Source organism: Streptomyces sp. NBC_00433 (assembly GCA_036015235.1).
Lineage (GTDB): Bacteria > Actinomycetota > Actinomycetes > Streptomycetales > Streptomycetaceae > Actinacidiphila.
Map to the genome: position 1 here is coordinate 8,156,531 of CP107926.1, position 57,671 is coordinate 8,214,201.

At 73.1% G+C, this 57,671-nt stretch carries 44 protein-coding genes and 2 pseudogenes (2 of these 46 running past the window's edge); 30 read left to right on the forward strand and 16 right to left on the reverse strand.

Annotated features, from left to right (window positions below; all coding sequences use genetic code 11):
• Window positions 1-78, forward strand: partial view of a polyprenyl diphosphate synthase gene (gene uppS, locus OG900_35230; protein WUH94883.1) — the 3' end only. Its footprint begins 699 nt before the window's first position; only the last 78 of its 777 coding nucleotides appear in the window; its start codon lies off the left edge, out of view; it ends in the stop codon at window positions 76-78.
• A gap of 36 nt (window positions 79-114) precedes the next feature.
• The gene (locus OG900_35235) at window positions 115-840 is read left to right on the forward strand and encodes a class I SAM-dependent methyltransferase (protein ID WUH94884.1); all 726 of its coding nucleotides are present in this window, start codon (window positions 115-117) and stop codon (window positions 838-840) included.
• A 19-nt stretch (window positions 841-859) separates the two neighbouring features.
• On the opposite strand, the pseudogene OG900_35240 reads toward OG900_35235, so the two are convergent.
• A pseudogene (locus OG900_35240) lies at window positions 860-1,414 on the reverse strand (feruloyl esterase).
• Between the two features lie 191 nt (window positions 1,415-1,605).
• Window positions 1,606-3,195 (reverse strand): FAD-dependent monooxygenase, encoded by a 1,590-nt coding sequence (locus tag OG900_35245; GenBank protein WUH94885.1) that lies wholly within the window; start codon window positions 3,193-3,195, stop codon window positions 1,606-1,608.
• Between the two features lie 215 nt (window positions 3,196-3,410).
• Here OG900_35245 and OG900_35250 point away from each other — a divergent pair, with 215 nt between their 5' ends.
• The 3 genes from OG900_35250 to OG900_35260 all read left to right on the forward strand — a co-directional run bounded on the left by OG900_35250 (window position 3,411) and on the right by OG900_35260 (window position 6,067).
• The gene (locus tag OG900_35250) at window positions 3,411-5,081 is read left to right on the forward strand and encodes a YybS family protein (protein WUH94886.1); all 1,671 of its coding nucleotides are present in this window, start codon (window positions 3,411-3,413) and stop codon (window positions 5,079-5,081) included.
• Between the two features lie 155 nt (window positions 5,082-5,236).
• The gene (locus tag OG900_35255) at window positions 5,237-5,635 is read left to right on the forward strand and encodes a cupredoxin domain-containing protein (protein ID WUH94887.1); all 399 of its coding nucleotides are present in this window, start codon (window positions 5,237-5,239) and stop codon (window positions 5,633-5,635) included.
• Between the two features lie 9 nt (window positions 5,636-5,644).
• Complete coding sequence (locus tag OG900_35260; protein WUH94888.1) at window positions 5,645-6,067, forward strand: hypothetical protein; 423 nt, start codon at window positions 5,645-5,647, stop codon at window positions 6,065-6,067.
• On the opposite strand, the gene OG900_35265 is transcribed toward OG900_35260, so the two are convergent.
• Entirely contained in the window at window positions 6,059-6,907 is an 849-nt protein-coding gene (locus OG900_35265) for a UbiA family prenyltransferase (GenBank protein WUH94889.1), read from the reverse strand. The two genes, OG900_35260 and OG900_35265, sit on opposite strands and share 9 nt — an antisense overlap.
• A gap of 319 nt (window positions 6,908-7,226) precedes the next feature.
• On the opposite strand from OG900_35265, the gene OG900_35270 reads away from it, so the two are divergent.
• The 3 genes from OG900_35270 to OG900_35280 are packed head-to-tail and all read left to right on the forward strand — an operon-like array spanning window position 7,227 to window position 9,818.
• Window positions 7,227-8,282 carry a type III polyketide synthase gene (locus OG900_35270; GenBank protein ID WUH94890.1) on the forward strand — a complete coding sequence of 352 codons (1,056 nt, stop codon included), beginning with the start codon at window positions 7,227-7,229 and terminating at the stop codon, window positions 8,280-8,282.
• A gap of 10 nt (window positions 8,283-8,292) precedes the next feature.
• The gene (locus tag OG900_35275; GenBank protein WUH94891.1) at window positions 8,293-8,805 is read left to right on the forward strand and encodes a hypothetical protein; all 513 of its coding nucleotides are present in this window, start codon (window positions 8,293-8,295) and stop codon (window positions 8,803-8,805) included.
• Window positions 8,802-9,818: an NAD(P)/FAD-dependent oxidoreductase gene (locus OG900_35280; GenBank protein WUH94892.1), complete on the forward strand. Its 1,017-nt coding sequence runs from the start codon at window positions 8,802-8,804 to the stop codon at window positions 9,816-9,818. The genes OG900_35275 and OG900_35280 overlap by 4 nt, the downstream gene beginning before the upstream one ends.
• 64 nt (window positions 9,819-9,882) lie before the next feature.
• Here OG900_35280 and OG900_35285 read toward each other — a convergent pair whose 3' ends face one another.
• Window positions 9,883-10,851 (reverse strand): hypothetical protein, encoded by a 969-nt coding sequence (locus tag OG900_35285; protein ID WUH94893.1) that lies wholly within the window; start codon window positions 10,849-10,851, stop codon window positions 9,883-9,885.
• 1,017 nt (window positions 10,852-11,868) lie between these two features.
• Between OG900_35285 and OG900_35290 the strand changes: the two genes are divergently transcribed.
• On the forward strand, window positions 11,869-12,972 hold the full coding sequence (locus OG900_35290) for a LacI family DNA-binding transcriptional regulator (GenBank protein ID WUH94894.1): 1,104 nt from the start codon (window positions 11,869-11,871) through the stop codon (window positions 12,970-12,972).
• On the opposite strand, the gene OG900_35295 is transcribed toward OG900_35290, so the two are convergent.
• Entirely contained in the window at window positions 12,882-13,739 is an 858-nt protein-coding gene (locus OG900_35295; protein WUH94895.1) for an aquaporin family protein, read from the reverse strand. The two genes, OG900_35290 and OG900_35295, sit on opposite strands and share 91 nt — an antisense overlap.
• 229 nt (window positions 13,740-13,968) lie before the next feature.
• Between OG900_35295 and OG900_35300 the strand changes: the two genes are divergently transcribed.
• The 9 genes from OG900_35300 (at window position 13,969) to acs (ending at window position 27,091) form a co-directional block, all read left to right on the forward strand.
• A complete protein-coding gene (locus OG900_35300; protein WUH94896.1) occupies window positions 13,969-16,188 on the forward strand; it encodes an NADP-dependent isocitrate dehydrogenase in 2,220 nt (739 codons plus the stop codon).
• A gap of 191 nt (window positions 16,189-16,379) precedes the next feature.
• The gene (locus tag OG900_35305) at window positions 16,380-17,468 is read left to right on the forward strand and encodes a substrate-binding domain-containing protein (protein ID WUH94897.1); all 1,089 of its coding nucleotides are present in this window, start codon (window positions 16,380-16,382) and stop codon (window positions 17,466-17,468) included.
• A gap of 302 nt (window positions 17,469-17,770) precedes the next feature.
• Window positions 17,771-19,981, forward strand: a complete 2,211-nt coding sequence (locus OG900_35310; protein ID WUH94898.1) for a coagulation factor 5/8 type domain-containing protein — start codon at window positions 17,771-17,773, stop codon at window positions 19,979-19,981.
• Window positions 19,982-20,085: 104 nt separating this feature from the next.
• Complete coding sequence (locus OG900_35315; protein ID WUH94899.1) at window positions 20,086-21,267, forward strand: histidine kinase; 1,182 nt, start codon at window positions 20,086-20,088, stop codon at window positions 21,265-21,267.
• Window positions 21,264-22,025 carry a LytTR family DNA-binding domain-containing protein gene (locus OG900_35320; GenBank protein WUH94900.1) on the forward strand — a complete coding sequence of 254 codons (762 nt, stop codon included), beginning with the start codon at window positions 21,264-21,266 and terminating at the stop codon, window positions 22,023-22,025. The genes OG900_35315 and OG900_35320 overlap by 4 nt, the downstream gene beginning before the upstream one ends.
• Window positions 22,022-22,591, forward strand: coding sequence for a hypothetical protein (locus OG900_35325; GenBank protein ID WUH94901.1), 570 nt, complete (start codon window positions 22,022-22,024; stop codon window positions 22,589-22,591). Before OG900_35320 ends, OG900_35325 begins: the two co-directional genes overlap by 4 nt.
• Entirely contained in the window at window positions 22,588-24,360 is a 1,773-nt protein-coding gene (locus tag OG900_35330) for a cation acetate symporter (GenBank protein WUH94902.1), read from the forward strand. Before OG900_35325 ends, OG900_35330 begins: the two co-directional genes overlap by 4 nt.
• Before the next feature lie 146 nt (window positions 24,361-24,506).
• Window positions 24,507-25,139 carry an acetate uptake transporter gene (locus OG900_35335; protein ID WUH94903.1) on the forward strand — a complete coding sequence of 211 codons (633 nt, stop codon included), beginning with the start codon at window positions 24,507-24,509 and terminating at the stop codon, window positions 25,137-25,139.
• Window positions 25,136-27,091, forward strand: a complete 1,956-nt coding sequence (gene acs, locus OG900_35340; GenBank protein WUH94904.1) for an acetate--CoA ligase — start codon at window positions 25,136-25,138, stop codon at window positions 27,089-27,091. The genes OG900_35335 and acs overlap by 4 nt, the downstream gene beginning before the upstream one ends.
• A 75-nt stretch (window positions 27,092-27,166) precedes the next feature.
• Here acs and OG900_35345 read toward each other — a convergent pair whose 3' ends face one another.
• The 5 genes from OG900_35345 to OG900_35365 all read right to left on the reverse strand — a co-directional run bounded on the left by OG900_35345 (window position 27,167) and on the right by OG900_35365 (window position 32,746).
• Window positions 27,167-28,378 carry a cellulose-binding domain-containing protein gene (locus tag OG900_35345; GenBank protein ID WUH94905.1) on the reverse strand — a complete coding sequence of 404 codons (1,212 nt, stop codon included), beginning with the start codon at window positions 28,376-28,378 and terminating at the stop codon, window positions 27,167-27,169.
• 201 nt (window positions 28,379-28,579) lie between these two features.
• Window positions 28,580-29,497, reverse strand: coding sequence for a carbohydrate ABC transporter permease (locus tag OG900_35350; GenBank protein WUH94906.1), 918 nt, complete (start codon window positions 29,495-29,497; stop codon window positions 28,580-28,582).
• Window positions 29,494-30,504: a sugar ABC transporter permease gene (locus tag OG900_35355; GenBank protein WUH94907.1), complete on the reverse strand. Its 1,011-nt coding sequence runs from the start codon at window positions 30,502-30,504 to the stop codon at window positions 29,494-29,496. Before OG900_35355 ends, OG900_35350 begins: the two co-directional genes overlap by 4 nt.
• The gene (locus OG900_35360; GenBank protein ID WUH96041.1) at window positions 30,501-31,808 is read right to left on the reverse strand and encodes an extracellular solute-binding protein; all 1,308 of its coding nucleotides are present in this window, start codon (window positions 31,806-31,808) and stop codon (window positions 30,501-30,503) included. Before OG900_35360 ends, OG900_35355 begins: the two co-directional genes overlap by 4 nt.
• A gap of 440 nt (window positions 31,809-32,248) precedes the next feature.
• Complete coding sequence (locus OG900_35365; GenBank protein ID WUH94908.1) at window positions 32,249-32,746, reverse strand: hypothetical protein; 498 nt, start codon at window positions 32,744-32,746, stop codon at window positions 32,249-32,251.
• A 322-nt stretch (window positions 32,747-33,068) separates the two neighbouring features.
• Here OG900_35365 and OG900_35370 point away from each other — a divergent pair, with 322 nt between their 5' ends.
• Window positions 33,069-34,070 carry a ketoacyl-ACP synthase III gene (locus OG900_35370; GenBank protein ID WUH94909.1) on the forward strand — a complete coding sequence of 334 codons (1,002 nt, stop codon included), beginning with the start codon at window positions 33,069-33,071 and terminating at the stop codon, window positions 34,068-34,070.
• 60 nt (window positions 34,071-34,130) lie between these two features.
• Here OG900_35370 and OG900_35375 read toward each other — a convergent pair whose 3' ends face one another.
• From OG900_35375 to OG900_35385, 3 genes are all read right to left on the reverse strand, one after another.
• Window positions 34,131-34,652: a TetR family transcriptional regulator gene (locus OG900_35375; protein WUH96042.1), complete on the reverse strand. Its 522-nt coding sequence runs from the start codon at window positions 34,650-34,652 to the stop codon at window positions 34,131-34,133.
• Window positions 34,653-34,753: 101 nt separating this feature from the next.
• Entirely contained in the window at window positions 34,754-35,761 is a 1,008-nt protein-coding gene (locus OG900_35380; GenBank protein WUH94910.1) for an aminoglycoside phosphotransferase family protein, read from the reverse strand.
• A 30-nt stretch (window positions 35,762-35,791) separates the two neighbouring features.
• On the reverse strand, window positions 35,792-36,577 hold the full coding sequence (locus tag OG900_35385; protein WUH94911.1) for a hypothetical protein: 786 nt from the start codon (window positions 36,575-36,577) through the stop codon (window positions 35,792-35,794).
• A 244-nt stretch (window positions 36,578-36,821) separates the two neighbouring features.
• Here OG900_35385 and OG900_35390 point away from each other — a divergent pair, with 244 nt between their 5' ends.
• The 4 genes and pseudogenes from OG900_35390 to OG900_35405 all read left to right on the forward strand — a co-directional run bounded on the left by OG900_35390 (window position 36,822) and on the right by OG900_35405 (window position 40,659).
• Window positions 36,822-38,081 (forward strand): phosphodiester glycosidase family protein, encoded by a 1,260-nt coding sequence (locus OG900_35390; protein WUH94912.1) that lies wholly within the window; start codon window positions 36,822-36,824, stop codon window positions 38,079-38,081.
• Window positions 38,082-38,539: 458 nt separating this feature from the next.
• Window positions 38,540-38,938: pseudogene (locus OG900_35395) on the forward strand (RNA-binding S4 domain-containing protein).
• 111 nt (window positions 38,939-39,049) lie between these two features.
• Complete coding sequence (locus tag OG900_35400; protein WUH94913.1) at window positions 39,050-39,916, forward strand: metallophosphoesterase; 867 nt, start codon at window positions 39,050-39,052, stop codon at window positions 39,914-39,916.
• A complete protein-coding gene (locus OG900_35405; protein WUH94914.1) occupies window positions 39,913-40,659 on the forward strand; it encodes a 4'-phosphopantetheinyl transferase superfamily protein in 747 nt (248 codons plus the stop codon). Before OG900_35400 ends, OG900_35405 begins: the two co-directional genes overlap by 4 nt.
• Before the next feature lie 65 nt (window positions 40,660-40,724).
• Here the strand turns inward: OG900_35405 and OG900_35410 are convergent, their stop codons facing one another.
• From OG900_35410 to OG900_35420, 3 genes are all read right to left on the reverse strand, one after another.
• Window positions 40,725-41,624: an SMP-30/gluconolactonase/LRE family protein gene (locus tag OG900_35410; GenBank protein ID WUH94915.1), complete on the reverse strand. Its 900-nt coding sequence runs from the start codon at window positions 41,622-41,624 to the stop codon at window positions 40,725-40,727.
• A gap of 98 nt (window positions 41,625-41,722) precedes the next feature.
• Window positions 41,723-42,775 carry a LacI family transcriptional regulator gene (locus tag OG900_35415; GenBank protein WUH94916.1) on the reverse strand — a complete coding sequence of 351 codons (1,053 nt, stop codon included), beginning with the start codon at window positions 42,773-42,775 and terminating at the stop codon, window positions 41,723-41,725.
• Between the two features lie 234 nt (window positions 42,776-43,009).
• Window positions 43,010-46,078: a discoidin domain-containing protein gene (locus OG900_35420; protein WUH94917.1), complete on the reverse strand. Its 3,069-nt coding sequence runs from the start codon at window positions 46,076-46,078 to the stop codon at window positions 43,010-43,012.
• A 412-nt stretch (window positions 46,079-46,490) separates the two neighbouring features.
• Between OG900_35420 and OG900_35425 the strand changes: the two genes are divergently transcribed.
• The 7 genes from OG900_35425 to OG900_35455 form a co-directional block, all read left to right on the forward strand.
• The gene (locus OG900_35425; GenBank protein ID WUH94918.1) at window positions 46,491-49,118 is read left to right on the forward strand and encodes a glycoside hydrolase family 3 C-terminal domain-containing protein; all 2,628 of its coding nucleotides are present in this window, start codon (window positions 46,491-46,493) and stop codon (window positions 49,116-49,118) included.
• Window positions 49,119-49,577: 459 nt separating this feature from the next.
• On the forward strand, window positions 49,578-50,090 hold the full coding sequence (locus OG900_35430; protein WUH94919.1) for a hypothetical protein: 513 nt from the start codon (window positions 49,578-49,580) through the stop codon (window positions 50,088-50,090).
• Complete coding sequence (locus OG900_35435) at window positions 50,060-51,481, forward strand: hypothetical protein (GenBank protein ID WUH94920.1); 1,422 nt, start codon at window positions 50,060-50,062, stop codon at window positions 51,479-51,481. Before OG900_35430 ends, OG900_35435 begins: the two co-directional genes overlap by 31 nt.
• Complete coding sequence (locus OG900_35440; GenBank protein ID WUH94921.1) at window positions 51,478-52,917, forward strand: VWA domain-containing protein; 1,440 nt, start codon at window positions 51,478-51,480, stop codon at window positions 52,915-52,917. The genes OG900_35435 and OG900_35440 overlap by 4 nt, the downstream gene beginning before the upstream one ends.
• Window positions 52,918-52,930: 13 nt before the next feature.
• Complete coding sequence (locus OG900_35445) at window positions 52,931-54,052, forward strand: AAA family ATPase (GenBank protein ID WUH94922.1); 1,122 nt, start codon at window positions 52,931-52,933, stop codon at window positions 54,050-54,052.
• Window positions 54,049-56,895, forward strand: coding sequence for a DUF5682 family protein (locus OG900_35450; protein ID WUH94923.1), 2,847 nt, complete (start codon window positions 54,049-54,051; stop codon window positions 56,893-56,895). Before OG900_35445 ends, OG900_35450 begins: the two co-directional genes overlap by 4 nt.
• Before the next feature lie 332 nt (window positions 56,896-57,227).
• On the forward strand, window positions 57,228-57,671 hold the beginning of the coding sequence (locus OG900_35455) for an ROK family protein (protein WUH94924.1). It continues 711 nt past the right edge of the window; the window shows 444 of its 1,155 coding nt (coding positions 1-444); it begins with the start codon at window positions 57,228-57,230; its stop codon lies beyond the right edge, outside the window.

The window sequence follows — 57,671 nt, forward strand, 5'->3', positions numbered from 1 at the left end:
TGGCCGGCCTTCCGCGAGGTCGACTTCCTGCGGGCGCTGCGCAGTTACGCCGCCCGGCAGCGCCGGCGCGGTGCCTGACCGCCCCCCCCGGACCGACCGGCCTATCCTGACCGGGTGTTCTCACCCGAGGGGCCCACTCTGCGCGAACTCGCCGTCCAGGCGCTGTCGTCCGTCGACCACGGCTACGACCTGCTCGCCCCGGCGTTCGACCGCACGCCCTTCCGCACCCCCGACCGCTTCCTCGACGCGACCGCCGCCGCCCTCGCACCGCTCGGCCCCTTCGACGCCGGACTCGACCTGTGCTGCGGTACGGGCGCGGGCCTGCGGGCGCTGGCCCCGCTGTGCCGCGAGCAGGTGGCGGGCGTCGACTTCAGCGCCGGGATGCTGGCCAGGGCCGCCGCCGCTGCGGGCCCCACCGGCGGTCCGCGGCCGCAGTGGGTGAGGGCCGACGCCCGCGCGCTGCCCTTCGCCGCGGCCTTCGACCTGGTGGTGAGCTTCGGCGCCTTCGGCCACTTCCTGCCCGCCGAGCGCCCCGGGCTGTTCGCCCAGGTGCACCGGGCGCTGCGCCCCGGCGGCCTGTTCGCCTTCCCGATCGGGGCGCCGCCGCCGATCACCTCGCCCTGGTACTGGGCGATGGCGGGCTTCGACGGCTCCATGCGGCTGCGCAACGCGGTGTGGCGCCCGACCTTCGTCATGTACTACCGCACCTTCCCGTATTCGGCGGTGCGGGACGACCTCGCGGCGGCCGGCTTCGACGTGGGCCTGCGCCCGCTTCCCGGCTTCGGCCGCCGCGAGAACGGCAGCCCGCGGGCCGGGCTCGTGCTGGCCCGCAGGGCATAAGGCCGCGCGGCCCGCGTCGGCAGCCGCCGTCCGCGATCACGTAGTAGTCCGCGCCGGTCTCCTTCAGGGTGTGGGTGGTGAACAGATTCCACAGCCCCATGGTCTGGTCGGAGCCGTCCGCGTACGTGTAGCCGCCGCTCTGGTGGGCGCGGCCCGCGGCGACCTGGTTGTGGTTGCCGGCGGTGAAGCACTGGCCGGTGCCGCCGCCGGACGACCCGGTGGTGGTCGCGGCCGACGCGGCCCCCACGGCGCCCGAGGAGTCGACGGCGGCCACCGTGTAGCTGTACGCCGTGCCGCCCGGCAGGGTCTGGGTGGACGACGCGGTCTGCCCGATGCCCCACACGGTCGTCCACTGGTCGCGCAGCTCCGTGCCGTTGACCGGGTAGACGCTGGAGTTCGAGGCGCCCTGCCAGATCGCCACCCGCGGCCACGGGCCGGAGTAGCCCGGGTCCGAGGCGCGCACCTTGTCGCCGAGCTGGGCCGGCGTCAGGTTGACGCTGCCGTACTGGCAGGTGGAGGCCGCGGCCAGCGACGTCGCGCGGTGGGCGGGCAGGCCCGAGTCGGCCGCGCCGCCGTCGGCTTCCTGTTCGGTTCGTGCCGGACCCCCGGCGGGTGGTGGGTTGCGCGCGCAGTTCCCCGCGCCCCTTGGGTTGCCCTCTGCGCCGCGCGGCGCGCCTCCAGGGGCGCGGGGAACTGCGCGAGCAGCCACGACGGTGGTCTCAAGGCAAGCGACGCACCGCGAGGGGCAAAAGGGGACCTGGGGCTTCAGGAGAAGGTGCGGGTGAGGTGGGGGGTGAGAGGGCCCGGGGAAAGAGGGTGGAGGCGGAGGGAGATGTGGGCGTCGGGGCGGATCAGGATGGCCTCAGGCGTACGCGCAGCGTATCGGCGACGGAAATCGCCGTCCCGATCGCGGACGCGGGGGACACCGAGGCCGTCGCCGGAGGCGCCCGGCGCGAGGACCGCGAAGACGTTGAGGCGCCCGTGGGCCGCCGCCCGCGCCGCCGTGGCGCAGGCCCGCAGCTCCGCGGCGGACGCCGCCTCGCTGGCGTACAGCAGCAGTGTGTGGTGCGGGCTGCGCAGCAGGTCGAACAGCCGTACCGGATACGCGGCGATGTCCCCGGTGAGCCCCCGGCAGTCCGGCGCCCGGTCGCCGGGGCGGGGCGCGGGGCCGCCGGGGTCGGGGTCGACGAGGGGGCTGTCCGGGTAGCTGATCAGCAGTTGCGCCTCGCGCATGACCTCCGCCTCGAAGCCGCCGCGGGCATGCCGTACGGTCCGTGCGACGACCTCCTCGCCGACGGGGCGCCTCTCGGCGTGGTAACTGGCGAGCAGCCCGTCCGCGGCGACGCCCTGCGTCGCGAGCGCCAGCTTCCAGGCCAGGTTGTAGGCGTCCTGGATGCCGGTGTTCATGCCCTGGGCACCGGTCGGCGGGTGGATGTGGGCCGCGTCGCCGGCGAGGAAGACCCGGCCGACGCGGTAGCGGTCGATGAGCCGGTGGCTGATGCGGAAGACCGACGCCCAGCGCAGCGACCTGGCGGTGGTCGGCCGGGGCGAGAGCCGGTCGAGGGCGGCCTGGATGTGCCGCAGTTCGGGTGCGCGCCCGGATTCGGGGCCGTGCGCCACCTGGTCGCCCGCCGCGGGCGGCGCCGTGGACAGCTCCGGCGGGACGAGCATGGACATGCGGTAGCGGCCCCGTCCGGGCAGCGGGACACAGACCAGCAGGTCGTCGGTGGCGCCTTCGGCGTCCTGGTGGACGGAGCGGACCGTGTAGCCGGGCGGCAGGTCCCAGTCGACCTCGACGTCGCCGAGCATGTACTCCTCGGGGAAGGCGTCGCCCTCGAAGGCCAGCCCGAGTGCCTGCCGGGTGCGGCTGTGCGCGCCGTCGCAGCCGACCACGTAGCGGGCCCGCAGGGTCTCGGTGCCGTCGGCCGTGCGGAGCGTGGCGCTCACCGCGTCGGCGTCCTGTTCCAGGCCGAGCAGTTCGGTGCCGCGCTCGATCCGGCCGCCGTAAGCGGCCAGGTGCGCGGTCAGCAGCTGCTCCGTCGCGTACTGCGGCAGCGCGGCGAAGCCGTACGGCACGTCGGACGGCAGTTTCAGGTCGATCCGCGGTCCCGGCTCGCCGTTGACATAGCCGAGCTGCCCGTAGATCGGCACGGCCGCGTCGAGGGCGTCGCGCACCAGGCCCATCGCGTCCCACACCTCAAGGGTGCGCGGCTGGACGCCGACGGCCTTGGCGTACGGCATCGGCTCGTCGAGCCGGTCCACGATGCGGCAGGCGACGCCGCGGCGGCGCAGTTCGAGCGCCGCGGTGAGCCCCACGGGACCCGCTCCCACCACCAGTACCTCGGTGTCGCCCATGATCGCTCCCCGGTGTCCGGAGGGTGCGGCCACGCACCGCTCGTTCACCCCGCCCGTCCAGCCTGCGCCCGGCCGCGCGGGGCCGCATCTTCGTCCGTTCGGACGCAACCGGCGGGCCCCCGCGCGCATCAGATATAAATGGGCCTTCGCGCGAGCGGCGGGGCCGCTTCGCGGGCTTGTCCATGGGCGGGGAACGACATCGCGGGGGGTTTTCCATGAGCTGGAGCCAGCAGGACGGAAGCGGCGGCTACGGAGGCGGGGGCTTCGGTCCGCCGCCGCCACCGTCGGGCGGGGGCTTCGGTCCGCCGCCTCCTCCTCCGGGCGGCGGCTATCCGCCGCCGCCGCCTTTCGGCCCGCCGCCGATGCCCGCGGCGCCGCCGGCCCCGCGCGAGCCCGCCGACCCGCTGCGCGCGGTCGCGGTGGGTGTCTTCAACCTCAGCGGACTCGGCATCGGATATCTGCTGACCCGCGGCTGGATCGGCTTCGCGGCGGCCCTGATAGGCACCGGCGTCTTCCTGGTGAGCGCGCTGCCCGCCGACCCCGACGGCGTGTCCGGCGGGGTGCTGGTCACCTACCTGGTCTTCCTGGTCCTGACCGCCCTGCACGGGGCGCTGCGCGGCCTGCGCACCCGGCTGTCCTTCCCGCCGCAGGCGCCGCTCGCGCTGCTGCTGGGCCTGGTCATGCTCGCGGTGCCCGCGGGCGCGGTCGTCTACTACGACGGCGCCAAGGACGACGCGACCCAGCAGATGCTGCTCGACCGGCTCGACCAGGCCGACCAGCTGGTGCAGGCGGCGAAGGCCAAGCCCTTCGAGAGCGCCCGGCCCGAGTACAATTCCGCGCTCGGCTCCTACCAGGACCTGAACAGCAGGCACCCGGACTCCAAGGCCGCCAAGCAGGTGCCCAGCCGGTTGCAGACCTTCTACACGGCCGTCGGCGCGCCTTACGACCAGAAGAAGTTCTGCGACGCGATAGAGCCGCTGAAATACCTGCGGACGGTCCCCGACCACGTCGACCGCAAGGCGCTCGGCACACTGGCCGGCTGGCCCGACGACCGCCTCGCGACCTCGCTGTACGAGTGCGGTGTCACCGAGCTGACCCAGCCCGCGGCCGACTCGGCCTCCGACAGCGGCAAGCTCGGCGAGCTGCTCACCACCTTCCCGAAGTCGCCGCAGGCCGCGAAGGTCGAACCGGCGATCAAGGCGAACATCGACGCCACCGCGAAGGGCCTGGGCGGCAGCGACCCGTGCGGCACCACCGACAGGCTGCGGACCCTCGGCTCCAATGCCGCGTCCCTGCCCGGTGACCAGGCGGGCGTCACCGACGCGCTCAAGGCCGACTCCCAGCGGGTCGACGGCTATGTGCAGACCGGTACGTACAACTGCGGCCTGTCGCAGTACCGGAGCGGGAACTTCGACGACGCGCTCACCACGATGAACACCTTCACCGGCAAATACCCGCACGACAAGCACCGCCCGCTCGCGCTCAAGATAGCCATCGCCGCGGAGATCGCCACGAAGGTGCCCGCGGCCGGCAAGAAGATCCCGTCGACCGGCTCCGGCGGCTCCATCAGCGTGACCTTCACCAACGACAGCCCCGACGCGGTCGAGATCCTCTACACCGGACCGGTCACCGGCAGCTTCACCCTCAAGGGCTGCAGCGCGTGCTCGCGCTACTCCAGCGACTCGCTGGCGCAGACCCTGGCCTGCAAGGGCACCGGCAAGCACTACGCGAAGAGGACGCTGCACCTGCCGACCGGCACGTCGTACATCATGCAGAAGCCCATCGACGACGCCGACTCCGCGACGCCCATCGCCGACACGCACCAGTTCAAGAGCGGGTACATCTACACGGAATGCGCGTACGTCCTGGAGTCGTACGGCTTCTGAGGCCTGCCCCCGTCCTGCCCCGCGCCGACCGTCGAAGCGCAGCCGTTGGCGTGAAAACGTCGCCCGTGCGGCCGCTGCGGCGGGCGGCGCGCGCGTGCGGGGCGGAAGGTGGACCTCAGGCGCCCGGCCGGGGCGCCACGGGCGGTGAGGTGGCCATGGCGGGTGGTGCGGTGCGGCGGCGTGCGGGTGTGCTGAGCGCGGTGGGTGTGCTGCTCGCGCTCACCGGCTGCTCCAGCTCGGACTCCGGCGGGTCGGGCCCGACCGCGAGCGCGTCGGCGTCCCCGCCCGCGGCCGGCGGCGGCGCCGACCGGATCGACATCAAGGACTTCGCCTTCAACCCCTCGTCGCTCACCGTCAGGGCGGGCGCCGTGGTGACCGTCACGAACAGCGACTCCACCACCCACACGGTGACCGCGACCGGTGCGAAGGCGTTCGACACCGGCGACATCGCGCCGGGCAGGACGATGACCTTCACCGCGCCGTCGAAGACCGGCTCCTACCCGTACATCTGCACGATCCACCCGTTCATGAAGGGCACCCTGACCGTCGGCTGAGGAGGCGTGGTGCGGATCCGTATCGTGGTCTGGGCCGTCCGAGTGCTGGCCGCGGCGGGCCTCGCGGTCGACGCGTATGTGCACGCCGACCTCGCCCCGCAGTACGACGCGGTGACGGCGACCGTCAGCCAGGGCGACCTCTTCCGCGTGGAGGCGGCACTGTCCGCACTGGCCGCGCTGGTCATCCTGGTGTGGCGCCGCTTCCTCGGCGACGCCTTCGGCTGGCTGGTCGCGGCGGGCGGCTTCGCGCTGCTCGTCATCTACCGCTACATCGACGTGGGCAAGCTGGGACCGCTGCCCGACATGTACGAACCGGTCTGGTACACCGAGAAGAAGGTCGTCGCCGTGGCGCAGCTGGTGACGGTCGCGGCCGCGACCGCCCTGATGGCGATCGACCTCTTCGACCGGCACCGCAGGCGCCACCTACGCTGACACCAGCGAGCCGCCGTGCAGCACCAGCAGGCCCACGGCGGTCACGGCCATGGCGAGGGTCGCCAGGAAGGGCAGCCGGCCGGCCGTGCGGGCGCCCTGCGAGGTCGCGGCGGTCGTCGCCGCCGCCAGCCCCGCGGTCACCGCCAGCGCCGCCCAGCCGGCCCGCCCGACCGGCCCCGGCGGGCCCAGCACCAGCACCGCCGACGCGGCGAGCAGCGGCAGCGGGGCCAGTACGCGGGTACGCCGCCGGCCGAGCCGCTGCGGCAGGCCGCGTACACCCGCGGCCAGATCCGCGTCGATGTCCGGCAGCACATTGGTGAAGTGGGCGCCCACGCCGAGCAGGGCGCCCGCGGCCATCGCCCAGGCGGGCGGCCACGGCCGCCCCGGCAGCCCCAGCGTCACGAACGCCGGCAGCAGCCCGAAGGCGAGCGCGTACGGCAGCCAGGACGCCGCCGTGCGCTTCACCCCGAGGTTGTACGCCCAGGCCGCCGCCACGCCCGTCAGATGCGCCGCCCCGGCCCAGCGGCCGGCGGCCAGCGAGAGCACGACGCACGCGGCCAGCGCGGTGCCCGCCGCCGCGGCGACCGTGCGCCTCGCCGCGGTGCCCGCGGCCAGCGGCTTGTCCGTGCGGTCCGCCGCTCTGTCGCGGGCCGCGTCCACGAGGTCGTTGCACCAGCCCACCGACAACTGCCCGCACAACACGGCTGCGCCGATCAGGACGCAGGCCTCGGCGCTGCGGCCCGACGCCGCTGCCAACGCCGTCACCAGCGCGGTGACCGCGGCCGTCGGCTCGGGGTGACACGCCTTCACAACCCCACTCGCGCTCCCCACCCCACCCACCCTAGGCTCCCCGGGCCTTCCCCCGGGGTTGCCATCCCCACGGTTGCGCTGTGTGGGTGGCTTGCCGCGCAGCTCTCTCCCAGCGCTTCGCCCAGGCGCCCCTTCGGGCCCGCGTCCTCCTGCGCCCAGGCGGTTGCCCCTGGAGGGGCTTGCCCTTCTGCGGGCGAGGTGAGCGTTTTTCCGGGGGCGCGGGGAACTGCGCGCACAGCCCCCGACGGGCCGCGGGTGGGGACGTAACAGCACCCCGCAGGGGGTGGTGGGGACGACACACCGGGCTGAGCCGAGCGGATCAGTGCGGGGTCGTACATATGATGCGGAAATGACGCGAATCGGCGCCGTGCATGCGGTGCTTCCGCCGTATCGCTACGAGCAGTACGAGATCACGGAAGCACTCGCGGGCCTGGGGACGGCAACGGCCCCGGTGGCGCGCGGGGTGCTGGAAAGGGTGCACGCCGCCTCCGCCGTGCGGACGCGACGGCTCGCCCTGCCCCTGGAGCGGTACGCGACACTGCGCGGCTTCGGCGAGGCCAACGACTGCTTCATCGAGGCCGCCCAGGAGTTGGGCGAGCAGGCGATCCGCGGCGCCCTGCAGGCCGCGGGAATCCGCCCCGACGAGGTGGACCTCGTGATCTCCACCTCGGTGACCGGCATCGCCGCGCCGTCGATCGAGGCGAGGATCGCGGGACGGCTCGGGCTGCGGCCCGACGTGAAGCGCGTTCCGGTGTTCGGCCTGGGGTGCGTGGCCGGCGCCGCGGGCCTGGCGCGGCTGCACGACTACCTGGAGGCCCGCCCGCAGGGCGTCGCCGTCCTGCTGTCGGTGGAGCTGTGCTCGCTGACCTTGCAGCGCGACGACACCTCGACCGCCAACGTCGTGGCCGGCTCGCTGTTCGGCGACGGCGCCGCCGCGGTCGTGGCGGTCGGCCGGGACCGGGCGGCCGCGGGGCCGGAGGTGGTGGCGACCCGCAGCCGGCTGTATCCGGACACCGAGCACCTGCTGGGCTGGGCCATCGGCGACAACGGCTTCCGTATCGTGCTGGGCAGCGACCTGCCCGACCTGGTCAGGAGCCATCTCGGGTCAGAGGTGCGGGACTTCCTGGCCGACCACGACCTCAAGGCGCACGACGTGGCCGGCTGGGTGGTGCACCCGGGCGGCCCGAAGGTGCTCGAAGCGGTCAGGGAGACCCTCGGGCTGCCGGCCAGGGCGCTGGAGGCGACGTGGCGCTCGCTCGCCGAGGTCGGCAACCTCTCGTCCGCCTCGGTGCTGCACATCCTCGGCGACGTCCTGGCCGGCGACCGCCCGCTGCCGGGCAGCCCCGGACTGCTGATGGCGATGGGACCCGGCTTCTGTTCCGAACTCGTCCTCCTGCGCTGGTAGGTGCCTTCTGATGCCGCATTACACGCTGCTCGTCCTGCTGGTCGCCTTCGAGCGGCTGATCGAGCTGAACACCGCCCGCCGCAACGCGGAATGGAGCTTCGCCCGCGGCGGCACCGAACACGGCGGCGGGCACTACCCGGTGATGGTGCTGCTGCACACCGGGCTGCTGGCCGGGTGCCTGGCCGAAGTCCACTACGGTGGGCGGCCGTTCGTCCCGCTGCTCGGCTGGACGATGCTGGTGCTCGTGGTGGCCGCGCAGGGGCTGCGCTGGTGGTGCATCGTGGTGCTGGGGCCGCGCTGGAACACCCGGGTGATCGTGGTGCCCGGACTGCCGCTGGTGGACCGCGGGCCGTACCGCTTCATGCGGCACCCCAACTACCTCGCGGTGGTGGTGGAGGGCGCCGCGCTGCCGCTGGTGCACGGGGCGTGGATCACCGCGCTGTGCTTCACGGCGGCCAACACGCGACTGCTCGCGGTGCGCATGCGCTGCGAGGAGGCCGCGCTCGGCCTGCCGGCCGCGTGATCGACCTGCTGGTCGCGGGCGGCGGTCCCGCGGGGCTCGCCACCGCGATCCACGCCGCCAGGGCCGGGCTCGACGTGGTGGTCGCGGAGCCGCGGCCCGGCCCGGTCGACAAGGCGTGCGGCGAGGGCCTGATGCCTTCCGCGGTCAGGTCGCTGGCCGCGCTCGGCGTGAGCGTCGCGGGCCGCCCGCTGCACGGCATCGCCTACGTCGACGAGCGCCACCGGGCCGAGGCCCGCTTCCGCGCGGGACCGGGGCGGGGCGTGCGGCGTACCGAACTGCACGCGGCGCTCGCCGCGGCCGCGGCCGAACTGGGCGTGCCCGTGCTTCCGTTGCGGGTCGACGGGGTCAGCCAGGACGGCGACGGCGTGACCGCGGCGGGGATCACCGCCCGCTATCTGGCCGCGGCCGACGGCCTGCACTCGCCGATCAGGCGCGGGCTGCGGCTCGGCGCGGGCCCCGACCTCCGGCCGGCCCGCTACGGCTTGCGCCGGCATTTCGCCATGGCCCCCTGGTCGGACTGCGTCGAGGTCCACTGGTCCGACCGGGCCGAGGCGTATGTCACCCCGCTGGGACCGGGGCTGGTCGGGGTCGCGGTGCTGACCTGCGACCGCGCGCCCTTCTCGCGCCAGCTGGCCGCCTTCCCCCGGCTGCTGGAGCGGCTGCCCGCCGACGCCGTGACTCCCGCCCGCGGCGCGGGCCCGATGCGGCAGCGGGTCCGCACCCGGGCGGCGGGCCGGGTGCTGCTGGTCGGCGACGCCGCCGGCTATGTCGACGCGCTGACCGGCGAGGGTATCGCGGTGGCGCTGGCCTCGGCCGAGCAGCTGGTGCGCTGCGTGCTGGCCGGCCGCCCGCAGGACTACGACCGGGCGTGGCGGCGCGCCTCCCGCGACTACCGGCTGCTGACCGCCTCGCTGCTGTGGCTGCGCGGCCGCCCGTGGTCCGCCCGCCGCATCGTGCCCGCGGCGGCCCGCTGCCCCGCGCTCTTCGCCGCCGCCGTCAACCGCCTGTCCTGAGGCCGTCGGCTCCGGCGACCCCCGGCGGTGGGGCGTATCGGCCGCGTTCCGCCGGAGGAGCCGGTCAGTTCGCGGCGGGGCCGTAGCGGAACCAGTCGTAGTCGGCGTGGCCGGTGCCGCCCGCCGGGCCGGTCGCGTACGGGCCCAGGCAGACGCCGGTGAAGCCGCCGGCGACCTGGCTGCTCAGGAAGCGGCCGTCGACGGTGCCGAGGTCGCGGGAGCCCTCCGGGGACTGGCTGCACGAGAAGGTGTAGTCCTGCCCCCTGGCCCGCACCCCGAGCCGCAACGGGCCCGGCCGGACCGGGAGTTCGCCCCGTACGGTGTCGCTGCCCGCCTTGCGCTCGGTCAGCCGGACCACGGTGCCGCCGTCCTCCGCGGCGGTCAGCAGCAGCGTGACGTGGTGGCCGGGGGACTGGAGCACCGCGAGGCCCGCGGCCTCGCCGGGGGCGCCCGGGGCGAAGTCCAGCTCGGCCTCGGCGGCGAAGTCGATGTGCTGCTGGCGGCGCCCGACGAAGGCGGGGCTGCTCTGCTCGGACAGGGTCCGCGGGAGCAGCCGCAGCCGCAGGTGGCCGGGGCGCTCGGCCAGGCTGTAGGCCTCGGTCGCCGGGCCGCGCAGCAGATTCCAGTGGGAGCCGAGCGTGCCGGCGTCGAAGTGGTCGACCGGGTCCGCCGGGGGCCAGGGGTGCGCGGGCAGCGCGACGTCGGTGTGCTCGGTGAGCCGCCCCTCGCCGGGGTTGAAGACCGGCCAGGGCCCGCTCCCATTCCACCCGGGCCAGATGCGTCTCGCGCCCCAGGTTGGCGTGGCGGCCGCCGTACATCCGGGAGGCCAGCAGCAGCGCGTACCAGTCGCCGCCGGGCGTCCGCACCAGGTCGGCGTGCCCGACGCCGGACACCGGGTAGCCCAGGCCCAGGTGGCGGTGGGTGAGGACGGGGTTGCCCGGGTGGTTCTCGTACGGCCCTTCGACCTGCCGGCTGCGGGCCACGGTGACGGCGTGCTCGTGTTCGGTGCCGCCTTCGGCGAGCAGCAGCACATACCAGCCGTCGTGCCGGTAGAGGTGCGGCCCCTCCGCCCAGCGGGCGTCGACCAGCGCGCCGCGGAAGAGCACCTGGTCGGGGCCGGTCAGCGCGCCGGTCGCCATGTCGAAGCCGCGCATCCAGACCTCGGTTCGGCCCCCGGTGCCGGGGAGCTCGCGGGCGCCGAGCAGATAGGCCGAGCCGTCGTCGAAGAAGAGCGACGGGTCGAAACCGGGGGCCTCGGGCAGCCACACCGGGTCGGACCGGTCGCCGGCCGGGTCGTCCGCGGAGACCAGGAAGTTGCCGGACGCGCCGAGCCCGTCGACCAGCGTGCACACCAGGTGGAAGCGTCCCGCGGCATGGCGCAGCGTCGGCGCGTACAGCCCGCCGCCGGCCCTGACCCCGCCGAGGTCCAGCTGGCCCGTGCGGTCGACGGCGTGGCCGATCGGCCGCCAGTCGGCCAGGTCCCTGCTGTGGTGCAGCGGGATGCCGGGGAAGTAGGCGAAGGTCGAGCCGGCGAGGTAGTAGTCCTGCCCCACCCGGCAGACCGAGGGGTCGGGGAAGCAGCCGGGCAGGACGGGATTGTGCGCGTGGCGGTCATCAGCGGCGCGTGTCCTCGGGCGAGCCGCCGCGGTGGCTCTCCGGCGGGCCGGGGCGGCCGGGCCGCGGGCCGCCGCGGTCCGCCACGGGCCCCCGCGGTGGGGCGCCGGGGTCCACGGCGGCCGACCCGCGCTTCGGCCCGGTGGCGGGTTCCCGCCGCGCGTGCCGCCCGTCCCTGCCGTCGGTCACTGCCGCCCCTCACTGGGTGGTACCGCACCGGTGCCGGGAGCTCTGGGCGTCGGGGCTCCGGTGCGGACGATCGGTGTTCGAAAGTTGCGTAATCGGTCCGGAAGTTTCGAGTACGTTAGAAGCGCCGGCGGGCCCCGTCAACCCTCCTGGCGCGGAGCCCCGGAAAGGGCTCCCGAAAGGGGTGCCGTCTTTTCCGCGGGGCGGGGGCGCTGCCTATGCTGGTAGCCCACTGCGACAGGAGGCACCGGTGGCGTCAGACAGCGCGGGCCGGGTCACGATCGCCGACATCGCCCGCGAGGCCGGGGTGTCGCTGCCCACGGTCTCCCGGGTCCTCAACGGCCGCAGCGACGTGGCGGCGGCGACCCGCCGCCGGGTCGAGGACCTGCTGGCCGAGCACGGCTACCGGCGCAGGGCTACCGGCGCCGCGAGCCGCGCCAACCTCATCGACCTGGTGTTCAACGACCTCGACAGCCCCTGGGCGGTGGAGATCCTGCGCGGCGTGGAGAAGGTCGCCCACACCGCGGGGGTCGGCGCGGTGGTCTCCGCCGTGCACCACCATGCGGCCTCCGCCCGGCAGTGGCTGGTCGGGGTGCGGTCCCGCAATTCCGACGGCGCGATCCTCGTCACCTCCGAACCCGCCCCGCAGTTGAACGCGGAATTGCGGCGGCTCGGCATGCCGCTGGTGGTCATCGACCCGGCGGGGGTGCCCACCTTCGACATCCCGACCATCGGCGCCACCAACTGGGCCGGCGGCCGCAGCGCGGTGCTGCACCTGCTCTCGCTCGGGCACCGCAGGATCGGCATGATCACCGGGCCGCCCGCGCTGCTGTGCAGCCGGGCCCGCCTGGACGGCTACCGCTCGGCCCTGGAGTCGGCCGGCATCGAGCTGGAGGACGACCTGGTCCGGGTCGGCGACTTCTCGCACGAGTCCGGCTTCGCCCTGGGCTCCGAGCTGCTCGGCGGCCCGCAGCCGCCGACCGCGGTCTTCGCCTCCAGCGACCAGATGGCGCTGGGCGTCTACGAGGCCGCCAGGCAGTCCGGCCTGCGGGTGCCCGACGACCTGAGCGTCGTCGGCTTCGACGACCTTCCGCAGGCCCGCTGGTCACCGCCGCCGCTGACGACAGTGCGGCAGCCGCTCGCCGAAATGGGCGCCGCGGCTGCCGACATGCTGCTCCAACTCGTCCAGGGCCAGACCCCCGACGTCCTGCGGGTGGAGCTGTCCACCAGCCTGGTGGTACGTGAGAGCTCCGCCGCGCCGCGTCAGACCTCCGGCTCCGGCTTGGACCTCGGCACCCGGCCGGCCGGCTCGGGCTCCGCGGTGGGCAGGAAGTGGCCGACGAAGAGCTTGTAGATCGTGCCGCCGAGCACACCGCCGATCAGCGGTCCCGCGATCGGCACCCAGAAGTACAGATTGCCCCATTGGTCCCGCCAGGCCGTGCGGTAACCGGTGATGTAGCTGGCCAGCCGCGGCCCGAGGTCACGGGCCGGGTTGATCGCGTAGCCGGCGTTGGCACCGTAGGCCATGCCGATCGCGACGACGATCAGGCCGACGATGAAGGCGCCGAGGTTGGCGCCCGGAGGGGTGTTGAGCACGTCGGTGACCGCCAGGACCAGCATCAGCAGGATCGCGGTGCCGATCACCTGGTCGCGGAAGGCGCCCCACTCGTGCACGCCCGCGGTCAGCGAGCCGTTGCCCGGCAGCGTGGCGAAGACCGTCTGCGTCTTGATGGTGTGCCCCGGGTCGGCGTGGCCCAGGATCTCGGTGTAGTTCCACCGCACGATCAGCGCGGCGACGAAGGCGCCGAGGAACTGGGCGACCCAGTAGGGCGCGACCTTCTTCCACGAGAAGCCCCTGAAGACCGCCAGGGTCAGCGTCACCGCCGGGTTGAGGTGGGCGCCGGAGAGCCGGGCCGCCACGTAGACGCCCAGCGTCACACCCAGACCCCAGGCCCAGGAGATGGAGTCGTGGTCGCCGAGACCGCCTTTGGGGTCTGTCAGGTCGCCGCCGGCGACCACCTGGGCCACCACGCCGACACCGATCAGGATCAGGATCATGGTGCCGGCGAATTCCGCCGCCATCTCCCCGATCAGCCCCGAGCCGCGTACACGTGTCGCCATGGCTACCGCTTCCCGCCGGCCCTCAGGGCCGGCTGTGGCTTGTCGGTGGTTCTGCACCGTTCCGGTACGTGATTGCTCCACCGAAACACGGCCCACCGCCCCCGGCGCGCGGGGTTAGGCCGTCCGCCGGACCCGGCGTGCGTGCCCCGTAGTCGAGGTCGCGACGGGCACGGGATATCTTGATATCAAGCAATGTTTGACAATGCTGGAAACTGGAGCGGAGTAACCGGTGGCTGACTCGACCATCATCTATACGCACACCGACGAGGCGCCGGCCCTGGCGACGTATTCGTTCCTGCCGGTGATCGAGGCCTACGCCTCGACCGCCGGCGTCACGGTCGAGAGCCGTGACATCTCGCTGGCGGGCCGGATCATCGCCCACTTCCCGGAGTACCTGGAGGAGGGGCAGCGGATCGACGACGCGCTGGCCGAGCTGGGCCGGCTGGCCGGCACGCCGGGCGCGAACATCATCAAGCTGCCGAACGTGTCGGCGTCGATCCCGCAACTCAAGGCCGCCGTCGCCGAGCTGCAGCAGCAGGGCTACGCGCTGCCCGACTACCCGGACGACCCGAAGACCGACCAGGACCGCGACGTCCGCGCCCGCTACGACAAGATCAAGGGCAGCGCCGTCAACCCGGTGCTCCGCGAGGGCAACTCCGACCGCCGCGCCCCCGCCTCGGTGAAGAACTACGCCAGGGCCCACCCGCACCGCATGGGCGCCTGGACGCCGGAGTCGAAGACCAACGTGGCGACCATGGGCGCCGACGACTTCAGGAGCACCGAGAAGTCCGCGGTCGTCGCCGCCGACGGCACCCTGCGCATCGAGCTGGCCGGCGACGACGGCTCCACCACCGTGCTGCGCGAGTCGGTGCCGGTGCTGGCCGGCGAGGTCGTCGACGCGTCGGTGATGCGCGTCGCCGCGCTGCGCGAGTTCCTCACCGCCCAGGTCGCCAGGGCCAAGGCGGAGGGCGTGCTGTTCTCGGTGCACCTCAAGGCCACCATGATGAAGGTCTCCGACCCGATCATCTTCGGCCACGTCGTCCGCGCCTTCTTCCCCAGGACCTTCGCCGAGCACGGCGCCGCGCTCGCCGCCGCGGGCCTGACCCCGAACGACGGCCTCGGCGGCATCCTCAAGGGCCTGGAGTCGCTGCCCGACGGCGCCGCGATCGCCGCGTCCTTCGAGGCGGAGCTGGCCGACGGCCCGGCGCTGGCCATGGTCGACTCCGACCGCGGCATCACCAACCTGCACGTGCCCAGCGACGTCATCGTGGACGCCTCGATGCCGGCCATGATCCGCACCTCGGGCCACATGTGGGGCCCCGACGGCCAGGAGGCCGACACCCTCGCGGTGATCCCGGACAGCAGCTACTCCGGCGTCTACCAGGTCGTCATCGACGACTGCCGCGCGCACGGCGCCTTCGACCCGGCCACCATGGGCTCGGTGCCCAACGTCGGCCTGATGGCGAAGGCCGCCGAGGAGTACGGCAGCCACGACAAGACCTTCGAGATCCCCGTCACCGGCACCGTCCGCGTGGTCGGCGCCGACGGCGAGGCGGTGCTCGAGCAGGTCGTCAGCGCCGGCGACGTCTTCCGGATGTGCCAGACCAAGGACGTGCCGATCCGCGACTGGGTCAAGCTCGCCGTCACCCGCGCCCGCGCCACCGGCAGCCCGGCCGTCTTCTGGCTCGACGAGAGCCGCGCGCACGACGCCAACCTGATCGCCAAGGTCGCACAGTACCTGCCCGAGCACGACACCGACGGGCTGCAGATCGAGATCATGACGCCGCAGGCCGCGACCGCCTTCTCGCTGGAGCGTATCCGCCGCGGCGAGGACACCATCTCGGTCACCGGCAACGTGCTGCGCGACTACCTGACCGACCTCTTCCCGATCCTGGAGCTGGGCACCAGCGCCAAGATGCTCTCGGTGGTCCCGCTGATCAACGGCGGCGGCCTGTTCGAGACCGGCGCGGGCGGCTCGGCGCCCAAGCACGTGCAGCAGCTGGTCAAGGAGAACTACCTGCGCTGGGACAGCCTCGGCGAGTTCTTCGCGCTGGCCGCCAGCTTCGAGCACCTGGCCACCTCCACCGGCAACGCGCGGGCGCAGGTCCTCGCCGACACCCTGGACCGCGCCACCGGCACCTTCCTCAACGAGGACCGCTCTCCCAGCCGTCGCCTCGGCGGCATCGACAACCGCGGCAGCCACTTCTACCTCGCGCTCTACTGGGCGCAGGAGCTGGCGGCGCAGACCGACGACGCGGAGCTCGCGGCGGCCTTCGGCGGACTCGCCAAGAACCTCGCCGAGCAGCAGGACGCCATCGTTACCGAATTGATCGCTGTCCAGGGAGAGCCCGTGGACATCGGCGGTTACTACCGGCCGGACCCTGCCAAGGCGGCCGCCGTGATGCGCCCCTCGGCGACATTCAACCAGGCCATCGCCTCGCTCGCCTGATCGAACGTACGCGGCAATACTCCCGCAACACCCCCGTCACCCCGGCCGGTTCGTCACCGTGCCGGGGTGGCGGCGTCTCACGGAGTGATCATTCCGATGATTTACTTCTTGACGAGCGGGCCGCGACCCGAGTTGACTCACCCGCACTTGGGTCGCGTCGTGGCGGCCCTCTCAGGGGAGGCACCGCCGCAATGAACGCGATATCGCGCCGTCTTGTTGTGGGAAGCGCAGTGATCACGCTTGCGCTCACCATGGCCGCGTGTGGCAAGGCCGGCGACAAGTCGGACAATTCGGATGACAAGGGCAAGACCATCGGTCTTCTGCTGCCCGACACCGTGACGGCGCGGTACGAGAATTTCGACAGGCCGCTGATCACGAAGAAGATCCAGGAGCTGTGCTCGGACTGCAAAGTGCAGTACGACAACGCCGCCGGTGACGCCGCCAAGCAGGCCCAGCAGGTCAGCAGCATGATCGCCAAGGGCGTCAAGGTGCTGATCCTGGACGCGCAGGACGCGGTCGGCATCAAGTCCTCCGTCCAGGCCGCCGTCGACAAGGGCATCAAGGTCGTCGCCTACGACCGCCTCGCCCAGGGCCCGGTCTCCGCGTACGTGTCCTACGACAACGAGAAGGTCGGCGAGCTGCAGGGCCAGGCCCTGCTCGACGCCATGGGCCCGGCCGCCACCCCGCAGAGCAAGATCGTCATGATCAACGGTGACGACGCCGACCCCAACGCGGCCGAGTTCAAGGCCGGTGCGCACAAGATCCTGGACGGCAAGGTCACCGTCGCCTACGAGCAGTCCGGGCTGTGGAAGGACACCGTCGCCAACCAGAAGGTGCAGGCGGCGATCACCTCGGTCGGCAAGGCCAACATCAAGGGCGTCTACTCGGCCAACGACACGATGGCCGGCGGTATCGCGACCGCCCTCAAGGCGAACAACATGAGCGGCGTGCCGCTGACCGGGCAGGACGCCGACCTCACCGCGATCCAGCGGATCCTGGCCGGCACCCAGACCTCCACGGTCTACAAGGCTGCCAAGCCCGAGGCCGAGGCCACCGCGGAGATCGCGGTGGACCTGCTGGAGGGCAAGGACTTCAAGTCCGTCGCCGACACCACCAAGAAGAGCGGCTCGGGCAATGACGTGCCCTCCAAGCTGCTCGCCGCGGTCTCGGTGACCAAGACCAACATCAAGGACACCGTCGTGGCCGACGGTACGTACACCGCGGGCCAGATCTGCACCGCGGACTTCGCCACCGCCTGCACGGAGAACGGCATCAAGTAAGCCGGAACCGGGCCGGCCCTCCAGGGGGCCGGCCCGGCTTCGCACCGGGGGACCCAGAGCGGGATACACGCGTTCAGCGCGTGAATCCCGCTCATCTTCTTGACGGCTCGCCATGGCCCCTTGACACTGCCTTACGGATCCGGGGTATCTCCCATCCGCAGATTGAGAGCGTTTTCAATCGGCTGAATCAAAGGGTCATGGCCCAGCCGTGGCCTCGTATGTGCAGTGCTGAGCGCGATTTCACCCCCACATCCGCGCTGACCTGGTGTTCACTGAGTGAACCCAGGGAAAGGACTCCACTCATGCGCAAGCCCTTCCCCCCAGGCCGGTCAGGGCACCGGTCGTCCATCCGCCGCCGGCCCGTCGCCCTGCTCGCCGCCTTCGTCCTGGCCCTCGCCGGCATGCTGGGGCTGATCGGCACCATCGGCAGCGCGTCGGCCGCCACCGACTACACCCAGAGCGTCAGCGAACCGAGCGCCACGCAGGCGAAGCTGACCTTCAGCCCGACCACGCCCGCGACCTATGTGATCGTCCACTACCAGGTGGGCGGCGGCGGGCAGTTGAACGTCCAGATGGCGGCGTCCGGCAGCAGCTGGACCTACACCGTCTCGCCGATCCCGGCCGGCACGGTGCTGACGTACTCGTTCACCTACACCAAGAACGGGCCGCAGTACGACACCCCGCAGTTCACGTACACCCAGGGCAGCGGCGGCACCACCAGCACCGGGACGAGCAGCGGCACGAGCACCGGGACCAGCACGGGCACCAGCACCGGGACCAGCACGGGTACGACGAGCGGCAGCACCGGCGGCTCCACCACCCCGCCGCCCGGCAACTGCCCCACGCAGTCGGACACCCCTGACTTCGGGTCGAACGTGCACATCTATGATCCGTCGATGTCGGCTGCCACCATCCAGTCGCAGCTTGATGCCCAGTTCGACCAGCAGAAGGACACCGCCACCGCCCAGTTCAGCAACAACCGGGTGGCACAGCTGTTCAAGCCGGGTACGTACAACGTGAACGACAACGTGGGCTTCTACACCTCGGTGGCGGGCCTGGGGCAGAACCCGGACGACGTCACGTTCAACGGCAACATCACCGTGGACGCGTTCAACGCCTCCGACGCGGGTAACGCGACGCAGAACTTCTGGCGGTCCGCGGAGAATCTGGCGATCAATCCCGGTGGCGGCACCGACCGTTGGGCGGTGGCCCAGGCCGCGCCCTTCCGCCGGATCGACGTGCACGGCGGCCTGGCACTGTATCCGGCCAGTTACGGCTACGCCAGCGGCGGCTACATCGCCGACACCAAGGTCAGCGGGCAGACCGCGTCGATCTCCCAGCAGCAGTGGTACACCCGCGACAGCAACCTGGGCAGCTGGGCCGGCGGTGTGTGGAACATGGTCTTCTCCGGGGTGAACGGCGCCCCGGGCACCACCTTCCCCAACCCGCCCGAGACCACCCTGGCCACCACCCCGGTCTCCCGTGACGTGCCGTACCTGTACGTGGACGGCACCGGCAAGTACCGGGTGTTCCTGCCCTCGCTGCGCACCAACGCCTCGGGCCCGAGCTGGGCCAACGGCAGCACTCCCGGCAGCTCGCTGCCGATGAGCCGGTTCTACGTGGTCAAGGCCGGCGACACCGCGACCACCATCAACAACGCCCTGGCCTCCGGCTGCAACCTGTTCGTCACACCCGGTGTCTACCACCTCGACCAGACGCTCGACATCACCCACGCGAACACCACCGTGCTGGGCATCGGCTACCCCACCTTCGTGCCCGACAACGGGGTCAACGCCATGCAGGTCGCCGACGTGGACGGGGTCCGCCTCAAGGGCCTGCTCTTCGACGCGGGCACCACCAACTCGCAGGCACTGCTCACGGTCGGCCCCTCGGGCTCGTCCGCGAGTCACGCGGCCGACCCGACGACCGTCCAGGACGTGTTCTTCCGGATCGGCGGCCAGGTCGCGGGCAAGGCCACCAACAGCCTGATCGTCAACAGCAGCAACACGATCATCGACCACATCTGGGCCTGGCGCGCCGACCACGGCAGCGGCGTGGGCTGGACCAGCAACACCGCCGACAACGGCCTGACCGTCAACGGCGACAACGTGCTGGCCACCGGCCTGTTCGTCGAGCACTACCAGAAGTACGAGGTGGTGTGGAACGGCCAGGGCGGCAAGACGATCTTCTTCCAGAACGAGAACCCGTACGACCCGCCCAACCAGGCGGCCTGGAAGAACCCAGCAGGCCAGAACGGCTACGCCGCCTACAAGGTCGGGACGAACGTCACCACCCACGAGGCATGGGGACTCGGCAGTTACTGCTACTTCAACGTCAACCCGGCGGTGAACAACTACCACGCGTTCGAGGTGCCCAGCACGTCGGGCGTGAAGTTCCACAGCGCACTCACCGTGTCCCTGGGCGGCGTGGGCACCATCACCCACGTCATCAACGACACCGGTGCGGTCACCGCGTCCAACACCACTCCCAGCAACGTCGTCAACTTCCCCTGACCGGGACCCGATAGCACGAAGGGCTGTCCGCCCGGCCGCTCGGCCGGGCGGACAACCCGTGCACGACCCGCGCCACTTCCCGGCAGCCGGGCCATAATCCGACCATGAGGTCGGTGATCACCGTGGTGTCCGTGACGCTGGTGATCGCCGGCGCGGCGGCCGCCCTCTTCTGGCTGGTCCGCGGGCGGCGCGGCTTCGGCACCCCCGTGGAGCGCGCGGCCTTCGCGGCGCTGCACGAGGCCTCGCTCGCCGCCCCGCTGCTGCGCGACGGGCTGGGCCCCGAGTCGGCCCGCAAGGCCGCCCGCCACCTGCGGGCACTGCTGGCCGCCCCCGCGCTGGCCGTCGTCGGCGACGGCGAACTCCTGGCCTGGGACGGCGTCGGCCGGCACCACACCGCGCAGGCCGTCGCCCACACCCGGGACGCCATCGACGCGGGGCGCCCCTGGCTGGTGCCCGCCGACACCATCGACTGCGGCGACCTGGAGTGCCCGGTCCGCGCGGCGGTCGTGGTGCCGCTGGTCGTCGACGGGCTGGTCGTCGGCGCCCTCACCGTCTACGCCCGGCAGATGTCCGCCGGCCTGGTGCGGGCCGCGGGCGAGGTCGCGCACTGGGTGATCGCGCAACTGGAACTCGCCGAACTCGACCGCTCCCGCACCCGGATGATGGAGGCGGAACTGCGCGCCCTGCGCGCCCAGATATCCCCGCACTTCGTCTACAACTCGCTCACCGCCATCGCGTCCTTCGTCCGCACCGACCCGGCACGGGCCCGCGAACTGCTGCTGGAATTCGCCGAGCTGACCCGCTACAGCCTGCGCAAGCACGGCGAGTTCAGTACCCTCGCCGAGGAGTTGCGGTCGGTGGACCGATACTTGCGGCTGGAACGCGCCCGCTTCGGCGCCCGGCTGCGGGTCGACCTGCTGATCGCACCCGAGGTCCTGCCGGTCGCGGTGCCCTTCCTGTGCCTCCAGCCGATCGTGGAGAACGCCGTACGCCACGGGCTGGGCCCCAAGGCCACGCCGGGCCTGATCACCATCAGGGCCGAGGACGCCGGGGCCGAGTGCCGGATCAGTGTGGAGGACGACGGGGTGGGCATGGACCCGGAGCAGGTCAGGCTGCAGCTCGCCGGGGAAGCGGAAGGCGACTCGCTGGGCCTGGGCAATGTCGACGAGCGGCTGCGCGCGGTCTTCGGCGACGAATACGGCCTGGTCGTGGAGACCGCGCCGGGCGCCGGGACCAAGATCAGCGTCCGGGTGCCGAAGTACCGGAACGGAGTGCACGCTTCATGAGACCGCTGCGGATCCTGGCCGTGGACGACGAGCCGCCCGCACTGGACGACCTCAGCTACCTGCTCCGCGGCGACCACCGCGTCGGCCGGGTGCTGGCCGCCGACAGCAGCGACGCGGCACTGCGGCTGCTGGAGGGCGAGCCGATCGACGCGGTCTTCCTCGACATCAGGATGCCCGGACTCGACGGGCTCGACCTGGTCCGGGTGCTCAGCCGCTTCGCCCGCCCGCCGGCTTTCGTCTTCGTCACCGCCTACGAGGACTTCGCCGTCGACGCCTTCGCCCTGAAGGCCTGCGACTACCTGCTCAAACCGGTCGGCGGCGAGCGCCTCGCCGAGGCGGTGCGCCGGGTCGCCGCGCTGCTCGACGACCAGGCCGGACCGCGGCAGCCGGCCGCCCCCGACGCCGCACCCGAGCGGATACCGGTGGACCTCGGCGGCATCACCCGCTTCGTGTCCCGCGACGACGTGGCCTACGTCGAGGCCCAGGGCGACTACGTCCGCCTGCACACCGCGGGCCACGCGCCGCTGGTGCGGGTGCCGCTGGCCCTGCTCGCGGAGCGCTGGGAGCCGCACGGCTTCCTGCGCATCCACCGCAGCTTCCTGGTCTCGCTGCGGCACGTCGAGGAGCTGCGCTCGGACGCCGGGCACTGGACGGTCAGGGTCGCGGGCAGCGAACTGCCGGTCAGCCGCCGCCACACCAGGGAGCTGCGCGACGTCCTGGTCCGCTGGGCGCCCGCGCAGGGACCGGGCCCGGCATGACCGGCCAGAGCGGACCGCGCCGCCCCCGCAAGAGCCGGCCGGACCCGGGACCGGAAGCGGAGCCGGGGCCGAAGCCCCAGCCCAGGCCGAAGCCGCCGCCCAGGCACCTCCCCAAGCTGCCCAGGCAGCCGCCCACCGAGCCCCCGCCCGCGGCGGAGCCCCCCGTGCCCCGCCGGGTCGCCGTCTCCGCGCCGCGCCGCCACCGCACCGGCGGCTACTCGGCCCGGCCGGGCGCCGCCGACCTGCACGCGCAGCCGCAGCTCGGCCAGCTCTACGTACGCTCCCTGGTCCGCAACCAGCTGCGGCTCTCGCTCGGGGTGCTGGCCGTGCTCGCCGCGGTGCTCGGCGGGCTGCCCCTCGCCCTCGCCCTGCTGCCCGCGCTGCGCACCGCCGAGGTCGCCGGGATACGGCTGCCCTGGCTGCTGCTCGGCGTGGTCGCCTACCCGCTGCTGGTGGGCGCCGCCTACTTCCACGTCCGACACGCCGAACGCGTCGAGGGCGACTTCACCGACCTGCTCGGCGGCCCCGACGCACCGCCCCCCGCGCCCCCGCGCGCCGCCCGGTGAACCCCGGCCTGGGCCTGGCCGCGCTGGCCGTGGTGCTGGTCGCGACCATCGCCTTCGGCGTCTACGGGCTGCGGCTCTCCCGCGGCACCTCCGACTTCTACGTCGCCTCCCGCGAGGTCTCGCCGCTGCTCAACGCCTCGGCGATCGGCGGCGAATACCTGTCGGCGGCCTCCTTCCTCGGCGTCGCGGGCCTGGTCATGGCCTACGGCGTGGACATGCTGGCCTACCCGGTCGGCTACACCGCCGGATACCTGGTGCTGCTCCTGCTGGTCGCCGCCCCGCTGCGGCGCTCCGGCGCCTACACCCTGCCGGACTTCGCCGAGGAGCGCCTCGGGTCGCTCGCGGTCCGCCGGGTGGCCGGAGTCCTGGTCGCCGTCATCGCCTGGCTCTACCTGGTGCCGCAGCTCCAGGGCGCCGGGCTGACCCTGCAGACGGTGACCGGCGCCCCGCGCTGGGCCGGCGCGGTCGTCGTCGCGGTCGTCGTGGTCGGCGTCGCCGCGGCCGGCGGCATGCGCAGCGTCACCCTCGTGCAGGGCTTCCAGTTCTGGCTGAAACTCACCGCCATCGCGGTGCCCGCGCTCTTCCTGGTGATGGCCTGGCGCTCGGCCGGTGCGCCCGCGCTGACCGGCCCCGACATCCCGCGCTTCGACCGCGGTACGGTCGTCACGCTCCAGGACCCGGTCCGCTTCGACGTGACACAGCCCGTCACGGTGACGGTCACCGGACGGCTCGACGGGACGCCCTACAGAGCGGGCGCGGTCCGCCTCGGCGACGGCGGGCACACCGCGACGGCCGGCACCGCGCTGACCTTCCCGCGCGGCGCCGCCGTCCCGCACAAGCACGGCCTGGCGCCCGCGTCCGGCGCCCGCTGGGCCGATCCGCTGTCCGGCGCGGGCGGCAGGTCCCACCCGCTCTACGCCCTCTACTCGATCCTGCTCGCCACGCTGCTCGGCACGATGGGGCTGCCGCACGTCCTGGTGCGCTTCTACACCAACCCCGACGGGCGGGCGGCCCGCCGCACCACCCTGCTGGTGCTCGTGCTGCTCAGCGCCTTCTACCTGCTGCCCACCGTCTACGGGGCGCTGGGCCGGGCGCTGGCACCGCAACTGCTGCTCACCGGGCAGACGGACACGGCCGTACTCGTACTGCCGCAGCTCACGCAGGCGGGCGAGGGCGGGCGGCTGCTCGCGGCGCTGGCCACCGCCGGTGCCTTCGCCGCGTTCGTGTCCACCGCCTCGGGCCTGACGGTGTCGGTGGCCGGCGTGGTCTCGCAGGACCTGCTGCGCGGCTCGACCCGCGGCTTCCGCTGGGCGTCGCTGGCCGCCGGCGTACCGCCGCTGGTGATGGCCACCGCGACCCACGGGCTGCCGGTGGCCGACGCCATCGGCCTGGCCTTCGCGGTCGCCGCCTCGTCCTTCTGCCCGCTGCTGGTGCTCGGCATCTGGTGGCGCGGCCTCACCGACCTCGGCGCGCTGCTCGGCCTGGTCGCCGGCGGCGGCCTGGCCGCGGTCGCGGTGGTGCTGACCAGCGTCCGCGGGGCGGGACACGGCTGGAGCGCGGCCCTGCTGGAGCAGCCCGCGGCCTGGACGGTGCCCGTCGCCTTCGCCGTGATGATCACCGTGTCGCTGCTGACCAGGCACCGCCTGTCACCGGCCGCGGTGGACCGGGTGATGCTGCGGATGCACCTGCCGGAGGAGGTCGGCTCCGGCGGCGCCTCGCTGCCGCCGGTCCGCCCGCCGGTCCGGCCGCCGACCGCTGGGCGCAGCTGACGTACCGTCCGCCGTGCCGACGGCGCCGCTCGGCGACGGACGGTGACGGGCGTCTCGTCGCGGCAGGCGGCCGGTCCTAGCGTGTGCCGCGACCGAGACGGTCTCCCCACCGCCCCGCCGTTCCTCAACGAGGAGGGAAACCGCAGATGAGCACCACTGCGCCCGAGCCCGCCATCGCCGACCCCGGCCCGCTGGGCCTGGCCGGCTTCGCCGCCACCACCTTCGTCCTGAGCTCCTTCAACGCCCACCTCATCGACGCGGACCTGCTGCCGGTGGTGCTGCCGCTCGCGCTGTTCTACGGCGGCCTGGTCCAACTGCTCGCCGGCATGTGGGAGTTCAGGAAGGGCAACACCTTCGGGGCCACCGCCTTCGGGTCCTACGGCGCCTTCTGGCTGTCCTACGCCGCCTACGTGAAATTCGTGGCCGCCGACCTGCCCGCCGGCACCGCCCACCAGGCGACCGGGCTGTTCCTGCTGATCTGGGCGATCTTCACGGTGTACATGACGATCGCTGCGCTGCGCACCAACGGCGCCCTGCTCGCGGTCTTCGTCGCCCTGGCGGCGACCTTCATCGTGCTGACCGTCGCCGAGTTCGACCAGTCGACCGGCATCACCAAGGTCGGCGGCTGGCTCGGCCTGCTCACCGCGCTCCTCGCCTGGTACGCCTCCTTCGCTGTGGTCACCAACAGCACCTGGAAGCGCGCCGTGGTGCCCGTCTTCCCCGGCGCGGCGTCCGGCGGCGTGGCGCCGGCCGGCCCGGTAGAGAGCGCCCACTCATGACGGACGGGACCCTGTCCAACCTGCTCAGGGAGGAGCGGCGCTTCCCACCGCCGGCCGACCTGGCAGAGCAGGCGAACGTGAAGGCGGCGGCCTACGACGAGGCCGCCGCGGACACCGAGGCCTTCTGGGCGGCCCAGGCCGCCCGGCTGGACTGGGCCGAGCCGTGGACGCAGGTGCTCGACTGGAGCCGGCCCCCCTTCGCCCGCTGGTTCGTCGGCGGCCGGCTCAACGTGGCCGACAACTGCGTCGACCGCCATGTGCGGGCCGGCCGCGGCGACCGGGTCGCCTTCCACTGGGAGGGCGAGCCGGGCGACACCCGCACCCTGACCTACGCCGACCTCAAGGACCAGGTCGGCAGGGCCGCCAACGCACTGCTGGCACTGGGCGTGAAGGCCGGCGACCGGGTCGCGCTCTACCTGCCGATGATCCCAGAGACCGTGGTGGCGATGCTGGCCTGCGCCCGTATCGGCGCCCCGCACACCGTGGTCTTCGGCGGCTTCTCCGCCGAGGCGCTGCGCGGCCGGATCCTGGACTGCGACGCCCGGGTCGTCATCACCGCCGACGGCGGCTACCGCAAGGGCGCGGCCTCCGCGCTCAAACCCGCCGTGGACGAGGCGCTGGAGCAGTGCCCCGACGTCCGCAGCGTGCTGGTGGTCCGCCGCACCGGGCAGGACGTCGGCTGGACCGAGGGGCGCGACCTGTGGTGGCACGACCTGGTCGCCGCCCAGCCCGCCGAGCACACCCCCGAGGCGTTCGACAGCGAGCACCCGCTCTACATCATGTACACCTCGGGAACCACCGCCCGCCCCAAGGGCATCCTGCACACCACCGGCGGCTACCTCACCCAGGTCGCCTGGTCGCACTTCGCGGTCTTCGACGTCAAGCCGGAGACCGACGTCTACTGGACGGCCGCCGACATCGGCTGGGTCACCGGCCACTCCTACATCGTCTACGGCCCGCTCGCCAACGGGGTGACCTCCGTCCTCTACGAGGGCACCCCCGACACCCCGCACCAGGGCCGCTGGTGGGAGATCGTGCAGAAATACGGCGTCACGATCCTCTACTGCGCGCCGACCGCGATCCGCACCTTCATGAAGTGGGGCGACGCGATCCCCGGCCGCTACGACCTCACGTCGCTGCGGCTGCTCGGCTCGGTGGGCGAGCCCATCAACCCCGAGGCGTGGATGTGGTACCGCCGGGCCATCGGCGGCGACCGCACCCCGGTCGTCGACACCTGGTGGCAGACCGAGACCGGCGCCCAGATGATCAGCCCGCTGCCCGGGGTGAGCACCTGCAAACCGGGCTCCGCGCTGCGCCCGCTGCCCGGCATCTCCGCCGACGTGGTGGACGACGCGGGCGAGCCGGTGCCCAACGGCTCCGGCGGGTATCTGGTGCTGACCCGGCCCTGGCCGGCGATGCTGCGCACGATCTGGGGCGACGAGCAGCGCTACCTGGACACGTACTGGTCGCGCTTCCCCGGCCGCTACTTCGCCGGTGACGGTGCCAAGAAGGACGACGACGGCGACATCTGGCTGCTGGGCCGGGTCGACGACGTGATGAACGTGTCCGGGCACCGGATCTCCACCACCGAGGTGGAGTCGGCGCTGGTCTCGCACCCGCTGGTCGCCGAGGCCGCGGTCGTCGGCGCGGCCGACGCGACCACCGGGCAGGGCATCGTCGCCTTCGTGATCCTGCGCGGCGACGCGGCGGGCAGGGGCGCCGAGGAGGACCCGGCGCAGGAGCTGCGGGCCCATGTGGCCAAGGAGATCGGGCCGATCGCCCGGCCGCGGCAGATCCTGGTGGTCGCCGAACTGCCCAAGACCCGCTCGGGCAAGATCATGCGCAGGCTGCTGCGGGACATCGCGGAGAACCGCGAACTCGGCGACGTCACCACGCTCACCGACTCCTCGGTGATGGACGCGATACGCCAGCGGCTGCCGGAAGGCTCCTGAAGCCCCCGGCAGCCGATACGGGCGGCCGGTCCACCACCGACGGCGGACCGGCCGCCCACGCGTGCGCCAGGGGCTTCAGCAGCCGATCGGCGAGGAACCGACCGCCACGTCGTCGAACCACAGCGTGTCGTCACCGGTGCCGTAGCTCTCCCAGCCCAGCCGCAGCGCGGTCGGCCGCGGCGGGGTGGTGCGGGACAGCCACTGCTGGTCGATGTCGGACGTGGGCACGCCGTCCACCCGCAGCCCCGGCACGTCCTGGCCGTTCAGCCAGGTCTGCAGGTTCGGCGAGGTGGTGCCGACGGCGAACCTCAGGCACTGCCAGCTGCCGGTCGGCAGCGGGGTGCTGAGCGCGACGCCCGCCGGGCTCTGGGCGGGCAGTGTCGCGTCGTCGGACTCCCGGTTCCACTGCAGGGCGCCGTTCTGGCCGCCGATCCGCAGCGCCTTGCCGCCCTGCGAGGAGTCGGGCATCGACACGAAGGCGACATGCGCGGTCGGCAGCGCGGTGGTGTGCCGCACCCACATCCGTAGGTACATCACCGGGCCGACCCCGGACAGGTCCTGGGTGTCGGCGAGGAACATGTGGTTGCAGTAGCCGGCGTGGCCGTTCACCCGGATCGACCGGCTGCCGCTGTGCGCGACGGAGGTGTCGACGGTGGCCGTGCCGCTGCCCGAGCAGTCCGGTGCCGCCGTCGTCCACTGGCCCGAGGGGGCCGTGCCGCTCTGGTCCTCGAAGTCCGCGCAGATCACGGCGCCGGAGCAGCTGGTCGGCGGGGTGGTGGGCGGTGTCGTCGGCGGCGTGGTGGGGGGAGTCGTGGGCGGGGTGGTGGGCGGCGTCGTCGGGGGAGTGGTGGTCGGGATCGACCCGTTCGCGGTGCAGCCCAGGCCGTTGAAGGTGATCACGGTCGGCGACGGGTCGGCCGAACTCCAGGTGCCCTGCACCCCGAACTCGGCGGAGCCGTTGGTCGGGACCGAGGCGTTGTAGCCGGCGTCGGTGGCGGTGACCGCGGTGCCGCTCTGGGTGACGGTGGCGTTCCAGCCGGAGGTGATGTGCTGGTCGCCCTGGTAGTTCCAGGTCGCCTTCCATCCGGTGACCGGGGAGCCGAGGTTGGTGATCTTGATCTGCGCGGTGAAGCCGCCGGTCCACTCGTTGACGGTGTACGTCATCGAGCAGCCGGTGGCGGCACCGTGGGCGGTGGGCAGTGCCACCAGGGCAGGCAGCAGCAGCGCCACCGCCGCCACCGGCCACAGCCATGGTCTGACGACTAACCGCCGCGAGGATGCGCGCACGGGGACCTCCTGGGCATGTGGGGGGAGTTCCGCTCCCGAACAGGGGTGTGGGAGCGCTCCCACACTATGGAAGCGCACCCAACCGCTGTCAATGCCCCTCGCGCGCGCCCGGCCGGAAGGCGCGTCCCCGGCCGGAAGGCGGGCGGCGGGGCCGGAGGCGCATCAGCGCCGCCGTCCCCGTCCGTGCCTCCGCCCGCGCCGTCAGCCCTTGCTGGCACCCAGCGACAGGCCGGCGATGAACTGCTTCTGCAGCAGGATGTAGACCACCAGCGTCGGCACCGCCGCGATCATCGCGGCCGCAGCGATGAGGTTCTGGTTGCTGACGAACTGCCCCTGGAGGTTGGCCAGTGCCGAGGTCACCGGCCGCTTGTCGCCCGACGACATCAGGGTGATCGCCCAGAAGAAGTCGTTGTAGATCCAGGTGGTCAGCAGCGTGGCCAGGGCCGCCAGCGCCGGGCGGCACAGCGGGATGGTCAGCCGCCAGAAGCGGGTCCACAGCGACGCCCCGTCGACCAGCGCGGCCTCGTACATCTCCTCGGGGACCGACTTCATGTAGTTGCTCAGCACGAAGACGCAGAAGCCCAACTGGAAGGCCACGTTGATGGCGATCAGGCCGAAGATCGAGTTGTACATCAGACCGCTGTCGCTGAGGAAGTGCGGCAGCGTGATCTTCAGGTACAGCCGGTAGAGCGGGGTGATGATGACCTGCTGGGGCAGCAGGTTCCCGGCCGTGAACAGGATCAGCAGCGCGATGTTGACCTTGACGTCGACCCGGGTCAGCACGAAGGCCACACCCGACGCCAGCGCCAGCACGATGATCACCGCGGGCACGGTGATGAGCACCGAGTTCCAGAAGAAGTGCAGCATGTCCGACTGCGTCCAGGCGTCGCTGAAGTTCTTCAGCGTCAGATGGTGCGGCAGCGAGACATACCCGTACTTCCTGGTGTCGCTGTACGGCCGGACCGCCACGTACAGCGCGAACGCGATCGGCAGCAGCCACAGCACGGACGCGACGATGAGGAAGGCCTGGGAGGCCAGTTGGCCCCACGGCCGGGTCCTCCTGCGGCCGGGTGCGGACGGCACTGCCGTCCCCGGCCTGGTGAGGGCTTCGGTCGTCATGACGCTTCCTCCCGGCGGAACGTCTGGTAGAGGAACACCGAGATCGGCACCAGCGAGATGACCAGCAGCACCACGCCCAGCGCGGAGCCGAAGCCGACCCGCTGGGTCTCCCCGACGATGTTCGAGGTGACCAGCACCGACAGCAGTTCCAGACCGTTGATGCCCTTGTTGGTGATGTAGACCAGGTCGAAGGCGCGCAGCGACTCGATGACGGTGACCACCATGACGACGATGTTGATCGGCTTCATCACCGGGAAGACCACCCGCCAGAAGGTCTGCCAGGCGTTGGCGCCGTCCACCGTCGCCGCCTCGCGCAGCGTCGGGTCGACGGCCTTCAGGCCGGCCAGGTACAGCACCATCACGTAGCCGGACTGCCGCCAGGTCGCCTCGACCAGCACCGACCACAGGTTCAGGTGCGGATTGCCGAGCCAGTCGATGGCGTTGCTGTCACTGGTGTGCCCGATGACGGTGTTGATCAGCCCGTAGTTCTGCGAGTACATGAACTCCCAGATGATGCCGACCAGCGCCAGCGACAGCATCACCGGCAGGAACAGGATGCTCTGGTACATCCTGCTGCCCCGGATGCCGCGGTCGATCAGCACCGCGAAGAGCATGCCCAGCGGGGTGGCGATCACGACGAAGACGGCCAGCCAGATGAGGTTGTGGCGGACCGCCGGCCAGAACTCGGGGTAGATCGTGGCGGCCTGGTGGTAGTTCTGGACCCCGTACCAGCAGCCGTTGTTCAGGATCGACGGGACATTGGGCTTGCAGGTCTGGGTGTGCAGGCTGCCGACGCCGTTCCACTTGGTGAACGACAGCAGCGCGGTCCCGATCGCGGGGAACCACACGAAGGCCAGATCCAGCAGCAGCGGTATGCCCAGCAGCACGGCGACCACGATGCGGTCGCGGAGGCTGAGCCTGCGCACGCCGCGGCGGCGGCGCGGGACCGGGGCCGTGGCCCCGTCCTGCGCCGCTGCCGCGGTGTCCGCGTGGGACGTCGAACTCATGAGGTATAGATCGCCTTCGCCTGCTGCTCCGCGCTCTTCTGGAGCGAGGCGATGTTGCCGGTGCTGGGGTCGTCGATGAACTTCTGCAGGATCGAGATCATCGCCTTGGCCATGGCCGGGTCCGAGTCGCGGTCCATGAACTGCGCGACGGCCTTGCACTTGCCGATCTCGGTGACCGACTTCTTCTGGATCGCGTTGTACGTCGGCACCTGCAGGCCGTTGGCCAGGCCCACGTCCCACTGGTCGGTCTTGAGGTACTCCGCCTCGGCCGGGCCGCTGCCGATGTACTCCAGGATCGCCTTGGCCGCGTCGGTGTTCTTGGCCTTCTTGCTCAGCATGAACCCGTCGGTGGGCGCGTCCATGTAGTCCTGGCCCCACTTGGGGTTCACCGTCGGGAAGGTGAAGAAGTCCAGGTCGTCCAGGTTCGCCTTGTCGGTGACGTACTGCGCGGCCACCTGGTTGGTGCCCTGGAACATCATGCCGGCCTGCTTGGACTCCAGCGTCTTGGCGGCGTCCTGCCAGATCCGGCCGTTGGCGCCGGACTGCGCGTAGGGCAGCAGCTCGGCCCAGTGCTGGAAGACCGTGGCGACGCCCGCGTCCGTCCACGGGATCTTGTGGGTCATCAGCTGCATGTGGTAGTCGTAGCCGTTGATCCGCATGTTGAGGATGTCGAACGTCCCCAGCGCGGGCCAGCCGTCCTTGTCGGCGAAGGCGAGCGGGATCAGGCCGTCGGTCTTCATCTGCTTGGCCAGCGCGATGTACTCGTCCCAGGTGGTGGGGACGGTGTAGTGGTGCTTGGCGAACTCGCTCTTGTTGTAGAAGACCACCCACGGGTAGTTGTAGAGCGGCACCAGGTACTGGTGGCCGTCCAGACCGGTGGACAGCTTCTTGGCGGCGGGGCCGAAGTTGCCGCCGATCTTCTCCCAGACGTCGTCCAGCGGCTGCGCCAGGCCCTGCGCGGCGAAGTACTGCATGCGGTAGCCGGCGAACCAGGTGAAGAGGTCGTCCGGGGTGCCCTGCAGGTAGCTGGTGATGTTGTCCTGGAAGGTGTTGTGGTCGACCGTGTTGACGGTGACCTTCACCTGCGACGACGCGGTGGCCGCGGTGGTGAGCGCGGCGAACGCGGTCTTGGCGGCCGGGTCGGAGTAGTTCGACCCGAAGGTGACGGTGCTGCCGGCCACCGAACCGGTGCTGCTCGAACCGCCGGACTTCTTGTCCGACGAGTCAGAGTCGCTGCTGCACGCCGTCAGCAGGCCGCCGGAAACTGCCGCGAGCCCCGCGGCACCGGCCACGCCCCTGAGCAGATTCCTCCGCGACGGGGACGGGCCGCTGCCCGTGCCGATTCCCGACGTCTCGACGTCCGACATGGTGCCTCCATGTGTGTGTGGGCGCTTATAGGGGACTTGTGGGAGAGCTGAAGGCGAAATGCTGACGGAGCGGAGACTCTGGCGGGTCTGTAGCGCCGAGCCGTTTCCAACAGAAGTCACCAAGATGAAACGCCATCGCAACTGCAGGGTAGTTCTACGCCACATGCAGGGGGCCGTCAACGCCCTGATCCTGATGCGTTGCCGGACCGTGATGTCGAGTGGATGTTGAAACATGTTCGCTTCGGTTGGCATCCTGTATCACCACGCACAGCGGCCGCCGTACGCCCCGTGAAGGGCCTACGGCGGCCGCCCGGCAAGGCGGTGGCCTCAGGGCCGCGGACACGCCTGTGCCGCGGCCGGCGGGCCTCCCCGCGCGGTCACCCGACCGTAGCCGGTCGCTCGATGAGCAGGTCGGCCGTCGTGCTCGTCAGCACGACGCCGCCCCGGCTCACCGACACCGTCACCCGCAACCGGTCGGCCGTGCAGCCGGCGAAGGTCAGGTAGGTCGTCGTCGTCGACACCCGCGCGTGCGGGGCGAAGGTGACCGACCGCGGCAGCGGGTCGTACACCGGGCAGCCGGTCGGGTAGCCGGTCGAGGTGTCGGACAGGAAGCGGCCCGACCACGTCTCGCTGATCGCCTGGGACTGACCGGTGCAGTTGGTCGCGGTGAGGGTGGCAGCCGAGGAGCCGCCGGCGGGCACCGCCGCCGGATCGAAGGCGAAGCTGTCGACCCTGATGACGGAGGCGGTCGCGCAGGGCGTGCGGGACGCGGGGGCGGGGGGAGCGGCCGCCGCGGCGGGGCCGCCGGCCGTCACCGCGGCGGCTGTGGCGAGCGCGGCGGCGGCCGTCACGAGGACGGGGAGTCTGCGGGGCACATCGGGTCCTTTCCGTACGCCGGGCGTGGGGGGCCGCCCGGGGCCCGAACATGACGGCACCAAAGTGCGGCTCGGAAGCAGGCGTTGGCAACGGCCTGGGCGCCCGGGACGCGGGCAAAGACCCGAACCGGCCGTCCTTGCGGGCGGGTGCGGCGCGACCGCTCCGGAACGGCTCGTTCACCGGCGGAACATACGCGCGCCGTAGAATGGGCGCCGGGTCGGACGCCGGTCCCGGCACCGGCAGCAACCGCTGCGGATCAGGGAGATCACGCCCAGGTACCGTGGTTCGGTCCCGTCCCGGCCGAAGGCCTGAAAGGCTCCCATGAAAGCTGAGATCGCCGTGTCCGCAGGTGCGCGGCACACCCGGATCCTCGGGGTCGGCGCATACCGCCCCCGCCGGGTCGTCGACAACGCGGAGGTGTGCCGGCACATCGACTCCACCGACGAGTGGATCCGGTCGAGAACCGGCATCGTGACCCGCCGCTGGGCCGGGCCCGACGAGACCCTGGGCGTCATGGCCGAACAGGCCGCGAGCAAGGCGATCGCGGCGGCCGGGATCACCCCCGACGCCATCACCTGCGTGATCGCCGCGACCTTCACGCACCTCAAGCAGACCCCCGCCGTCGCCACCGAGATCGGCTACCGGATCGGCGCCACCGGCGCTGCCGGCTTCGACATCTCGGCCGGCTGCGCCGGCTTCGTGCACGGCCTCACACTGGCCTCCGACGCGGTCAGGGCCCGCGGCGGCCATGTGCTGGTCGTCGGCGTCGAGCGGATGTCCGACATCCTCGACCTGACCGACCGCTCCACCGCGTTCATCTTCGGCGACGGCGCGGGCGCGGTCGTCGTCGGCCCGTCGGACACCCCTGGCATCGGCCCGGTCGTCTGGGGCGCCGACGGCTCCCAGGCCGACGCCATCGAGCAGAGCGTGCCGTGGGACGCGCTGCGGGACACCCCGGACCAGCCCTTCCCCGCGCTGCGGCAGGACGGGCAGCGGGTCTTCCGCTGGGCGGTCTACGAGATGTCCAAGGTCGCCGTCCAGGCGCTCGACGCGGCCGGCATCGCCGCGGACGACCTCGACGCCTTCATCCCGCACCAGGCGAACGAGCGGATCATCGACTCCATGACCCGCTCCATGGCCCTGCCGGCCCGGGTCGCGGTCGCGAAGGACATCGTCACCACCGGCAACACCTCGGGCGCCTCCATCCCGCTCGCGATGGAGTCGCTGCTCGCCTCGGGCCGGGCCGCCACCGGCGACACGGCCCTGCTGCTCGGCTACGGCTCGGGGCTGTCCTACGCGGCACTCGTCGCGACCCTGCCCTGAGCGCGTACGCCCGGCCGCCGGACGCGGCGGCCGGGCGCACAGCCGTACGGCAGGCGGGCCTCAGGCGCCCTGCGCCGCCGCGGCCAGGAAGCCGCCGACCACCGCGCGCACCACGTCGGTGCCGAAGCCGCCGCCGGCCCGCAGGCCGCCGGTAGACCGGCGGGCCCGCCAGCCGGTCGATCGCCAGGTCCACGTCGAGGCCGGCCGGCAGCTCGCCGACCGGCCGCGCCCGCTCTCCCGCCGCACCCGCGAACCCGCCGCGTACAGCTCCCGCTCCAGCTCGGCGAACACCGGGTCCACGCCCGCCCGTGCGATGACCGCCCGCCTCCCGTGCCCGCCCACCGGACCGTGCAGCACCCTGCGCAGCGCGTCCAGCCCGGCCACCAGGCCGGCGCGCAGACCGCCGGTCGGGGTGATGCGCGCGGCCCGTGTCCGCTGCACGATCGCGTCCCTGAGCATGCCGGACGTGTCGGGCCAGCGCCGGTGGACGGTGGCGCGCCCGACCCCGCTGCGGGCGGCGACCGCGACATGCGTCACCGCCGCCCAGCCCTGCTCGACCAGCGGCTCCCGCGCGGCCCCCAGGGCCGCGGCCCCGCTCCTGGCCGCCCGCGGATCGGGCCCGCGCCCCGGCGGGTCCGACGGGCCGAACGCGGCGGGCGACTCCCCGAAGAGGGGGCGGGCGGTCAGCAGCCCCTGACCACCGTGTCGAGCGCCGCGGTCAGCCGCGGGGTGGTGAAGTCCCGCACCCAGGCCAGGTGTGCGCCCTCCGTGCCGCGCGGCACGACCTCGACCAGCATGATCAGGTACAGATAGCAGCGGTAGAGCGCCAGGCGCACCCGCGCCGCGCCGTCGAAGGCCGTACGCCCGCCCGCCGCGCCGTAACCCGCCAGGAAGGCCGGATCGTCCTCAAGGGGAGGGCTCAGCAGCGACAGCGACGCGAAGTCCGCCAGCGGGTCGCCCCAGAACATCCGCTCGCCGTCGATCAGCCCGCTGACCTTACGCGCCCCCGGCGCACCGTCCAGCAGGACATTGCCGGGCCACAGGTCGAAGTGCACGAGCGCAGGCTCGGCCACCTCCGCGAGCGCCGCCGACCCGCCCGCCAGCGCGGACCGTATCGCGTCGGCCGGCAGCGGCAGCCACGACCCGAAGGCCGCCGCGTCGTCCAGCACCGCGTCGGTCATCGCCCCGAAGGCCGGTGCCCAGCGGCCGGCGAGCGGCGCCACGCGCTGCGCCGGATAGCCGAAGCCCGGACCGCGCACGGTGTGCAGCCGTGCCACCAGGCCGCCCAACTCCCCCCGCAACCGGTCGCGTTCACCGTCCGCCATCGACTCGCCGGCCTCGTGCCACGACACCCCGGGCGTATGCGTCATCAGCAGGAAGGGCGCCGCCCCCGGGGCGTCCTCCGACCACCGCGCGTGCACCACCCGCGGCGCCGGCACCCCCGCCGCGGCGGCGGACTCGTAGAACAGCGCCTCGCCGCACAGCAGTTCCGCCTCGTAGCGCAACCGCGGGGTGCCCGCGGGCGGCGGGACCTTCAGGACCAGCCGGGTGCCGTCGGTGAGGCCGACCTCGTGCAGCGCGTTGTAGGACCCGCCGGCCATCGCCGTCCGCGAGGCGACCCGCGCCCGTGCTATCCCGGCCCGCGCGAGCAGGCCGTCCACCGCCTCCCGGCCCACCGTGTGCACCGCCACCGGCCCTCCCCGTGTCGTCCGGAAGGCACCCTACGCCGTCACCGCACCCCAGCAGAGCGCGCCCACCGCGGCCGCCGCGTACAGCCACACCCCCGCGAGCACCACCCGCCGCTGCCGGGCCGCCGGCCACCCCGTGAACGAGACCGCCCAGGCCAGCGCGGGCAGCACCAGCACCGCGTGCAGCGTCACCCCGTGCAGCGGTTTGAGCATCCCCGTCGAGTGATACGCCGCCTGCTGGTGGCCGGTCCTGGTGTCGGCCACCCCGCGGGCGATCATCGCCGCCCCCGACAGCAGCCCGACCATCAGCAGCGCGAACCCGGCCCGCAGCGCCGGCGGCATCCCCGCAGGCCCGCCCGGCACCCCGCGGAAGGCCGCCACCGCGAAGGTGCCGAGCACCCCCACCAGCAGGGCGCCCCCCACCGCCAGCGACATCGCCACCGCCGTGTTCGCGGGCGTCTCCATGTCGAAGTGCGAGGGCACCCCGCGCCACGCCTGCACGGTGATCCCGCCGACCTCCAGCACGCAGTCCGCGCTGAAAAGAGCCAGCAGCACCGCCCGGGTCCGCGCCGGTATCCGCACGTACGACGTCACCCAGGCGACCGCGATCAGCGTCAGACCGAACGACACCCCGAACGTGAAGGGCTTGCGCCAGGACACCGGGCCGTCCCACGGACCGCCGTCCACGAAGAAGACCCCCAGGTGGAAGAGCCCCGAGCCGACGAGCGCTGCCCCGACCGCGCAGGCCACCCGCTCGACGGGCCGCGCCGCCCGTACGGCCCCTGTGACGGCGGCAGCCGCCGCGGTGGTGGCGGACATGGCCGGCTCCCGACTCCTCGTCACCCGGGCCGCTCCCGGGCGGAACGCGCCCACGCTAGGCCGTGCCCGCCGGCCGCCGCGTCGTCGCCGGGGAGGCCGTACGCCTGCTCCCGGCGCAGTACGTACACCCGGGAGGGTGCCGCCGCTGCGGCGGGCGGGTGCTTCCCGCGCCGCGGGCGATTGCCACGGCCGCCGGTCGGACAAGCAGAAAACCGGAAGATCGGGGCAGCGCGGAAGGACCGGGATGAGCCAGCAGACCACCGACCCGCGGCCGGACGACCGGGCCGCCGGCCCCGACGGCGGCCCACCCCGGCCCGCCAGGACCCGCTGGCGCCGGCTGCTGCCGTGGAAGCACCGGCGCGACCTCACCCCCGAGCAGCTCCGCCGCCGCAAACTGGTCACCCGCTCGCTCACCGGCGTCTGCGTGATCTGCGTCGGCACCCTCGGCTGGTCCGTCGGCCAGGCGCTCACCTACCCGGGCAAGGACAGCACCACGGCCCGCCTCGCCGAATGGGCCCGCGACCACGAACTGGGCTTCGTGGTCGACAAGCTGGAGGACATGCAGTACTCGATGGACCCGCCGAAGGTCGGCGGCACCCTGCCCGCCGACGCGCTGGCCCGCATGAAGGCCACCCAGGGCGCCGCCCCCACCCCCGCGCACGTCACCGCCCAGCCCCTGGTCCCGCTGCACGCCCCGATGCCGCCGCCGGTCAGCCCGGCACTCCCCGGCGAGGGCGTCTACCGCACACTGGCCGCCGCCCACGACCAGCCCATCGTCCAGGGCACCTACGTACGCCCCGACGGCGACCACACCTCCTACGAGGCCGCGGTCGCCTGGATCAGCGGCAAATACGCCCGCTTCCAGCTCCACCCCGGCTTCCGCGAGCCCGGCGGCACCTTCGATGTGCCGCCGAGCATCCCGAAGGGCCTGCGCACCGGGCTGGTCGCCACCTGGAACGGCGGTTTCCGCATCACCGACGGCGGCTCCCGCGGCGGCTTCTACCTCGACGGCCGCACCGCGGGCTCACTGCGCGACGGCGCCGCCTCCGAAGTCTTCTACCGCGACGGCTCCATCCGCATCGGCGTCTGGGGCCGCGACGTCCGCATGACCCCCGACGTCACCGGCGTCCGCCAGTGCCTCGAACTCATGGTCGACCGCGGCCGGGTCGTCCCCGACATCGGCGACGACTCCAAGTGGGGCGTCAGCGACCAGAGCCGGATGTTCGTCCCGCGCTCCGGCGTCGGCGTCACCGCGCAGGGCGACATCGTCATGGTCGTCGGCCAGGCGCTCTCCGCGCAGACGCTGGCGCAGCTGATGCAGCGGGCCGGGGCGGTGCGCGCCATGCCATTGGACATGAACAGGGCCTGGCCCTCCTTCATGTCCTACGACGGCACGCGCACACCTGCCGATCCGACCCCCACGAACATCCTCGACTTCGAGGATCCGCCGGACCGGTACTACGCGCAGGCCACCCGCGATTTCGTCGCGGTCTACGCCCGCTGAGCCCCTCCCCGGGGCGCGCCACCCCGAATCCCCGGCTGACCCCGGGGGCCGGTGCCCCCGCGGCACGGCAGCCCTTGGCAGGGGCGAACGCCTGGGCGTAGGAGGACGCAGGCCACAAGGGGCGCGGGGAACTGCGCGCCCGCCGGCGAGGCGGGAAAGAAAGCAACGCCACCGCAAGGGGCAATCACCCAGGGGCGCGGGGAACTGCGCGACAAGCCCCCACGCAGCGCAACGGTGGAGTCCGTAGCAGCACCCCGCAGGGAGTGGCGGGGAACTGCGCGACAAGCCCCCACGCAGCGCAACGGTGGAGTCCGTAGCAGCACCCCGCAGGGAGTGGCGGGGAACTGCGCGACAAGCCACGACGGGCCGCCGCCCCCGCGCGGGAAGGGGGAAAACCACCGTGCCCGGGGCCCGCCCGCCGCGTTAGGCTCGCAGGTATGGCAGGTGCTGCGCAGGAAGGACCCGGCGGGAGCGTACGGGTCGACAGCTGGATCTGGTGCGTACGGCTCACCAAGACCCGGTCGCTGGCCGCCACCGCGTGCCGCGCGGGCCACGTCCGGGTGAACGGGGAGCGGGTCAAGCCCGCCCAGGCGGTCAGGCCGGGGGACGAGGTGCGGCTGCACCACGCCGGACGCGAGCGGGTCGTCGTGGTGTCCAAGGTGGTGAACAAGCGGGTCGGCGCCGCCATCGCCGTCGACTGCTTCGTGGACAACAGCCCGCCCCCGCCGCCCCGCGAGGACGTCCTCGCGCTCGGCCTGCGCGACCGGGGCGCCGGGCGCCCCACCAAGCGCGACCGGCGCGAGTTGGAAAGGCTCCGCCTGCACGGCTCGGCCCGCCCCGGTCCGGGCGGCGGCTGAGCCGGCCCGGCTGCCCAACCCCCTGGTGATCAGTAGGGGGTTGGCCGCCGGGCGGCTGTCTGGGAGAATCGAGGGCGTGCTGCTACCGACACCACGAGGGGCGGAGTCGCCATGACCGGCCCTGACGGGGCGCACCTGCTCGCGATCAGCGACCTGCACGTCGGATACCAGGCCAACCGGCTGATCGTCGAGGCGCTCAGACCGGAGCACGAGGACGACTGGCTGCTGGTCGCCGGGGACGTCGCGGAGCGCTCCACCGACATCAAGTGGGCGCTCGGCACCCTCAAGAAGCACTTCTCCACCGTCATCTGGCTGCCCGGCAACCACGAGCTGTGGACACCGCCCGACGATCCCGTCCAGCTCCGCGGCGAGCAGCGCTACCGCTACCTGGTCGAGGAGGCCCGCCGGCTCGGCGTGATCACCCCCGAGGACCCGTACCCGCTGTGGGAGGGCCCCGACGGGCCGGTCGCCGTCGTCCCGATGTTCCTGCTGTACGACTACACCTGGCGCGACGGCACCCCCGGTGCCCGCGACAAGGAGGAGGCGCTCGCCCAGGCACGGGAGGCGGGCGTCGTCTGCACCGACGAGATGTTCCTGCACCCCGACCCGCTGCCGGGCCGCGACGACTGGTGCCGCGCCAGGGTCGCCGAGACCGCGCGCCGCCTCGAAGCGCTCGACCCCGCCCTGCCCACGGTGCTCGCCAACCACTGGCCGCTGCACCGCGAGCCCACCGCGGTGCTGCACTATCCGGAGTTCGCCCTGTGGTGCGGCACCGAGCTGACCGAGCAGTGGCACACCCGCTTCCGCGCCACCGAGGTCGTCTACGGCCACCTGCACATCCCCCGCGTCATCTGGCGCGACGGCGTCCGCTTCACCGAGGTCTCGCTCGGCTACCCCCGCGAATGGGGCCGCCGCCCCGCCGGACCCGCCGGACCCCGGCGCATCCTGGCCGGCCGGCAGCAGGCGGCCCGCCGGTGATCGAGCACCTGCTGCCCCCCGGTGCGTTCTCCCGCGCCGCCTACGGGGGCGAACTCGACGAGGCGCCGCTCTACCCCGAGGAAGCGCCCGCCGTCGCCCGGGCCGTCCCCAAACGGCGGCGCGAATACGCGGCCGGCCGCGCCTGCGCCCGCGACGCCCTCGCCCGGCTCGGCCTCCCGGCGGGCCCCATCCTGCGCGACGCGCACCGCGGCGCCCCGCAGTGGCCGGACGGCGTCGTCGGCAGCATCACCCACTGCGACGGCTACCGCGCGGCGGCCGTCGCCCGCAGCGCGGACATCCTCACCATCGGCATCGACGCGGAACCCCACGACCGCCTCCCCGAGGGTGTCCTGAACTCCATCCTCGCCACCGACGCCGAGCGGGCCGCGCTCGCCGCCCTCGCCGAGAGCGCCCCCGGGATCCACTGGGAGCGGCTGTTCTTCAGCGCCAAGGAGACCGTCTACAAGGCGTGGTATCCCTACCACCACCGCATGCTCGGCTTCCACGAGGCGGAGCTGCTCTTCACCGCCGGCCCCGACACGCCGGACGCGGCCGGGGCGTACGAGCGCGACACGCCCGACCGCGGCGGCTACACCGCCCGGGTGCTGGTACCCGGGCCGCTGCTCGCCGAGGGCGTCGGGCCCGAGGTCTTCACCGGCCGCTGGATCGTCCGCGACGGCCTGCTGGCGACCGCCATCGTCGTCCCGGCGCACGCCGACGCCGACGGCGGCCCCACCGCCTGACCCGGCCCCCGGCCTGATCCCGCGCCGCGGCCCCACGGCCCGACGCCGCCAAACGGGCGTACGCGTCAAGGCCGCCCCACGCCGGGCGCAGGCGCCGCCACCGTCAGCAGCTGCCCCGTACGCGGGCCGCCCCGCGCGTTCTCGACGCCGGCCCACTCGGTCGCGACAAGGAAGAGCGTCCTGCCGTCCGGGCCGCCCAGCGCGCACGCGAAACAGCCCCGGTCCAGCTCGACCGACGCGAGCACCTCGCCGCCCTCGCGTACCCGCACGCACCGCTGGTTGGGCACATCGGCGTACCAGACCGCACCCTCCGCGTCGAGGCAGATGCCGTCCGGGCAGCCGTCGCCCAGGTCCGCCCACACCCTGCGGCGCGACAGGCTGCCGTCCGGCCCGATGTCGAAGGCGGTGAGCCGGTTCGCGTACGACTCGGCGACGATCAGCGTCGAGTCGTCCGGCGTGACCAGCATGCCGTTCGGAAAGGCGATCCCGTCCGCGACCTGCCGCGCCGCGCCGTCCGGGGTGACCAGCGCGATCACCCCCGGCTTGAAGTCCTCGCCGGCCATCAGGTCGAAGCCGCCGCCGTTGACGTAGACATGGCCGCGGCCGTCCGCCACGATCTCGTTCCAGCCGTGCGCCACCGGGCCCAGGTCCGCGTACGGCACCAGCGAGCCGTCCGCCGCCCTGCGCAGCACCCGGTCCTGGCTGGACGACACCACCAGCAGGCCGCCGCCGTCCGGCAGCCACGTGACGCACATCGGGAAGGTCGGGAAGTCCGGCCGCAGTACCACCTCGCTGCCGCCGTCCGCGCCGACCGCGACCACCTCGCCCGCACCCCAGTCGGCGAACCACAACCGGTCGCCGTACCAGCGCGGCGACTCACCGAAGGCGATGCCGTCCAGCAGGACGCGCGGCTTGCCCATCTCCATGGCGGAACTCCTGACCCGGCCGACCTCCGGCCGTCGCATGCACAGACCGGTCCTGACGCCGAAAGTCATCGCACCCGCCGCCTTCGCACCCGTGTGCCGTCGCGGACCGCCGCCTTCCCGGCCGCAGCGACCCCGGGTCAGGCGGAATCCCGGAGCACCAGCGTCGTCTTGAAGATCACCGACCTGGTCTCCTGCGACGGGTCGTCGATCAGCGCCATCAGCAGCTTCGCCATCTCCGCCGCCATGTCCTCCACCGGCTGCCTGACGGTGGTCAGCAGCGGCCGGGAGGCCAGCGCCGCGCTGCTGTCGTCGAAACCGATGACCGCCACGTCCTCGGGCACCCGGCGCCCCGAGTCCCGCAGCACCAGCAGCGCGCCCTGCGCCATCAGGTCGTTGGCGACGAAGACCCCGTCGGTGTCGGGGAAGCGCTCCAGCAGCTCCCGCATCGCCCGCTCACCGCCGACCTGCGTGAAACTGCCCTCCACGCTGGGCACATACGCGTGCCCGTGCTCGGCCATCGCCTCCCGGAAACCCGCGAGGCGGTCCTGCCCGGCCGGCGAGTCGAAGGGGCCGGCGATCGTGGTGATCCGCCGGCACCCGCGGGCCAGCAGCCGCTCCGCCGCCAGCTTCGCGCCCGCCTGCTGCGCCACGTCCACGTAGCTGATCGGGATCGGCGTCGAGGGCCGCGCGAAGAGAACGGTCGGCAGCCCCGCCTCGGTCAGCAGGAAGGGCAGCGAGTCGCCCGGCGCTATCGACACCAGGGCGACCCCGTCGATGTGCTCCTGGCGCAGGTTGGCGACCAGGGTGTGCCGCGCGTCCTCGGAGTCGGCGAGCATCAGCACCGGATGCACCCCGCGCGGCCGCAGCACCGTCAGCAGACCGCCGACCACCCGGCCGAAGAAGGGGTCGCTGAAGACCTGGCCGAGGAAGGGGTCGTCGGCGGTGCGGTGGGCCGGCACCGAGAACACCAGGGCCACCGAGTCGGTGCGCCGGGTCACCAGCGTCCTGGCCGCCCGGTTGGGCACGTAACCGGTGGCCGCCACCGCCTCCTGGACGATCCGCTGGATCTCCGGGTCCACATTCCGCGTCCCGTTGACCACCCGCGAGACCGTCGCCCGCGACACCCCGGCCGACCGGGCGACGTCTTCCAGAGTGGGCTGGCGTGGCCCCGCCGGACGGCTGCTCGTCATGCGTGCAGTTATACCACGGTGCGGAGAGCGCTCTCCGGGTCCCGGTGCAGGCCACAGCACGGATGGGGCGGGGTACGGCAGCCCCCCACAGGCCTGCCGCGCCCCGCCCCGGTCTCATCCGGGCCGACCGCTCACGGTCGGCCGGTCACCACTCCGCCGGCCACTGCTCCGCCGGCCACTGCTCCGCCGGCCACTGCTCCGCCGGCCACTGCTCGGCCGGTCGCGGTCGGCCGCTCACGCGTAGACCCCGAACTCGTACAGCGAATCGCCGTACGCCGTCCCGCGCTGCCCGATCGTCACCCGCACGTAGCGCCCGGAGCCGCTGACGTCGAACGTGTCGACCCCGCCGGTCCCGGTCGTCGTGGAGTAGACGTTCGTCCAGTTGGTGCCGTCGTTCGACAACTGCACCTGGTAGGCCTTGCCGTAGGCCGACTCCCACGCCAACTGCACGTGCTTGACGGCGGTGGCCGCGCCCAGATCGACCTGGATCCACTGCGGATCGCTCCAGTCGCTCGCCCACCGGGTGCTCATGCTGCCGTCCGTCGCCATGCCCGGTGCGCACGGGCAGCCGCCGGTCGGGTCGCTCTGGTAGGAGGACGCCGTGGTCGGTTTGCCGAGCGCCACGTTGGTGCCGCCCACCTGCGGGGGGACCACCCGGAAGGACTTGGTCTCGATCCCGGCGTTGCCGTGCCCGTCGTAGACGTAGACGTAGACCTTCCACACCCCGGGCGTCTTCGGGGCGGTCGCGGTGAACTGCCCGTTCCCGGTCTGCGTGAAGTCCACCTGGTGCAGCCCGGTGCCGTTGTCCACGTACTTCGACGAGTACATCAGCTGGTAGCGCAGCGCGTCGCCGTTCGGGTCGCTCGCCGTCGCCGACACCGAGAACTGCCCGCCGGCCGGCACCGATCCGCTGTCGGCGACCGTCATCGAGCTGATCACCGGCGGGGTGTCGGCCTGCGGCGTGCCGCCGTAGTCCTTGGCCACCGAGTAGTACGCCAGCCGCTTCCAGCCGCTGGGGCGGACGTTGAACCACACGCCGCCGAAGTCGTTCTCGTCGCCGTAGTGGAAGATCGTCGCCCCGAGCCCGACGCCGGTGTGCCCGACGACGCAATTCCACGCGGAGACGTACGCGTCCCGCTTCTGGACGTCGGTCGGCTCCGTCGGCACCCCGTTGGCGTCGTTCGGCACCTCCCACTCGCCGGCCTCACCGGTCTCGGTCACGATGTACGGCTTGCTGTAACCGCCGTTGACCCAGTCCTGCTTCACATTGCAGACCGCGCCGTAGGAGTTGACCGCGTAGAGGTCCAGCGACGGGGTGTACTGCTTGTAGTACGGCCACGCGCCGGTCCACGCGTCGGTCGACGTCACCGGGTGGTTCGGGTCGATCGCGTGGATCGCCTGCGCCACCTGCTCCACGAACTTCGCGTAGGCGATGCGCTGCTGCTCGATCGCGGCACCCGTGTAGTGGTCCTGCGTGGTCAGGATGACCTCGTTGCCGACGTCCCACATCAGCACGCCGGGATGGTTCTTGTAGGTGGTCACCCAGTTCTTGATGTCGTTGAGCGTATTCGTCTTGTACGCCGTGTCGTTGACGTAGTCGGCGCCCTGGTTGAGCCAGAAGCCGTTGACGACCTTGAGCCCGTAGGCCGCCGCCGAGTCCAGCAGCGGCTTGCTGCTCGCGTCGGTGCCCCAGGTGCGCAGCGTGTTGACGCCCATCGACTTCAGGTCCCGCATGTGCGAGTCGGCCGTGGAGTTGGCCGGGCCCCACGTCATGCCCTTGACCTGGTAGGGCTTCCCGTCCACCGTCAGCTGCCAGTTGCCCTGGCTGCCGGTGACGTGCACGTTGCTCGGCGCGGTCGGCACCGGCGGGTCGGTCAGCGGGGAGGGGGCGCTGCCGGTGGTCTGCGACACCGTCACGCTGTCGATGCTCAGCACACCGCCGGAGGTCGTGTCGGCGCCCGGCGAGGTGCAGCCGCAGACCGCGTTCGGGTACGAACCGCCGATGCGCAGGCTGAAGTCGACGTAGACCCCGTGGTGCACCGCCGCGTTCCAGGTGGACACCCCGACCTGCGACTCGCTGACCTGCCACACCTGGTTCCCGTCGAGATACCAGCGGATCTGCTCGTCGGAGGTGGTGCGGTCGATGATCTCGGAGTAGGTGTGGTAGCCGCTCTGGCAGTTGGTGCAACTCGCCAGGCCGCTGGTCAGGCCGTTGTACTCGGAGCAGTTGCCGCCGGGCGCGGTCCCGCAGTGCAGGGTCGCCGACAACTGGTTGCGCCCGTTGACGTCCTCCATGATGTCGCTCTCGCCGACGGCGGGCCAGGAGGCGAGATTGCCGCGGTAGTCGGCGCCCATCGCCCGGAAGGACGGCCAGTAGCCCAGCGCCTTGGCCACCGAGGGCTGCTTGAGGGTCGCGGAGATCTGCAGCCGGCCGCCGGCCGGCGCGGTGAAGTCGGTGCGCCTGGTCTCGATCCGGCCCGACGTCCACGCCGTACCCGACTTCAGGGCCGTCAGGCTGAGGTGGCCGCCGCCGTCCAGGCCCACGTTGGCGGGGGAGTCGGTGGCCGTCTCGACCTCGCCGGTGCCCCAGTTGGCGGGGCCGCCGGGGTAGGCGGTGCCGGTGTCGGTGATCCAGTTGGCCGCGTTGGGCGAGGTGCCCGCGGCGCCGTTGAAGTCGTCGCTCCACACCGTGGTCCAGTCGCCGGGCGGCGGGGTGCCCGTGCTGCCGCCGTTGGCGCCGCCGTTGTCACCGCCGGTGGTGCCACCCGTGGTGCCGCCGGTGCCCACCGTGCCGTAGACCTGGAATTCCCACAGCGAGTAGCCGTAGCCGTTGGCGCGTGTGGTGCCGTTCATCCGCACGTAGCGGCCCGAGCCGCTGACGGTGAGTGTCTGGGTGCCGGCGGCCCCGGTCGTGGTGGAGTAGACCGACGTCCAGTGCGAGGCGTCGTCGGAGACCTGGATCTGGTAGGCCGACGCGTTGTTCTCCCAGTTCAGCACCACCTTGTTGATGGTGGAGGTGGCGCCGAGGTCGACCTGCAGCCACTGCGGGTCGGCCCAGGCGCTGGCCCAGCGGGTGGCGGCGTCGCCGTCGACTGCGGCGGTGGCCGGGTAGCCGGCGCCCTCGGTGGAGGAGGCGGTCGCGGGCTTGCCCTGGGAGAGCAGGGTGTCGGCGGCGTGCGCGGGTGTGGTGGGGACGGCCAGCGCGTACAGCGCGAGGCCGACGGCCAGCAGCAGCAGGAAGGCGACACGCAGCGGGGGAGGAAGGGCTCCTGGTCGCAGGCGTGCCGGGGGTGACGCTCTCATGTCGGACTCCAGCGGTGGGGGGTGGGGAGGGGAGAGCGGAGAGAGCGGCCCCGGGTGCGGCGTGAACAGGTGTGAGGCGGTGGGAGAGCGCTCTCTCAGTGGCCCTGATGGTTGCCGCTGGGTTTCCGGGGTGTCAAGGGATCGGACGCGAACGGTCCCCGGCCGCCGGGCCGGTCGGTCGTGATGTGCCGGAATGACCCGTCCGTAAGGCCGCTTTCCTGGCGGTCCGGGCCCGGCGGGCCTTGACACGCGGACCGGCGACAGGCGAGTCTACGAGGTATCGGGAGAGCGCTCTCCCAGTTGTTGTTCGCCGTCCCACCGCGACGCTCGTCACCAGCCTGCCGCTCACCGCGGCCCCCCTGCCGATGGGCCGTCACGCCGCGGGCGGCGCCAGGCAGGAGGCCATGAAGGGATGACCATGATCACCCCCGGGTCCGTGTCCGCCCCGCAGCCCGCCGCCGCGCCCGCGATCAGCGACGCGGAGATCGACGCCCTCGTCGCCCGGCTCGACCTGCCCGCCAGGATACGGCTGCTGTCCGGCGCGAGCACCTTCCGTACGTGGCCCGAACCCGCGGTCGGGCTGCGGGCGATGGGCGTGTCGGACGGCCCGGCCGGTGTACGCGGCGAGAAGTGGGACGAGCGCGACACCGCCCTCGTGCTGCCCTCCGCGACCGCGCTGGCCGCCGCCTGGGACGACGACCTGGTCACCGCACTCGGGGGGCTGCTCGCCGCGGAGGCCCGCCGCAAGCGGATCCACGTCCTGCTGGCCCCCACGCTCAATCTGCACCGCACCCCCGCCGCGGGCCGGCACTTCGAGTGCTACGCGGAGGACCCGCTGCTCATCGGGCGCACCGCGGCCGCCTACATCCGCGGCGTCCAGGCCGGCGGGGTCGCCGCCACCGCCAAGCACTACGTCGCCAACGACTCGGAGACCGACCGCCTCACGCTTGACGCCCGCGTCGACGAACGCACCCTGCGCGAGGTCTACATGGCGCCCTTCGAGGCCGCGGTGCGGGCCGGGGTGTGGGTGGTGATGTCCGCCTACAACCGGGTCAACGGCATCACCATGTCGGAAAGCCCGCTGCTGGCCGAGCCGTTGAAGGGCTCCTGGGGCTTCGACGGCGTCGTGGTCTCCGACTGGGGGGCGGTCCGCAGCACCGAGGGCGCGGCGCTGGCGCCGCAGGACCTGGCGATGCCGGGGCCCCACCCGCTGTGGGGCGAGCCGCTGCTCGCGGCGGTGCGCGAGGGACGGGTGCCGCGGGAGGCGGTCGACGAGAAGGTGCGGCGCATCCTGCGGCTGGCCGCCAGGGTCGGCGCGCTGGACGGCGTCCGGCCGCCCAGGGCCGCCCCCGCGCCCGCCCCGGACGCCGCCCGCCGGCTGCTGCGGCGCGCGGTGGCGGCCGGCTGCGTCCTGCTGCGCAACCAGGGCGGCCTGCTCCCGCTGACCCCCGCGCCGGCCCCCGCCGGCGCGTCGACGGACCCCGCGCCGGGCGGCAGGACCGGGGGGCTGCCCGGCGCGGACAGGAACGGAGCGGCGGCGGGCCCCGGCGCCGAAGGCGCGGCGATCGGCGGCGACGGGGGCGAGGGCGGCGCGAACCGGCCGGTCAGGCGGCTCGCCGTGATCGGGCCGAACGCGGCCGCCGCGCGGGTGCAAGGCGGCGGCAGCGCCGGGGTCTTCCCCGAGGCGGTCGTCTCGCCGCTCGAAGGCATCGGGGAAGCGCTCTCCGGCACCGGAACCGAGGTCGTGTACGCGGAGGGCGTCAACCTCGCCACCCGCCCGACCCCCCTGCACCCCGGCAACTCCCGCGACCCGCGCACCGGCGAACCCGGTGTGCTGGTCCGCTACCTCGCCGCCGACGGCACCGAGGTCTGCACGGAGCACCGGCTCAGCGGGCGCATCCTGGAGCCCGGCGACGCGCCAGAACTCGCCCGTACCGCCGCCACCGTCGAGGTCAGCGCCCTGGTCACCCCCACCACACCGGGGGAGTGGCGCTTCGCCGTGGTCGGCCTCGGCGCGGTCACCCTGCACGCGGACGGCGAACCGCTCATCGACACGCATGTGGCCGCCGAGTCGGACGACCCGACCTATGTGCACGTCGCCCCGTCCTTCCGTACCGCCGTCCGCAAGGTCACCCCCGGCGAGCCGCTGCACCTGGTCGCCACCCGGGAGCTGGCGCCGGAGCAGGGCCTCGCCGTCGCGCTGGCAGCCGACCCGCCCCGCCCCGACGAGGACCAGGCGCTCGCCGAAGCCGTCGCGTGCGCGCGCGGCGCCGACGCCGCGGTCGTGGTGGTCGGCACCACCGACGAGATCGAGAGCGAGGGCTTCGACCGCGCCTCGCTGGCGCTGCCCGGCCGCCAGGACGAACTGGTCGCCGCGGTGGCCGCGGCCAACCCGCGCACCGTCGTGATCGTCAACTCCGGCGGCCCGGTCGAACTGCCCTGGCGGGAGAGCGCTCCCGCGGTGCTGCTGTGCTGGTTCCCCGGCCAGGAGGCCGGACACGGCCTGGCCGACGTGCTGTTCGGCCGCGCGGAGCCGGGCGGCCGGCTCCCCACCACCTGGGCCGCGGGCGCCGACGGCGCCCCGCTGCCGGCCACCGCTCCTGACGCCGGGGTGCTGCACTACGCGGAGGGCCCCTACCTCGGCCACCGCGCCTGGCGCCGGGCGGGCGCGACGCCCGCGTACTGGTTCGGCCACGGACTGGGCTACACGACGTGGGAGTACGAGTCGCTGCGGGCCGAGGAGGACGGCGCCCTGGCCCTCGTGACGGTACGCAACACCGGCGCGCGGACCGGGCGCGAGGTCGTGCAGGTGTACCTGACCACCGGCGCCGACGACCACGACGACGGCAGCCCGCGCCTGGCCGGCTACGCCGCCGTCCACGCGGCCCCAGGCGCCACGGCGGTCGCCGAGGTCAGGATCGCCCCGCGCGCCTTCCAGCGCTGGTCCCCCCAGCGGGCCGGCTGGATCCCCCGCCCCGCCCCGTACACCCTCCACGCCGGCCCCTCCGCCGCCCACCACCCCCTCTCCCACCTGCTGTAGCCCCCGAAACCGGGCGCCCCCCGCCCCTGACACGGGGGGCGCCCACCCCCGCGGCGGGCGGTGCCCGCTGGGGGCGCGGGGGACCGCGCGGCCGGCCTCTGACCGCGCGCGGGTCGCCACCGCCCGAAGGGGGCTGTTGCTGTCGCATCCGTACCACCGGCCGGTGGTGGGTCGCGCGCGCCGTTCCCCGCGCCCCTGAACGGTTGCCCTCTGCGGCGGAGCCGAGCCCTTCAGGGGGCCGCCACGGTCCGAAGGGGGCTGTTCGCTTCGCTCGGGCCCGCCAGCCGTGCCGGGTTGTGCGCGCGGTGGCCTCTGCGGAGGGGCCGTTCGGGCCGCCGGGTCGCGGCGGGCGCGGACGGCGCGGCTTCCAAGATCCATTGTCAGTGGTCGCCGCTATGTTCAGTGGTGTCCCGCCGTCGTGGCGTGGAAATCCCCCCCGTGCGCAGAGGAGATGACGCGTTGTCAGATCGGGCTGATTGGGAGAGGTCGAGCACCGTGCGGGTGGTGCCGCCCGCGCGGCCGCGCAAGCTCGCGAAGGTGCCCTTCGTCGAGTTGGCCGACGGGCGGTTGCAGGGGGTGGTGTCCAGCGGGTCGGACGTCGAGCGGGTCTATGTCTCGTCGGTCGCCGCGGGCAGCTTCGCCTTCACGTGCAGTACGAACAACAACCGGCCGTGCGGCGGCGCCCGGGGCGCTTTCTGCAACCACATCCGCGCCCTGGCCGGCGAGGCCGTGCTGCAGTACGGCGCGGAGCGGGTCGGCCGCTACATGCGGGTCGAGCCGGCCGGGGCGGAGGCCGACGCGATGCTGCTGCTCACGCAGATGAGCGGTGCCCGACCCGGGCAGGGCGACCCGACGGCCGCCGCGTCCGTCTTCAGCCGCTTCCTCCGCCACCTGGCCTACCTCGACATCGCCCCGACCACCGCACCGCTGCCGGAGATGCAGTGGTTCCCGCCGACCAGGGCGGTGGCATGATGCGGGCCGACCTGCTCGCCGACCGCGTCGACGGGCTCGACGAGGCGCTGGCCGCCGTCGACGGCTTCGACCAGGCTCTGGCCGGCGGGCTGCTGCGCCCGCGCCCCGACCAGGCCGCCGGCCTTGCCGGGCTCGCCGCGGCCGTCGCGGGGTCGCCGCTGGCCGCCAGGGTCGCAGAGGCGGCCGACAAGGCGGCGGCGGGCACCGCGGGCGAGGACCACCTCGTGGCGCTGGCCGCCGCCCGCACCGCACTGCTCGGCTCGGCCCACGACGCCCTGACCGCCCTCGCCGAGCAGGCCACCGGGCGCCCCTGCGGCGAGTGGACCGCGCCGCGGGCCGCCGCCGACCGGCAGCCGGCCAATGTGCTGGCCGCCGCCCGGTCGTGGCTGTCGGACCTGGCCCGCTGCGGCTGGCGGGGCATCGACCACGATCTCGTGTCCGGCGCCGCGCAGGTCGTCTCCGCGCTGCTCCAGGATCCGGCCCTGCGCCGCCCGGCGGCGCTGCTGGACGGCTTCGCCGCCGAGCTGGCAGCGTCCTGCCCGGGAGCAGCGCTGGAGCGCGTGCCCGCCCGCCGCTGGGGCGACCTGTGGTCCAGGGCGATGCTGCTGACGCTGCCCGGTGCGGCAGATGTGCCCGCGACCGGTGAGGCCACCGGCCGGCTGCTGCCGCTCGGCGTGGACCTTCAGGAGCACGCGACCGCCGTGCAGGCCCAGGTGCACGCGGTCTTCGAGCCCGCGGACGGCGCCGCGCCGCTGCTGGTGCGGGCCGGCGTGTCGGCGCCCAAGCCCGACACGGTCGTCGGGGCGGGCCTGTGGCAGCTGCTCCGCCCGCACATGTCGCTGCTGGCCGCCGTCAGCGAGGGCCGTTCGATGGACCTGGTCGGCATGCCGGTCACCGCCGAGGGCGACCTGCTCTGGAGCGACGCGCACGCGCGGCAGGGCGAGCCGGCCGACGCGTTCAGCACCGCCCGGGTGGCGCTGCCCACCGCGACCGGTCCCGCGACCGCGCCCCTTGACCGGCACCCGGCGCGTATCGCCGTCCCGGTCTTCATCGAGGGCTACACGGCGGAGGAGGACGGCGAGGGGCTGGCGTTCACCGTCGCCGGGCAGCGGCTGGCCGTCGACACCGACCGTATCCCCGCTGCCGGACCGCTCACCCCCGAGGCCGTCGCGGCGTCGGTCGCCTGCATCGGGCTGCTCCGCTGGGACGCCGGGGCCTTCGGGGTGCAGCCGCTGGCGGTCGAGACGACCGTACGGAAGAAGCCCGTCGCCGTGCAGTCGGGGGCATGGGCCGGCGGCACCGCCGACAAGGCCGGGGTCAAGGCGGAGAAGGCCGCCACCGACGCGGCGGCGGTGCTGCGGGAGCGCGCGGGAAGGCTGTTGCGGAAATGACGGGGGAGACGGGCGACGTCGAGGCGCTCTCCTACGACAACCGGCGCCAGGTCATGTACTGGCGGCTGCTGGCCCGGCTCTTCGACCATGAGGAGCAGCCGGCGCTGGAGTCGGCGAGCCTGGCCGTGGTCGAGGCCATCGGCCTGCCGCCCGCGCTGCTCGACCCGCAGGCGACGGTCGACTCCGTCGTGCAGCGCCACCCGGAACTGGCCGCCGAATTCGACGGATTGATGGCGCAGCCCCGGTCGCAGCCGGACCCCGCGCCGGACGGCGACGCGCGGGACCGCGCCGCCGAGGTGCGTCGGGCCGCCCTGGTCTCGAAGGTGCTGCTCAACGTCTTCGCGACCGGCAGCGGCACGGTCACCGCCGGCCAGCTGTCCCGCTGGCAGTCCGACGCCGGCTGGCTGGAGCGCGCGCTGGGCTGCTCACCGGGCGACCTGCGCGGCGGCCGCCGCGCGGGCGGCGCCGGGAGCGGCCCCGGCGGCGGCGTCAGCCCGTACGGCTCGGGCGGCGGCGGCACCGCTCCGGACCTGAGCCGGCTGATCCCGGCGATCGGGCCGGAGCTGGGCGCCATCGAGGCCGACCTGGTCAAGCGGATGCAGCTGCGCGAAGTCCTCGCCGACCCCCGGCTGGCCTCGCAGCTCACCCCGAGCATGTCGCTGATCGAGCAGTTGCTGCGCGACAAGGACAACCTGTCGGGCGTCGCGCTGGCCAATGCCAAGGCGCTGATCCGCCGCTTCGTGGACGAGGTCGCCGAAGTCCTGCGCACCCAGGTGGAGAAGGCCACCGTCGGCGCGGTCGACCGCTCGATCCCGCCGAAGCGCGTCTTCCGCAACCTCGACCTGGACCGCACGATCTGGAAGAACCTCACCAACTGGAGCCCGGAGGAGGAGCGGCTCTACGTCGACCGCCTCTACTACCGCCACACCGCGCGCCGGACGACACCGCAGCGGCTGATCGTGGTGGTCGACCAGTCGGGCTCGATGGTCGACTCGATGGTCAACTGCACCATCCTGGCGTCGATCTTCGCCGGGCTGCCCAAGGTCGACGTGCACCTGATCGCGTACGACACGCAGGCACTCGACCTCACCCCGTGGGTGCACGACCCGTTCGAGACGCTGCTGCGCACCAACCTCGGCGGCGGCACCGACGGCACCGTGGCCATGGCGCTGGCCCAGCCGAAGATCGCCGAGCCGCGCAACACCGTCGTGGTGTGGATCTCCGACTTCTACGAATGGCGGACGGAACCGCTGTTCGAGAGCATGGCCGCCGTCCACCGCTCGGGCGCGAAGTTCATCCCCGTCGGCTCGGTGACCAGCTCAGGCCGCGGCAGCGTCAACCCGTGGTTCCGGGAGCGCTTCAAGGACCTCGGCACACCGGTGCTCTCCGGCCACATCCGCAAGCTCGTCCACGAACTCAAGACCTTCCTGGCTTAGAAAGGCTCCCGATATGTCCGACCTGTTGCGCGCCCCCGCGGAGATCAAGTACGCCGAGGAGCTGGACTGGCTGGAGTCGGTCGACGACGGCCCCAAGCCCTTCACCTGGCGGCTCTCGCCGAAGATGGTCCGGCTGTTCGTGCTGGGCTCCGAGCGCTCCGACGGCCTCGACCGGCAGATCGCCCCGAAGTGGTTCGGCGACCGCAGCTTCGTGGAGCGCTCCATCGTCACCCTGGCCTCCGACCGCGGACTGCTGCTGATCGGCGACCCCGGCACCGGCAAGAGCTGGCTGGCGGAGCTGCTGTCCGCCGCGATATGCCGCAATTCCACGCTGGTGGTGCAGGGCACCGCCGGCACCACCGAGGACCACATCAAATACTCGTGGAATGTGTCCATGGTCATCGCCAAGGGCCAGTCGCGGCAGTCGATGATCCCCTCGCCGATCATGACCGCGATGGAGGCCGGCGCGATCGGCCGCTTCGAGGAGCTGACCCGCTCCACCAGCGACGTCCAGGACGCGCTGATCTCGATCCTGTCCGAGAAGTACATCTCGGTGCCCGAGCTGGACAACGACGGCGGTGACAGCATCGTCTTCGCCAAGCCCGGCTTCTCGATCATCGCCACCGCCAACAGCCGCGACCGCGGCGTCAACGACCTGTCGTCCGCGCTGAAGCGCCGCTTCAACTTCGTCCGCATCCCGGTGGTGACCGACAAGAAGAGCGAGGCGGAGATCGTCCGCTTCCGCACCGAGGAGCTGCTGCGCCGGCACCGGATCGAGCTGGACGTACCGCCGACGCTGCTCGACGTGCTGCTGCAGAGCTTCGCCGACCTGCGCACCTCGGCGGCCGCCGCGGGCAGCGACGACGAGAAGCTGGAGTCCGCGCTGTCCACCGCCGAGCAGATCGGCGTCCTGGAGGACGCCATCCTGCACAGCAACTTCTTCGGCGAGCGGGCCCTGACCGCCCACACCCTCGCCTCCTCGCTCGTCGGATCGCTGGCCCGGCGCGAACCGGAGGACCTGGCGATACTGAACAAGTACCTGCACGGTGTCGTGGAGCCGCGCAGCAGGGAAGTGGGCGGCTCCTGGCCGGAGTTCCTCGAAGGCGGCCGCGACGCGATCGCCACCCTGTCGTGACCGCCGCCACCCGGGCGCAGCCCGCGCAGGAGCAGGGGCAGGGGACGTCGTTCGACGCGCTGCGCGCCCAACTCCAGCAGGCCGCGGCCGACTTCGCCGACGGACCGGACGCGCTGGAAGGCATCCTGCGCGGCATCGTGGACGACGTCGACCGGGCAGTGCGCGAACCGCTGGAGATCTTCCCGGTCTGCCACCACTCGCCGGCCTCGGCCGTCGCCATGGCCCGCAGGCTGCGCGAGAAGCAGCCGAAGACCGTCTACCTGGAGTTGTGCGAGGACATGGCCCCGCTGCTGTCCGAACTGCGCAACTGCCGGCTGCCGGTGGCGGTGCAGGCCTTCGCCAGCGAGGTCGACGGCTTCCCGCCCGACTGGGCGCCGCTGTCGGTCGTCGCGCCCCTCACCGAGGCGTCGGCCGAATACCAGGCGATCGCCTACGCGCTGGACACCCCCGGCGTCGACCTCGTCCTGGTCGACCGGTCCAGCGACCACGTCTTCCAGTGGCAGGACCGGGGCGGCAGGGCCGCTGCGCCCGCCGACCCCGACGCGGCACCCGGGACGGCGCCCGCCGAGGAGGAGGCCGCGCTGCACGGCGACGCGGTCGGCGTGGAGATCGGCGACCTGCGGCCGCGCTTCGCCGAGCTGGAGGAGCACCTGCTGCGCCACGGCCGGGTGCGGCACTGGTCGGAATGGTGGCACCAGTACGTCGAACTGCCGCTCGGCGACAGCGACCACGACACCTACCGGCAGGTCATGCTGCTGATCGGCAGCCTCTTCCGGCGGCTGGCGCCGGGGGACGCCGAGCGCGTCACGGTGGACGAGGACCGCGAGCGCTACATGTGGACCCGGATGCGCGAGCACCTGGCCGCGTCCGGCACCGACCCGGCGGACTGCCTGTATGTCTGCGGTGCCTTCCACGCGGCCAGCCGGGTCGCCGAATTCGGCGTCCACGGTACCGGCACCTTCGCGATCACCCCGCGCAGCGCCAGCACCTGGCAATACGGCCTCATCCCGTCCAGCCACACGGCGATCGAGGCGCAGTTCGGCCTCGCCGCGGGCTCGGTGTCGATCGCCGCGACCCAGTGGGCGAAGAATCTCAAGCGGACCCGGGTGCGGCCCTTCCGGCTCGCCGGGCAGGCGGGGGCGGGGAAGACGGCAGGGAGCGGCAGGGCGCGGCAGCCCGCGGTGCCCGCGGTGCCCGCCGCGACAGACGGCGCGATGGCCGACCGGCTCACCGGCTTCCTGCAACGCCCGCCGGTGCTCGACCAGTTGGACGAGGCCGAACTCCTGGGCTGGTCCGTCGACATCGTGCGCGCCGCCCGTCGGGCGGGCTACCTGGCCTCCACCGCCGACGCCATCGCCGTCTTCGAGACCTCGATCCTGCTGGCCGGCATGCGCGACCGGGCCAGGCCCACGCCGTACGACTTCCAGGACGCGGCGGTCACCTGCATCGAGAAGGACGCCGTGCCCGGCAGGCGCGATGTGCGCCGCCTGGTGGAGATCATGATGGGCGGCGACCGGATCGGCCAGGTCGGCTACGACGCGCTGCCGCCGCTGGCCCGCGACGTGCACGACCGGCTCGCGCCGCTCGGCCTCAGGCTCCAGCAGCGCGGTGTGCAGCGGGCCCTGCTCGACATGGCAGGCAGGCCCGAACTGTCGCACTGCTCAGACGTGTTGTGGATGCTGCGCTACCTGATGCCGCCAGGTACCGCGCGGCCGATCATGGGCGAGCGGCGCCTGGGCGAACGGCCCGTCCAGGAGTCCTGGGACGTCGCGCTCGGCACCCACCAGCGGGCCCTGATCGAGCTGGGCTACGAGGGCGTCAGCATCGAGCAGGTGCTCGAACAGCGCCTGCGGCGTACGGCCTACGGGCCGCAGGCCACCACGGCGGAGGTGCTGCGGGCCGTCGAGGACGCGACGCTGTATCTGCGCAGCCGCAGGCTCTCCGACGAGCTGGGCCAGCACGCCCTCGCGGTACTGGCGACCGAGCGCGGCGTGGACGGCGCCCCCGAGGTGCTGCGCCGGATACGCCGGCTGCTGGCCTACTACCGCACCAGCGAGCCGGTGCTGCCGGCCTGGATCGAGTCCTTCGTCACGACCGGCTACGCGCACTACTGCACGCTGCTGCCGACCGCCTTCACCGACGAGGACGCGACGGTCGGGCAGGTCGCGGCGATGCTGGGCTTCCTCTTCAGCATGGAGGGCCTGGCGCTGTCGCTGGGCTGCGACCGCACGCAGCTGGAGCTGGCCTTCGCCCAGTCGCACCCGCGGGAGCCGGCCAGGGTGGCGCTGCTGTGGGCGGCCCAGGTGCAGCTCGGGCAGCTGACCCGGGCTGATCTGCGGACCCGCTGCGACGAGCTGCTGGGCAATCCCCTGGTGATACCGGCCTATCCGCGCTATCTGAGCGGCTTCCTGCACGCGCTCGAACCGGCGCCGCAGATGGCGGACTTCGTGGTGGAGCTGGTCTCCAACGCGTTCGGCCGGCTGCCCGACCCGGTGCTGCTGCCGTGGCTGCCGACGCTGATCGGCACCCTGCGCGCCGGCGGCGCCGAGCTGGCGCCGCTGCTGATACGGGAGGCCGGGCGGATCTTCCCCGGCCGGCTCGCGGAGCTGGACGCGTGGGTGCCGCCGTGGCTGGCCGGCGACCCGGCCGCCGGGCTGCCGAAGGCCCGCACCGGCGGTGGCGGCGCGGTGCTGCTCGCCGCCCATCCGGCGGCCTGCGACGCGCTGGCGGAGCTGCTGGGCTGCGAGGGGACCTGGTCGGCGGCAGACGCCGGGCCGGGCGCGGTGCTGCTCGGCCGCCACCCGGACACGGCGACCGCGCTGGAGGCGCTGTTGACCGGGTGACCGGCGTGACGGGCGGGACCTGTCGGCGCCCTCACCGGTCGGCCGGGGGCGCCGACAGGGACGGGGTGTGCGGTCCGGCGAGGCGGCGCAATTCTGGGAGAGCGCTCCCCGAAGGGCGGCGCGAAGGCCGCGATCTGGCACTATGTGCCATGTCGTCGTGATTCCCGGGGGGTGCCGTGCAGCCGAACCGCACCCCGGCTCCGGCCGCCCGGGTCCCGCGCCCGGACCGGCGGCCCACCCGGACCGCGGGGCCCGAGATGATGAGGGGGAGCCCGGTGACGCGCGAGGTGGGCCGGACGACGAGAGACCTTCGCCGGCACAACCGAACCTCCGTGCTGACCAGGCTCTACCTGCACGGCGCCGCCAGCCGGTTCGACCTGATGAAGGCCACCGGGCTCAGCTCCGCCACGGTGAGCAACGTCGTCACCGACCTGGTCGCCGACGGCCTGGTCGCCGAGGCCGGACTGCTGGACTCCGACGGCGGCCGTCCTCGTACGCTGCTCGAAGTGCGCCCCGGATACGCCCAGGTGGTCGGGGTCGACATCGGCGAGACCCATGTCCAGGTCGGCCTCTTCGACTGGACCCTGGACACCGTCGCCACCGCGACCTACCCGATGGACGAGGGCCGCCCCGAACCCGCGGTGCTCGCCGAGCTGGTGCGGGCCGGCATCGAGGAGGTCACCGCGAAGGCCGGCGCCGACCCGGCCGCGCTGCTCGGCGTCGGTGTCGGGGTGCCCGGCGCCGTCCTGCCCGACGGGCTGGTGCACGCGCCGACC

Bases quoted from the DNA above. Each gene is read 5' to 3' on its own strand.
- OG900_35445 (WUH94922.1), top strand. From the start codon at position 52,931: ATGTCCGACCTGTTGCGCGCCCCCGCGGAGATCAAGTACGCCGAGGAG.
- OG900_35400 (WUH94913.1), top strand. From the start codon at position 39,050: ATGACCGGCCCTGACGGGGCGCACCTGCTCGCGATCAGCGACCTGCAC.
- OG900_35305 (WUH94897.1), top strand. From the start codon at position 16,380: ATGAACGCGATATCGCGCCGTCTTGTTGTGGGAAGCGCAGTGATCACG.
- OG900_35275 (WUH94891.1), top strand. From the start codon at position 8,293: ATGCCGCATTACACGCTGCTCGTCCTGCTGGTCGCCTTCGAGCGGCTG.
- OG900_35325 (WUH94901.1), top strand. From the start codon at position 22,022: ATGACCGGCCAGAGCGGACCGCGCCGCCCCCGCAAGAGCCGGCCGGAC.
- OG900_35370 (WUH94909.1), top strand. From the start codon at position 33,069: ATGAAAGCTGAGATCGCCGTGTCCGCAGGTGCGCGGCACACCCGGATC.
- OG900_35420 (WUH94917.1), bottom strand. From the start codon at position 46,078: ATGAGAGCGTCACCCCCGGCACGCCTGCGACCAGGAGCCCTTCCTCCC.
- OG900_35285 (WUH94893.1), bottom strand. From the start codon at position 10,851: ATGTGCTGCTGCTCGCCGAAGGCGGCACCGAACACGAGCACGCCGTCA.
- OG900_35320 (WUH94900.1), top strand. From the start codon at position 21,264: ATGAGACCGCTGCGGATCCTGGCCGTGGACGACGAGCCGCCCGCACTG.
- OG900_35310 (WUH94898.1), top strand. From the start codon at position 17,771: ATGCGCAAGCCCTTCCCCCCAGGCCGGTCAGGGCACCGGTCGTCCATC.
- OG900_35425 (WUH94918.1), top strand. From the start codon at position 46,491: ATGACCATGATCACCCCCGGGTCCGTGTCCGCCCCGCAGCCCGCCGCC.
- OG900_35270 (WUH94890.1), top strand. From the start codon at position 7,227: ATGACGCGAATCGGCGCCGTGCATGCGGTGCTTCCGCCGTATCGCTAC.
- OG900_35415 (WUH94916.1), bottom strand. From the start codon at position 42,775: ATGACGAGCAGCCGTCCGGCGGGGCCACGCCAGCCCACTCTGGAAGAC.
- OG900_35245 (WUH94885.1), bottom strand. From the start codon at position 3,195: ATGGGCGACACCGAGGTACTGGTGGTGGGAGCGGGTCCCGTGGGGCTC.
- OG900_35255 (WUH94887.1), top strand. From the start codon at position 5,237: ATGGCGGGTGGTGCGGTGCGGCGGCGTGCGGGTGTGCTGAGCGCGGTG.
- acs (WUH94904.1), top strand. From the start codon at position 25,136: ATGACGGACGGGACCCTGTCCAACCTGCTCAGGGAGGAGCGGCGCTTC.
- OG900_35390 (WUH94912.1), top strand. From the start codon at position 36,822: ATGAGCCAGCAGACCACCGACCCGCGGCCGGACGACCGGGCCGCCGGC.
- OG900_35295 (WUH94895.1), bottom strand. From the start codon at position 13,739: ATGGCGACACGTGTACGCGGCTCGGGGCTGATCGGGGAGATGGCGGCG.
- OG900_35385 (WUH94911.1), bottom strand. From the start codon at position 36,577: ATGTCCGCCACCACCGCGGCGGCTGCCGCCGTCACAGGGGCCGTACGG.
- OG900_35315 (WUH94899.1), top strand. From the start codon at position 20,086: ATGAGGTCGGTGATCACCGTGGTGTCCGTGACGCTGGTGATCGCCGGC.
- OG900_35410 (WUH94915.1), bottom strand. From the start codon at position 41,624: ATGCGACGGCCGGAGGTCGGCCGGGTCAGGAGTTCCGCCATGGAGATG.
- OG900_35355 (WUH94907.1), bottom strand. From the start codon at position 30,504: ATGAGTTCGACGTCCCACGCGGACACCGCGGCAGCGGCGCAGGACGGG.
- OG900_35250 (WUH94886.1), top strand. From the start codon at position 3,411: ATGAGCTGGAGCCAGCAGGACGGAAGCGGCGGCTACGGAGGCGGGGGC.
- OG900_35335 (WUH94903.1), top strand. From the start codon at position 24,507: ATGAGCACCACTGCGCCCGAGCCCGCCATCGCCGACCCCGGCCCGCTG.
- OG900_35440 (WUH94921.1), top strand. From the start codon at position 51,478: ATGACGGGGGAGACGGGCGACGTCGAGGCGCTCTCCTACGACAACCGG.
- OG900_35350 (WUH94906.1), bottom strand. From the start codon at position 29,497: ATGACGACCGAAGCCCTCACCAGGCCGGGGACGGCAGTGCCGTCCGCA.